Annotated in this window: 49 protein-coding genes (1 of these 49 running past the window's edge); 20 read left to right on the plus strand and 29 right to left on the minus strand. The window is 67.7% G+C overall.

Annotated elements, in window-relative coordinates; genetic code table 11:
* The 4 genes from VFE28_07485 to VFE28_07500 all read left to right on the plus strand — a co-directional run.
* Nucleotides 1–4237, plus strand: a 4237-nt coding sequence (locus VFE28_07485; GenBank protein HZM15828.1) for a choice-of-anchor D domain-containing protein, incomplete at its 5' end; no start/stop codon positions are given.
* A 185-nt stretch (nt 4238–4422) separates the two neighbouring features.
* The gene (pyrF, locus tag VFE28_07490) at nt 4423–5874 is read left to right on the plus strand and encodes an orotidine-5'-phosphate decarboxylase (protein HZM15829.1); all 1452 of its coding nucleotides are present in this window, start codon (nt 4423–4425) and stop codon (nt 5872–5874) included.
* A complete protein-coding gene (locus VFE28_07495; GenBank protein HZM15830.1) occupies nt 5871–6848 on the plus strand; it encodes an ImmA/IrrE family metallo-endopeptidase in 978 nt (325 codons plus the stop codon). Before pyrF ends, VFE28_07495 begins: the two co-directional genes overlap by 4 nt.
* A 225-nt stretch (nt 6849–7073) precedes the next feature.
* Complete coding sequence (locus VFE28_07500; protein ID HZM15831.1) at nt 7074–7799, plus strand: inorganic diphosphatase; 726 nt, start codon at nt 7074–7076, stop codon at nt 7797–7799.
* 18 nt (nt 7800–7817) lie between these two features.
* On the opposite strand, the gene VFE28_07505 is transcribed toward VFE28_07500, so the two are convergent.
* Entirely contained in the window at nt 7818–8468 is a 651-nt protein-coding gene (locus VFE28_07505; GenBank protein ID HZM15832.1) for an outer membrane beta-barrel protein, read from the minus strand.
* Nucleotides 8469–8672: 204 nt separating this feature from the next.
* On the opposite strand from VFE28_07505, the gene VFE28_07510 reads away from it, so the two are divergent.
* The 4 genes from VFE28_07510 (at nt 8673) to VFE28_07525 (ending at nt 12235) form a co-directional block, all read left to right on the plus strand.
* Nucleotides 8673–9563: an ABC transporter ATP-binding protein gene (locus VFE28_07510; protein HZM15833.1), complete on the plus strand. Its 891-nt coding sequence runs from the start codon at nt 8673–8675 to the stop codon at nt 9561–9563.
* Nucleotides 9560–10366: an ABC transporter permease subunit gene (locus VFE28_07515; protein ID HZM15834.1), complete on the plus strand. Its 807-nt coding sequence runs from the start codon at nt 9560–9562 to the stop codon at nt 10364–10366. The genes VFE28_07510 and VFE28_07515 overlap by 4 nt, the downstream gene beginning before the upstream one ends.
* Nucleotides 10367–10470: 104 nt before the next feature.
* Nucleotides 10471–10803: a winged helix-turn-helix domain-containing protein gene (locus tag VFE28_07520; GenBank protein ID HZM15835.1), complete on the plus strand. Its 333-nt coding sequence runs from the start codon at nt 10471–10473 to the stop codon at nt 10801–10803.
* Nucleotides 10804–10888: 85 nt separating this feature from the next.
* Nucleotides 10889–12235 carry a hypothetical protein gene (locus VFE28_07525; protein ID HZM15836.1) on the plus strand — a complete coding sequence of 449 codons (1347 nt, stop codon included), beginning with the start codon at nt 10889–10891 and terminating at the stop codon, nt 12233–12235.
* A 10-nt stretch (nt 12236–12245) separates the two neighbouring features.
* Here the strand turns inward: VFE28_07525 and VFE28_07530 are convergent, their stop codons facing one another.
* From VFE28_07530 to VFE28_07545, 4 genes are all read right to left on the minus strand, one after another.
* Nucleotides 12246–12515, minus strand: a complete 270-nt coding sequence (locus VFE28_07530) for a hypothetical protein (GenBank protein HZM15837.1) — start codon at nt 12513–12515, stop codon at nt 12246–12248.
* Between the two features lie 65 nt (nt 12516–12580).
* Nucleotides 12581–13501 carry a DUF4097 family beta strand repeat-containing protein gene (locus VFE28_07535; GenBank protein ID HZM15838.1) on the minus strand — a complete coding sequence of 307 codons (921 nt, stop codon included), beginning with the start codon at nt 13499–13501 and terminating at the stop codon, nt 12581–12583.
* On the minus strand, nt 13501–14208 hold the full coding sequence (locus VFE28_07540) for a zf-HC2 domain-containing protein (protein HZM15839.1): 708 nt from the start codon (nt 14206–14208) through the stop codon (nt 13501–13503). The genes VFE28_07535 and VFE28_07540 overlap by 1 nt, the downstream gene beginning before the upstream one ends.
* Nucleotides 14209–14223: 15 nt before the next feature.
* Complete coding sequence (locus VFE28_07545) at nt 14224–14736, minus strand: RNA polymerase sigma factor (GenBank protein ID HZM15840.1); 513 nt, start codon at nt 14734–14736, stop codon at nt 14224–14226.
* A gap of 358 nt (nt 14737–15094) precedes the next feature.
* On the opposite strand from VFE28_07545, the gene VFE28_07550 reads away from it, so the two are divergent.
* Nucleotides 15095–16540, plus strand: a complete 1446-nt coding sequence (locus VFE28_07550) for a serine/threonine-protein kinase (protein ID HZM15841.1) — start codon at nt 15095–15097, stop codon at nt 16538–16540.
* Nucleotides 16541–16843: 303 nt separating this feature from the next.
* Complete coding sequence (gene tsaD / locus VFE28_07555; GenBank protein ID HZM15842.1) at nt 16844–17959, plus strand: tRNA (adenosine(37)-N6)-threonylcarbamoyltransferase complex transferase subunit TsaD; 1116 nt, start codon at nt 16844–16846, stop codon at nt 17957–17959.
* A gap of 67 nt (nt 17960–18026) precedes the next feature.
* Here the strand turns inward: tsaD and VFE28_07560 are convergent, their stop codons facing one another.
* Entirely contained in the window at nt 18027–18494 is a 468-nt protein-coding gene (locus VFE28_07560; protein HZM15843.1) for a CBM20 domain-containing protein, read from the minus strand.
* A gap of 243 nt (nt 18495–18737) precedes the next feature.
* On the opposite strand from VFE28_07560, the gene VFE28_07565 reads away from it, so the two are divergent.
* The 3 genes from VFE28_07565 to VFE28_07575 all read left to right on the plus strand — a co-directional run bounded on the left by VFE28_07565 (nt 18738) and on the right by VFE28_07575 (nt 22340).
* Nucleotides 18738–20489 (plus strand): alpha/beta fold hydrolase, encoded by a 1752-nt coding sequence (locus tag VFE28_07565; protein HZM15844.1) that lies wholly within the window; start codon nt 18738–18740, stop codon nt 20487–20489.
* A gap of 67 nt (nt 20490–20556) precedes the next feature.
* A complete protein-coding gene (locus VFE28_07570; protein ID HZM15845.1) occupies nt 20557–22032 on the plus strand; it encodes an amidohydrolase in 1476 nt (491 codons plus the stop codon).
* A gap of 167 nt (nt 22033–22199) precedes the next feature.
* On the plus strand, nt 22200–22340 hold the full coding sequence (locus VFE28_07575) for a hypothetical protein (GenBank protein ID HZM15846.1): 141 nt from the start codon (nt 22200–22202) through the stop codon (nt 22338–22340).
* Between the two features lie 16 nt (nt 22341–22356).
* On the opposite strand, the gene VFE28_07580 is transcribed toward VFE28_07575, so the two are convergent.
* The 8 genes from VFE28_07580 to VFE28_07615 form a co-directional block, all read right to left on the minus strand.
* Entirely contained in the window at nt 22357–22623 is a 267-nt protein-coding gene (locus tag VFE28_07580; protein HZM15847.1) for a Trm112 family protein, read from the minus strand.
* A gap of 155 nt (nt 22624–22778) precedes the next feature.
* The gene (locus tag VFE28_07585; protein ID HZM15848.1) at nt 22779–23636 is read right to left on the minus strand and encodes an NAD(P)-dependent oxidoreductase; all 858 of its coding nucleotides are present in this window, start codon (nt 23634–23636) and stop codon (nt 22779–22781) included.
* 120 nt (nt 23637–23756) lie between these two features.
* Nucleotides 23757–24275, minus strand: a complete 519-nt coding sequence (locus VFE28_07590; protein HZM15849.1) for a DinB family protein — start codon at nt 24273–24275, stop codon at nt 23757–23759.
* 52 nt (nt 24276–24327) lie between these two features.
* The gene (locus VFE28_07595) at nt 24328–24897 is read right to left on the minus strand and encodes a GNAT family N-acetyltransferase (protein ID HZM15850.1); all 570 of its coding nucleotides are present in this window, start codon (nt 24895–24897) and stop codon (nt 24328–24330) included.
* A 1-nt stretch (nt 24898) separates the two neighbouring features.
* Nucleotides 24899–25381: a hypothetical protein gene (locus VFE28_07600; protein ID HZM15851.1), complete on the minus strand. Its 483-nt coding sequence runs from the start codon at nt 25379–25381 to the stop codon at nt 24899–24901.
* A 182-nt stretch (nt 25382–25563) separates the two neighbouring features.
* Nucleotides 25564–26937: a glycosyltransferase family 39 protein gene (locus tag VFE28_07605; GenBank protein HZM15852.1), complete on the minus strand. Its 1374-nt coding sequence runs from the start codon at nt 26935–26937 to the stop codon at nt 25564–25566.
* On the minus strand, nt 26934–28367 hold the full coding sequence (locus VFE28_07610; protein ID HZM15853.1) for a glycosyltransferase family 39 protein: 1434 nt from the start codon (nt 28365–28367) through the stop codon (nt 26934–26936). The genes VFE28_07605 and VFE28_07610 overlap by 4 nt, the downstream gene beginning before the upstream one ends.
* The gene (locus VFE28_07615; protein HZM15854.1) at nt 28364–28783 is read right to left on the minus strand and encodes a RidA family protein; all 420 of its coding nucleotides are present in this window, start codon (nt 28781–28783) and stop codon (nt 28364–28366) included. Before VFE28_07615 ends, VFE28_07610 begins: the two co-directional genes overlap by 4 nt.
* Before the next feature lie 143 nt (nt 28784–28926).
* Here VFE28_07615 and VFE28_07620 point away from each other — a divergent pair, with 143 nt between their 5' ends.
* On the plus strand, nt 28927–31689 hold the full coding sequence (locus tag VFE28_07620) for a T9SS type A sorting domain-containing protein (protein ID HZM15855.1): 2763 nt from the start codon (nt 28927–28929) through the stop codon (nt 31687–31689).
* A gap of 23 nt (nt 31690–31712) precedes the next feature.
* On the opposite strand, the gene VFE28_07625 is transcribed toward VFE28_07620, so the two are convergent.
* The 7 genes from VFE28_07625 to gatE all read right to left on the minus strand — a co-directional run bounded on the left by VFE28_07625 (nt 31713) and on the right by gatE (nt 40282).
* Nucleotides 31713–32336: an isoprenylcysteine carboxylmethyltransferase family protein gene (locus tag VFE28_07625; GenBank protein ID HZM15856.1), complete on the minus strand. Its 624-nt coding sequence runs from the start codon at nt 32334–32336 to the stop codon at nt 31713–31715.
* A 3-nt stretch (nt 32337–32339) separates the two neighbouring features.
* Entirely contained in the window at nt 32340–33266 is a 927-nt protein-coding gene (locus VFE28_07630) for a DUF1684 domain-containing protein (GenBank protein ID HZM15857.1), read from the minus strand.
* Nucleotides 33267–33349: 83 nt separating this feature from the next.
* The gene (hemB, locus tag VFE28_07635) at nt 33350–34321 is read right to left on the minus strand and encodes a porphobilinogen synthase (GenBank protein HZM15858.1); all 972 of its coding nucleotides are present in this window, start codon (nt 34319–34321) and stop codon (nt 33350–33352) included.
* Nucleotides 34322–34436: 115 nt separating this feature from the next.
* A complete protein-coding gene (locus VFE28_07640; GenBank protein ID HZM15859.1) occupies nt 34437–35222 on the minus strand; it encodes a uroporphyrinogen-III synthase in 786 nt (261 codons plus the stop codon).
* Between the two features lie 144 nt (nt 35223–35366).
* The gene (locus VFE28_07645) at nt 35367–36548 is read right to left on the minus strand and encodes an SGNH/GDSL hydrolase family protein (GenBank protein ID HZM15860.1); all 1182 of its coding nucleotides are present in this window, start codon (nt 36546–36548) and stop codon (nt 35367–35369) included.
* A gap of 129 nt (nt 36549–36677) precedes the next feature.
* Nucleotides 36678–38066: a Glu-tRNA(Gln) amidotransferase subunit GatD gene (gene gatD, locus VFE28_07650; protein ID HZM15861.1), complete on the minus strand. Its 1389-nt coding sequence runs from the start codon at nt 38064–38066 to the stop codon at nt 36678–36680.
* Nucleotides 38063–40282 carry a Glu-tRNA(Gln) amidotransferase subunit GatE gene (gene gatE / locus VFE28_07655; protein ID HZM15862.1) on the minus strand — a complete coding sequence of 740 codons (2220 nt, stop codon included), beginning with the start codon at nt 40280–40282 and terminating at the stop codon, nt 38063–38065. Before gatE ends, gatD begins: the two co-directional genes overlap by 4 nt.
* Nucleotides 40283–40433: 151 nt before the next feature.
* Here gatE and ychF point away from each other — a divergent pair, with 151 nt between their 5' ends.
* Nucleotides 40434–41519: a redox-regulated ATPase YchF gene (gene ychF, locus VFE28_07660; protein ID HZM15863.1), complete on the plus strand. Its 1086-nt coding sequence runs from the start codon at nt 40434–40436 to the stop codon at nt 41517–41519.
* A gap of 689 nt (nt 41520–42208) precedes the next feature.
* On the opposite strand, the gene VFE28_07665 is transcribed toward ychF, so the two are convergent.
* The 8 genes from VFE28_07665 to VFE28_07700 all read right to left on the minus strand — a co-directional run bounded on the left by VFE28_07665 (nt 42209) and on the right by VFE28_07700 (nt 52493).
* Nucleotides 42209–44047: a FlgD immunoglobulin-like domain containing protein gene (locus tag VFE28_07665; GenBank protein HZM15864.1), complete on the minus strand. Its 1839-nt coding sequence runs from the start codon at nt 44045–44047 to the stop codon at nt 42209–42211.
* Nucleotides 44048–44098: 51 nt separating this feature from the next.
* Nucleotides 44099–44509 carry an AhpC/TSA family protein gene (locus tag VFE28_07670; protein HZM15865.1) on the minus strand — a complete coding sequence of 137 codons (411 nt, stop codon included), beginning with the start codon at nt 44507–44509 and terminating at the stop codon, nt 44099–44101.
* 162 nt (nt 44510–44671) lie between these two features.
* On the minus strand, nt 44672–45634 hold the full coding sequence (hemC, locus tag VFE28_07675; GenBank protein ID HZM15866.1) for a hydroxymethylbilane synthase: 963 nt from the start codon (nt 45632–45634) through the stop codon (nt 44672–44674).
* Entirely contained in the window at nt 45631–46977 is a 1347-nt protein-coding gene (gene hemA / locus VFE28_07680) for a glutamyl-tRNA reductase (protein ID HZM15867.1), read from the minus strand. The genes hemC and hemA overlap by 4 nt, the downstream gene beginning before the upstream one ends.
* A gap of 7 nt (nt 46978–46984) precedes the next feature.
* Nucleotides 46985–47812 (minus strand): cytochrome c biogenesis protein CcsA, encoded by an 828-nt coding sequence (gene ccsA / locus VFE28_07685; protein HZM15868.1) that lies wholly within the window; start codon nt 47810–47812, stop codon nt 46985–46987.
* A 145-nt stretch (nt 47813–47957) separates the two neighbouring features.
* Nucleotides 47958–49079 carry a glycosyltransferase gene (locus VFE28_07690; protein HZM15869.1) on the minus strand — a complete coding sequence of 374 codons (1122 nt, stop codon included), beginning with the start codon at nt 49077–49079 and terminating at the stop codon, nt 47958–47960.
* Between the two features lie 43 nt (nt 49080–49122).
* Nucleotides 49123–51498 carry a T9SS type A sorting domain-containing protein gene (locus VFE28_07695; GenBank protein ID HZM15870.1) on the minus strand — a complete coding sequence of 792 codons (2376 nt, stop codon included), beginning with the start codon at nt 51496–51498 and terminating at the stop codon, nt 49123–49125.
* Between the two features lie 239 nt (nt 51499–51737).
* Nucleotides 51738–52493, minus strand: a complete 756-nt coding sequence (locus VFE28_07700) for a hypothetical protein (protein HZM15871.1) — start codon at nt 52491–52493, stop codon at nt 51738–51740.
* Nucleotides 52494–52706: 213 nt separating this feature from the next.
* Between VFE28_07700 and VFE28_07705 the strand changes: the two genes are divergently transcribed.
* The 5 genes from VFE28_07705 to VFE28_07725 all read left to right on the plus strand — a co-directional run.
* Nucleotides 52707–54716: an ATP-binding protein gene (locus VFE28_07705; GenBank protein ID HZM15872.1), complete on the plus strand. Its 2010-nt coding sequence runs from the start codon at nt 52707–52709 to the stop codon at nt 54714–54716.
* A complete protein-coding gene (locus tag VFE28_07710; protein ID HZM15873.1) occupies nt 54713–55117 on the plus strand; it encodes a response regulator in 405 nt (134 codons plus the stop codon). Before VFE28_07705 ends, VFE28_07710 begins: the two co-directional genes overlap by 4 nt.
* Nucleotides 55114–56634, plus strand: a complete 1521-nt coding sequence (locus tag VFE28_07715; GenBank protein HZM15874.1) for a response regulator — start codon at nt 55114–55116, stop codon at nt 56632–56634. The genes VFE28_07710 and VFE28_07715 overlap by 4 nt, the downstream gene beginning before the upstream one ends.
* A 156-nt stretch (nt 56635–56790) precedes the next feature.
* On the plus strand, nt 56791–57495 hold the full coding sequence (locus VFE28_07720) for a hypothetical protein (GenBank protein HZM15875.1): 705 nt from the start codon (nt 56791–56793) through the stop codon (nt 57493–57495).
* Between the two features lie 35 nt (nt 57496–57530).
* Nucleotides 57531–57671, plus strand: part of the annotated coding region (locus VFE28_07725) for a hypothetical protein (protein HZM15876.1) (this coding region is incomplete at its 3' end). 129 nt of the annotated region lie beyond the right edge of the window; 141 of its 270 annotated nt are in view.

A 57671-nucleotide genomic window follows, 5' to 3' on the forward strand; every position in this document is an offset into this window, starting at 1 on the left:
CAGCGTCACGGTCGGCGCCATGGCGCTCACGAGCTTCGGCCTCCGCAACGACGGTGATGTGACCCTGAACGTGCAGTCGATCGCCTTGGCCGGTCCTCACGCGGGGGAGTTCAGCGCCGAACGGGGTGCCGACGTCATGCCGCGCCGGCTGCCCCAGATCGCCAGCACCTTCGGCCCGTTCGTGGTTCCACCAGGAAGCGTCGTGCCCGTGGTGGTGCGCTTCCTGCCCGTGACCGTCGGCGCCAAGAACGCGGTACTCCGCATCGTGAGCGACGACCCGAACCGGGGCACGGCGGAATTCCCTCTGACTGGTGTGGCGATTCCCGAGTACCCCGATATCACCGTGAGCCCGCCGGCAGTGGATTTTGGTCCTGCGCAGATTCTCACCTCGGCCACCGGTCAGGTGAAACTCCACAACTGGGGGAGAGCGATCCTCCAGGTCTCGTCGGCACTCACCGGAGGAGATCTGGCCGACTTCGCCATCACGGCGGGAAGCGGTCCCTTCGCCGTGGCCCCGGGCGAGAGTGCGGCGGTGTCGTTCACCTTCGCGCCGACGACGCTGGGGCCGAAGGCCACCACGCTCCGCCTGCAGAGCAACGACCCGGACACACCGGTCGTGAACGTGCCCTTGAGCGGCGTGAGCGTGGTACAGAACATCCTGGTGACCCCCCTCGTGCGCAAGTTCGCCTCCACGGATATTTTCACCTATAGGCGCACCTTCGTGTGGGTTCGCAACACGGGGACAGGAGCTCTCCAGGTATCTGCGGTGAGCTTTCTCGGCCCGCAGGCGTCGGCGTTCTCCATCACCGCCGGAGGTGGTGCCTTCACCGTGGCGCCCGGTGACAGCAGCCGGATGACCATCCAATTCGCTCCCGTCACGGCGGGGAACAAGAACGCCACGCTCCGCATCCAGAGCAACGACCCGGACACGCCGGCCCTGGACGTGGCGTTTTCCGGCACCGGATTGCTGCCGCCGTACCCGATCATCGTCGCCTCCCCTCCAAGCCGTGACTTCGGCTCCGTCGCGGTCATGGCAAGTACGAGCGCCGGTGTGTGGGTTCGCAACGCCGGCGGGGTGGTCCTGCAGGTTTCGGCGCTGAGCCTGCTGGGCCCGCAGGCGGCGGAGTTCGCCGTCACCAGCGGCGGCGCCTTCAGCGTGGCCTCCACGGACAGCGTCCAGATCGGGCTCGCTTTCACGCCCCTCACCCTGGGGAGCAGGAGCGCCACGCTCCGGATCCAGAGCGACGACCCGCAAACGCCGGCCCTGGACGTGGCGCTGAGCGGCGTGGGGTTGCGACCGGTGATCGCGGTCTCCCCCACAGGGTGCGATTTCGGCGGCGCCCTGCTCGGATCCGGAGCGGCGATGCAAGTTCTCGAGGTCCGCAACGAGGGCAACGAGGTCCTCGCGGTGAGCCAGACCAGCATCACCGGCGCCGGGGCAGGAAATTTCGCCATCACGAGCGGGGGTGGGCCGTTCAGTGTCGCTCCGGGGAGCAGTGCGACCGTGAGCCTCCGCTTTGCCCCGTCGAGCGCGGGAGTGAAAACCGCGACGCTCCGCCTCCAGAGCAACGACCCGGAGCAAGCCAACCTGGAGGTGGCGCTCTCCGGCATCGGCGTCGCTGCGACGGGCGGGCGTCTCCCCATCCTCTTCCAGGAGAGCGTGGAGGGCGCCTCGTCGAATTCCATCAGCGTGACCACGTCGCGCAGCGTCACTGCGGTGAACGGCGCTCTCTATCTGGCGGCGGTCTCCGCCAGGCCTCTGACCGCGGTGAGCAGCGTCGCAGGACTCGGGCTCGTCTGGTCCCGCGTACGGGGGCAGTGCAGCGCCCGCTCGCAGACCGGTGTCGAGATCTGGGTGGGTTCGGGGACGCCGAGCACCGGGGTCGTCACCGCCACCTTCGTCAGCCCGACCAGCAGCGCCGCTCTGCTCGTGTCGCGTTACGTCAACTCCGTTCCGACAGCGCCGCTCCGAGCGGTGGTTTCAGCGAATACGAACGGTGTCCAAGGCATCTGTAGCAATGGCACCGACACGGCATCCTTTTCCATGAACCTACAGGCCACCGCCGGCGGCTCTCTCGTGTTCATCGCCGCGGCGATGCGCAATCGCGACCTCTCCGTCGGATCCGGTACCACCTTGCGCGCCGCGGTACACGCTGGATCCGGCGGCGCGATCACCGGGCTCGCCACCGCCGACCGCCAGCTCGCCACCACGGGCAACGTGAACCTGAGCGGCAGCTTCGGCCAGAGCGTGGACTGGGCGGTGGCGGCGGTCGAGATCGCGCCGGCCATCGTCTTCGCCGAGATCACCGTGACGCCCGGGAGCCACGACTACGGTGCCTTGAACGTCGGCACCAGCGGCAGTACCTCCTTCGTGATCCGCAATGACGGCTCTGCCACCCTGCAAGTGCCGGGCATCGGGCTTCTCGGGCCGCAGGCCGCCGATTTCGCCCTCACCAGCGGCGCGACCGCACCGCCCTTGGCACCGGGCGCGAGCCACACCGTGAATGTCCGCTTCGCCCCGGCCGGTGGTGGCACCCGGTCGGCGCTGCTGCGCATCGTGAGCGACGACCCGGACGAGGTGACCCTGGATCTCCCTCTCACCGGCACGGGAATACCGGTGGTCCCCGACCTCGCGGTCTCGCCGGCGTCGTTGAACTTCGGCAGCATCCCGGCGCTCACCTTCACGAGCTTCCCCCTCGGGATCTCCAACCTCGGCACCGCCATCCTGCAGGTGACGCAGATCACCGTCACCGGCCCGGATGCTTCGTCCTTCGTCTGGAGCGGGGCGGCGCTGCCCATCAGCCTCGTCCCAGGGGACGGCACCGCTCTGGGGCTCAGCTTCGTGCCGACCACGCAGGGAACGAAGAGCGCCGCGCTGCGTCTCGTGAGCAACGATCCCGATCAAGGGACGCTGGACGTGCCGCTCTCGGGTACGGCGTTGCCACCGCTTCTTCCCGACATTGCGGTGCTCCCCGGCAGCCTCGACTTCGGCACCACCACCGTCTTCTCGAGTCGCGCCGGCAACGTCCGCGTCCGCAATCAGGGCACGGCGGCGTTGCACGTCACCGGCTCCGCCATCGTGGGGACGGATTCGCTTTCCTTCGCCCTCGGGAGCAGCGGCACCTTCACGCTGGCGCCGGGCGACAGCACGAACGTCGCCCTCACCTTCACCCCGACGAGCTCGGGACCGAAGAGCGCTCGGCTCCGCCTCACGAGCGACGACCCGGACGAGAACCCCGTGCTGGTCGTTCTCACCGGCACCGGTGTCGCCATACCGCACGGCAACATCGTCTTCCAAGGCATTGTCCAGGGCGGTTCGTCGAACAGCACGAGCGTGACGACCGCGAGCAGCGTGCCGGTGCAGTCGGGCAATCTGGTGCTCGCCGCGGTGGCCACCAAGGCCTACGTCAACGTCACCGCCGTGACCGGCCTCGGGCTCACTTGGACCCGCGTACGGGCCCAGTGCGGCGGTCGCTCGCAAACGGGGGTGGAGGTATGGCTCGGCACCGGTTCTCCGAGCCCGGGTCTGGTCACTGCGAGCTTCGCCAGCGCCCCGACCAGCGCCGCTCTCCTCGTGGCACGCTATTCGGGAGCGGATCCCGTCACGCCCTTGGGGGCGATGGTCTCCGCGAATACCCAAGGCGTGGGCGGACCCTGCAGCGGCGGGGTCGACACCGCTGCCTATGCCATGAGCCTGCAGACGACGGTGAACGACGCCGTGGTGTTCCAGGCGGTGGCGATGCGGAGCCGCATTCTCACTCCCGGCAGCGGCTATGTGCTGCGCAATCAGTTCTATGCCGGACCGTCGGGTTCCGTCGCCGGCTTGGCGGTGGCGGACCGGGTCTTCGCTTCGCCGGGCACGGTGAACGTGAACGGCAGCTTCGATGGCAGCGTGGACTGGGCGGTCGTGGGCATCGTGATCCGTCCCCATCTGGTGACGGCGAAGCAAGAAGCGCTGCCGGAGACGGTGCAGGTGGCTGGCCTCCTCCTCGGCTACAGCGCGGGAACGGCCTGGTTCGAGTTGGCAGCACCGCAACCGGTCCACGCTCGCCTGCGCGTTCTCGATGTACGCGGGCGCCTGCAGACGACGTTGTACGACGGCGTTCTCCCCGCCGGTCGCACACGCCTTCCCTGGGGCGGCGGAGTGGACGACGCTGTCCTGCCCTCCGGCATCTACTTCCTCGAGGCCGAGATCGGTGGGCAACGCTTCGTCCGCAAGGCGCTTCTCTTGCGTTGATCCGCCTTCGTCCCCGGGTGCGCACGCCGCCGCCTGCGCCCGGACGGCGCGGTCGCACAAGCCGTGCTATCTTCTGCTCCCGCCAGAGCTGTGGTCGCTGCCCGCGCCAGGTTTCCGCCTGGCAAGCCCTGCGCGGCCACCGGCATTTCGACGCGCAGAACGAGTTTCATGGAGATTGAGGGCACATGGGAAGCGAACGGCGCAGCAGCAGCGGCCGAGGCGGCGTAACACCGGAGGCCGTCGCCGGGGATCGCGCCCCCCTCGATCTCGAGGCAGCGCGGCGGCGTTTGCTGCTCGCTTTGGACCTGGCCGACCTGGAAGCGGCGCGTACCCTCCTGCAGCGCACCGCCGCGCACCTCGGTGGCATCAAGATCGGCAAGGAGCTCTTCACCCGCTGCGGACCCGAGGCCATCGCCGCTCTCGGCGCCGGAGGGCGGCCGGTCTTCCTGGATCTCAAGTTCCACGACATCCCGAACACGGTGGCGCGCGCGGTGGAAGCGGCGGCGGAGCACCGGGTGCGCTGGCTGTCGCTGCACACGAGCGGCGGCGCCGCCATGCTGGAAGCAGCGGTGCGAGCACGGGAGGCGCTGCCGCAGGAGCGACGCCCGCTGCTCCTCGGCGTCACCGTGCTCACGAGCCTCGAGCTCGTCGATCCCGAAGAAGTGGTGGACCGGGCGCTTCTCGCCGAGAGCTGCGGCCTCGACGGGGCCATCGCGTCGCCCCAGGAAGTGGTGCGCCTGCGCGAGGTCTGCGCCCCCGGTTTCCTCCTCGTCACCCCCGGTGTGCGTCCCGCCGGCGCCGCGACCCACGATCAGACCCGGGTGGCGACACCCGCTGCCGCCATTCGTGACGGCGCCGATCACCTCGTCGTCGGGCGCCCGATCCATGCCGCTTCCGATCCGGCACGGGCCGCCGAGAGCATCGTCTTGGAGATCGCCGGCGCCCTCGCGGAGCGGAGGAATCCGTCCGCAGTGCGAAGCGCTGCAGTAGTTCCCCAAGCGTCCGCGTCTCCGGATGCGAGCATCGCAGCGTCCGCCGTGAGTCCCGTGGGCGCCGGCGACGCGATCGCCCGCCGGCTCACACGCATGCTGCGCGAGTCGGGCGCTTTCCTGGAGGGGCACTTCGTGCTGAGCTCGGGCCTGCACAGCGATCGCTACGTGCAATGCGCCCAGTTCCTGCAGTTTCCGCACCTGGCGCGCCGCGCCGGGATCTGGCTCGCCGAGCACCTGCGCCGTTACCAGCCGGAAGTGGTGGTGAGCGTGGCGTTGGGCGGCCTCGTCATCGGCCAGGAGGTGGCGGCCGCCCTCGGCGTGCGGGCGCTGTTCGCCGAGCGCGACGACTCCGGCGCGCTCCGCCTGCGCCGGGGCTTCGGTCTGCGACCCGGGGAACGGGTCGCCATCGTGGACGATGTCTGCACCCGCGGCGGTTCCATCGCCGAGTGCGCCGAGCTCGTCCAGGCGGAGAACGCCGCGGTCGTCGTGACCGCGAGCATCATCGATCGGAGCGGCGGCGAGCGCAGCTTCGCCCATCCTTTCGAAGCCTTGCTCGAGATCGAGGCGAAGGCGGTGCGTCCCGAAGCTTGTCCCGGCTGTGCCGCGGGCACACCAGCGGTCAAACCCGGGAGCCGGCCCACGTGATCGACACGCGAGTCTGGATCGAGAAGCTCCGTGCCGGCGATCGCTCTCGAGCTGCGAGCGGCAGTGGCGACCGCGGGCCGCAGCGCTTGTCCCGGGAATTCCTGGAAGAGGTCCTCGAGCTGGTGGTGCGTTACGCCCGCATCGAAAAGCTCGTCCTCGGCGGCGCCACCGTCTCCTACTCGCCCGTTTCCCTGGAAGCGGCCCGGCACCCCGCCGCGGATCCCTCGGCGCAAGGCGAGGCCCTGGCCGATGGCGAGCGTGCCCGGCTCGAGCTGCCCGCAGGTCCCATCCTGGAGCTGCCGCAGCTCATCGAAAGGCAAGGCATCAAAGTGGTGCCCTGTCTCTTCCCGGGGCCCGAGTACTGCGGGGGCTTCTTCTTCGACGCCCGGCTCGGACCGGTCATCCTTTTGCACGCCGGCGTCAGCGCCTCGGAGATGCTCTGTGGGCTCGCCCATCAGTACGCGCACTTCCTGGCCGATTTCGACCCGTACATCACCACCCTCTGCGGTTTCGCGCCGGCGTCGGCCCCCGAGGATCCGATCGAAGCCCGCGCCCACGCCATGGCACTCGCCTTCCTCATGCCGCGTGCCGATCTGGAAACCTACCGCGAAGCCCTCGACGGTGAGGGCGCCCCGGTCTCGGCGCAGCTCGTGCGTCACTTGAGTGTCTACTTCGATCTCGATCCAGAGGTGGTGCTCTGGCGCCTGCTGGCGCTGGACTGGATCGATGCTGTCGCGTTGCGCTTTCTCCTGGCGGCGCACGATGAGCTGGCGGGCTCGCTGCGCCGGCAGCCGGCCACGCCCCCGGCGGTGCTGTTGCCGGACCGGTTCGTCCGCCTCGTGGCCAGCGCCTTCGGCGCCGGCCGCATCGATCTGGAGGCCGCGGCGGCATACTTCGGCACGGACAGAGACCGGGCCGAAACCATCCTCGGTCAGTTCGAGTATGAGGAAGGCAGCGCCGCCGCCGATTCGTGACGGCTCCGCCCGAGTGCTCGAGCTGGAACGACGAGCGTTTCCCCTCGTTCCCCGCCGTCCCTGATCGTGGAGGCCCGGGCCTCCGGCGCCGGCGCGGACTTCACACGAAGCTCATGTCTGGCTCATCCGATGCTAGCCGCAGGGAGCGACACTCGAAACTGGACCATTCGGCTTCGAGCCTGGCGCAGGTCGCGCCGAGCCCGGAGCCTGTCGTGGAGGGATCTCATGCAGCGTCTGCCCATCTATCTCCTGCTCCTGATCATGGCTCTTTCCGTCTGTGCGGCGGCGGAGCAGGCGGCGGCACCGCCGGCGACGCCCGAACCCACCGCGAGCTCTACCACGCCTCTGGTTGCGGGTCTGGAGCAAAAGGACCCCCTCACCCTCGTCGGCCCCAAGAACTTCCTGGCCGGGTACACCGCCATCGTGGAGGAGCGCACCGTCCATGCGGTGGTCGAGATCCCGGCAGGGTATGTGGACAAGTGGGAGGTCAAGAACGAGGACGGCCTGCTCCACTGGGACATGAAGAACGGCAAGCCCCGGCGGGTGAAGTACCTGGGCTATCCCTGCAACTACGGGATGGTGCCGCGCACGGTGCTTTCCAAAGAACGGGATGGCGATGGCGATCCGCTCGATGTCCTCGTCCTGGGAGAGGCCGTGCCGCGGGGAACCGTGCTCGAGGCACGGGTCATCGGCTTGTTCCGGATGCGCGACGGCGGTGAGCTCGATGTCAAGCTGGTGGCGGTACGCGCCGGCACCGCCTTCGCCGACATCCAGAGCGTCGCCGAACTGCAGGAGAAGTTCCCGGGCGTCGCGGACATCGTCGAGACCTGGTTCGCCCACTACAAGGGGCCAGGGGTCGTGAAGACCGAGGGATTCGGCGACGTCGACGAGGCGCTCGGCATCCTGAAGAACGCCGCCGCCGACTTCGAGAAGGCTCACGGCGGTTCTTGAGACGGCGCGTCGCCGCCTCTAGAAGAACGTCTTGAACCAGCCCACGGTGACCTGCAGCGCCCCGTTCCGGAGGTTCCCGGTGAACTCCGGACTGGGGGAGTTGCTCTCGAACACCTCCGAGAGCCCGACGACGTAGCGCACCTCGATCGTCGTGGTGCCGGTGCCGATGGCGAGATCGTAGCCCGCGCCGACGACGAAGCCGAAGTCGACGTCGTGAACGAACTCGACGATGTTCTCGTCACCGCCGGCAAAGGTGATCTCCGCCTTGGTGTTGATCGAGAGCACCGGGCCCACGACTCCCACCGGGCCTTGCTTCTTCGTCTCCGGGATCGGATAGCGGAACCTTCCGAGCACGGGGATCTCGAAGTAGTCCAAGGTGATCTTCGAGGCCAGTTCGCCGAACTGGAAGTTCTCCAGCTCCGCCCCCTTCTGGGTCCACACCGGTTCGATGTGGGCGGAGAACCAGCTGTTGATCTCCCAGCCCAAGAGGACGCCGACGAGGCCGGAGTTCTTCGAGTTCGCTCCTTCGTCGTTCTCGCCGATGAGATCGGTGAGCGCGTAGCCGCCTTTGGCCCCGGCGACCACGTCCACCGCCGCCACCGGGCGAGCGAAGCCGCAGGCCGTGGCCGCGAGCAGCGAGACGAGAACGAAGAATTTCCTACCACGCATGCGCAGTCCTCCTTGGGTGGTGCGGTCTCCGCCGCACCGCTTTTCTCGTTCGGGAGAGGGAATCCTACGGCGTTTTCTGCCGCCGGAGAAGAGGCGTGGCGGGAGCCGGCGCGGCCCGTGCGGCATGGTGTCGGGAGGCGAGAGTGGGGCGAGAAGGATTCCCCCTGTTATAGTGCTCGTCGCGCCAGGCCGGGGAGATCCTCCATGCTCGCCCTCGAGGTCGTTGGGCTGCACAAGCGCTTCGGCTCCGTCCAGGCGCTGCGCGGCGTGAGCTTCGCCCTCGAAAGCGGCGAGATCCTCGGCTATCTCGGTCCGAACGGCGCCGGCAAGACGACGACGCTGCGCATCCTCGCCGGCCTCGTGCGCGCCGACGCCGGCACGGCGCGCCTCCTGGGCGAGCCCGCCGGGCAGGCCAGAGTGCGGGAGCGCCTCGGCTACCTACCAGGAGAGCTGCGTCTCTACGGTGGTCTGACGGCGCAGGCACTTCTCGAGCGCTTCGCCAGCTTCCGCCCGTCGCGGCCGCCGGTGCTGCGCCCGCGCTTGCTCGAAGCCTTCGCGCTCGGGGCCGGCGACCTCGCCCGCCGGGTCAAGTTCCTCTCCCATGGCACCAAGCAGAAGCTCGGTCTGGTGATCGCGCTGCAGCACGATCCCGACCTGCTCCTCCTCGACGAACCGACGAATGGTCTCGACCCGCTGATGCAGCGGGCGTTCCGCGAAGTGGTGCAGGAACGCGTGTCTCTTGGCCGCGCCGTGCTGCTCTCCTCCCACGTTCTTTCCGAGGTGGAATCGTCCTGCCATCGCGTCGCGGTGCTCCGCGCCGGCGAGATGCTCGCCGTCGAGACGGTGGCGACATTGCGGGAGCGGCTGGTGCGGCGCGTGCAGCTCAGGGTGCGCGGTGCCCTGCCCGCCGGTCTCGCCGGCCTCCCGGGCGTGACGCAGGCCGAGATCAGCGGGCGCGAGGCGGTGCTCTGGGTTCAGGGCGACGTGAACCCCATCCTGCGCGCCGTGGCGCAGGCCGAGGTGGAGCGTTTCGTCTTCGCCGAACCGCAGCTCGAAGACGTTTTCGTGAGCTTCTACGCCGGGACACGCTCGTGATCGCCGCCGCCCTATTCCGTCACTTGGTCCGGCGTCAGGGGGCGTTCCTGGGGGTGAGCGCTCTTCTCCTCACCCTCTTCCAGTTCCTGATCTGCGCTGCCGTCTCGTCAACCAACGCGGGCGATGCTTTGGAAACCCTGGTTCGCTCTCTCCCCCCCGCCGTGCAGAACCTCATCGCCACCCAGTTCTTCGGCGGCTTCTCCGAGCGCGGCCTGGTTGCCTTCGGCTGGAATCACCCGGTCGCCCATGCCCTCGGTACCGCCGCGGCGATCGTCCTCGCCTCCCGTGCTGTGGCCGGCGAGATCGAATCAGGGGCCGTCGAGCTGTTGCTGAGCCAGCCCTTCTCCCGCGCCACCTACTTCTTCACCCACGTTCTCTTCGCTCTCGTGGCCCTCGGCCTTCTCGCCCTCGCTGGCATCGCGGGCACGAGCCTGGGGCAGGTCGTTTTCCACCTGCCGCTGTTCGGCGGGGGACCGCTGCTCCGACTGGGGCTCGCCTACTTCCTGCTGCTTTGCGCCTGGTTCGGGCTCACCCTCGCTTTTTCGTCGGTGGGCCAGGAAGGGGGGCGTGTCGCCGGCATCGGCTTTCTCCTCGCGCTCGGCTCTTTCTTCGCCCAAGGCATCGGGCTTCTGTGGTCGGATGCGTCTTTCATCCTCCCATGGACGGTCCACCACTACTTCTCGCCGCAAACCCTCCTGCTCGGGGAGGGCGCGTCACTGCGCTCCTGTTTCACCCTGCTCGCGGTGGCGGTGGTGGGCATGACCATCGCCGCCTGGCGATTCTGGCGCCGGGACCTCCCCTAGTCGCGGCTGGGCTGGGGCGCCTCGAATCGGGCTCGAGGCATCGCAGCACGGAACGCCGGTGTCTTGACAGGCGACCGGCGCATCCGTTCCCATGACCATCGAACATGGTCAAGACCTCGTCGCCTTTCGGAAGCAAGACGCGCTCTGCGGTGCTCGTGGCGCTGCGGCTCCTCGGGGACAGCTATGCGCGCGAGCTATCCCGCGTTCTGGAAGTCCGGGTCTCCGGTGTCCAGCAAGCCTTGCAGGGGTTGGAAGAGGACGGCCTGGTCGTGGCGCGGGAGCACGGGCGCACGAAGCTCTACCGCATCGATCCGGAGTACTTCGCCTTCGCCGAGCTGCAGCGCTACCTCCTCCGGCTGGCCGAGCCGGAACGAGTCCTGCGGCGGCGTATCGAATCCAGGCGGCGCGAGCCCCGCCGCACCGGCAAGCGCGCCTGAACAGGCGCTTGACCAGGCTCTCGGGTTGGGTGGAACGGGCCGCTTGAGAACCACGGCGTTCGCACGGCCTTCCAGGAGGTTCAGCATGAGCACCCTCGATCGGCACGTGGCCGAGGCCATCCTCGGCATCGACACTCTCTGGGGCGGGGACGTCATGTGTCCGTCGGGGACGGGCCGCTTCATCGCGGATTCCTGGTTCTCCGACACGCCGCTGCCCGCTGCTTACAACCACCCGACCGCGGCAAAGGTGCGCTCGAGCGGCGGGGTCTCGGCGAAACAGATCGACAAGGAGGCCATCCAGGCCTACCTGGGAGCCGTGGACGTGCAGGGAGCCATTCGTGGCATGGCGGCGGAGGGGAGGAAGTTGGGGGGCTCCCGCGCTGCTTACATGGACGGCCTGGCACTCTGCTTCGAGGTGATGTGGGATCTCGGGCAGGAGCTGCTCGGTCAGGGCGAGCCGGTGCCCTACGACCGCTGCGTCCGCGCCTCGACCGGAGCGCCGCCCGAGCCGTCGGCGCCCACGGCCAAGCGCGAACGGGTGGCGGAGCTCCTCGCCCGCGCGGGTCATGTGTCGAAGACCGGCGCCGAGCTCCTGACTGCCGTGGACGCTTGGAGGCGGAAGCAGATCGTGCCGGGGGAGAAAATCCCGGCGCGGGCGGCGGCGCGCATCGCGGCGCTGGACGAGCTCACCCGGCGCAACGTCGTGCCCCACCTGCCGGCGGAGCTGCGCGAAGTGCCGCGGGCCAACATCCAGTTCCTGCCCATCAAGGACGCTTGGTTCTCCGGTTCGATGAACTACTTGGGGCGCTCCCGCCGCGCCGATGGCGCACCGGAGTACGAGGCCACCTACGAGATCAACGCCTCTCTCGAGATCAGCGAGGCCGAATTCGAGCAGCTCGTGAGCCACGAGGTCGTGCCGGGTCATGTCACGACCTTCGCCTGGTTGCAGAACCTCTTCGTCCGCGGCCAAGTCGGCTTCGAGGCTTCGGTGCTGACGATGAACACCCGCGCCGCGGCTCTCTTCGAGGGCATCGCCAACAACGCCGTCCTCGCCGCGCACGGGGTCACCGAGGTGGACCAGCTTCCCGACACGGACTTGCAGATCGGCGTGCTCCTGGCGCTCTTACAAGACGACGCCAAGAACCAGTCTTCGTATCTGACTTGGAAGGAGAAGGTGCCGCAGAAGGAGGTGGCAGCCACGCTGCGCCGCGACTTCCTCGTCTCCGAGGAAAGAGCGGACAAGCTCTCCGGCGCCTGGGGCCGACACCCGCTCCTCGGGCGCATGTACTTGCCGGCCTATCGCGCCGGCACCGAGCTCGTGGCCGAGCTGCGCCGCACCCATCCGCCGGCGCAGGTACTGCCCGTGCTCTACGGCTGCAAGGGTCTCGTGGATGTGGTCACGATCCGTCAGGCCCTGCGCGCCGCGGCGTGAGGTTGTGGCGTCAGGCGCCGGCAGGTGAGCGCCTCTCGGGTGCTCCGGCCCGGCGGAACAGGCCCTGCATGAACATCACCAGCAGGGACCAGACGAAGAACACCAACCCCGTCAAGGCACCGTAGCCGAGGAAGCCGAGGTGCGCGGCGCCGGAGTTGAAGCTGCTGAGCGCGAGGGGTGGAACGGTCTGCAGGAAGAAGCGGAAGAACCACTCGCCGACCGCGACACCGAGGATCTCGCTGCCGATGAGGAGTACGACGAATCCCGTCTTGCGTGACATGCCTCACCCTTCTGGTGAGGCCCGCCCGACCCGGAGCGGGCCCACGTGTGGATGATGCACGGGATCTACTTCTTGATCAAGCGCACGTCGCCGCTGAAGGTGTTGATCGAGACGCGCGCCTTGCCCCCGCCGGTCTGGAAGTAGAGCTCCTTCCCTGGACCGTACTTGCTCTTCCTTTCCGGCCTCGAGGGGCCGAAGGCGTTGTCGATGTCCCCGGAAAAGGTGGAGATATCGAACTCCGCCGACAAGTTCGCCGGCAGGGTGAGGATCACGTCGCCGCTGTGGGCCTGGAAATCGAAGCTGCCCGAGCCTTGCAGGGCACCGGTGAAATCGACGTCTCCAGAAACGGTCTGGAACTCGCCGCGCTCGAAGGGGCCGCCGCTCACCTCGATGCTGCCGCCGACCGTGGCCGCCGACACGTCGCCGGAGACTCCGTCGAGGAGGATGCGGCCGTTGACCGTGTGGGCCTCGACTTGCTTGCTGGACACGGTGAGCGAGATCCTCCCGTTCACCGTGCTGGCGGTGACGCTGGCCGGCTCACCGGTCACGGTGACATTGCCGTTCACCGATTCGAGTTCCACCGTGCCGTCCACCTTGGTGACGTCGATGGGGCAGTTCACCACGTCCACTTGCACCTCCGCACCCGTGGGTACTTTGATCTGCAGATCGGCGTCGGTGTCGCTGTTGTGACCGCGGTGCGGCAACTCCACCTCGATGCGCAAGCGGCTCTCGCTCCCTTCGATCACCAGCTCCTCCACGTCCTCGCCGATGGTGCCGGTGACCTGGACCTCCTTCTTGGACCAGCCCTCGACGGTGATGGTGCCGTTGACGTTCTTGACACTGATGCGCGCATCGGCGGCGGCAGGGCGGCGTTCGTCGACGGCGCGGGCGTCCGCCGAGCCCGCCCAGAGCGCCGCGAGGCAGGCGCCGGCCACGAGCTCCAGGGCCAGTGGGTTCGACCATCTCTTCCGTGTCGTGCACCGCATCAGACTTCCTCCACGATCTCCATCGCGCTGTGCAACAGCGCGAGCTTCTGCTGGTAACGCAGGGTGACGAGCTTGAGCAGGCTGACGTTGCCCGGGTTCTTCTCCAGCGCCGCGACCGTTTCGGCGATGGATTGGTCCACGACCTCGATGCCGGCGGTCAACGAATGCGTCAGCGCCTCGTCGGCCGGATCGTTGCGACTCTCCATGGAGGCCTGCAAGATCCTTCCGGCTCCCATGCATTCGCGGGCCAGCGCCGCCACCAGGGTCGGCGTCAGCACGGCGGTCTCCGCCGTGGCCGGCGTGGACTCGAGGCGTGGCGCGGCCGTGTCGACGGCGGCTTCACGCGGCCCCCGCTGGGAGAGCCACGCGCAGAGCGCCAGGAAGACGACCGCCGCGGCGGCGGCGGCGACACCCACCGCCGGACGCCAGGCCCGCGCCCACCAGCGCGACGCGGGCGCCGCCCCGGGCCGGAGCGCCTCGGGTTCTGCCGCGACCAGGCGCTCCCGGAGCGCCGTCCAGAGGTCTCGCTCCGGCGCCGCACCCGGCGGGAGCTGCTGGGCCAGGCCGAGCAGCGCGCGCAGCTGCGCGAGCGAAGCGGCGCAGGGAGCGCAGGCGGCGGCGTGCGCCTCCATCGCCGCGCGTTCGGCGCCGGACAGAGCTCCATCGACGTAGTCGTCGAGCTGGTCCTGGAACGCCTCGTGGTTCATGACCTCACGTCCGGCTCAACTGGAAAGCTGCCGGCGCAGCAGGCGCCGCGCCCGGTGCAGCTGTGCTTTCGAGGTTCCTACCGCGATTCCCGTCATCGCGGCGATCTCCTCGTGGGTATAGCCCTCGACGTCGTGCAAGACGAAGGCGACGCGGGCGCCTGTCGGTAGGGTGGCCATCGCCGCTTCCAGGTCGAGGGTCGTCATCACCACGTGCTCGCCTCCGGTGCTCCGCTCCGGCACCTGCACCCGATCCTCTGGCACCTCGCGCCGCGTTCGTTGCAGCTCACCACGCAGTGCATCGGTCACTCGATTCACCGTCACCCGGTACAACCAGGTGAAGAAGCGGCTGCGACCTTCGTACGCATCGATCCGCTCCCAGACGCGCAGGAAGACCTCTTGGGTCAGATCCTCGGCGCGATGGCGGTCGCCGCAGAGCCGCCAGCAGAGCGCGTGGACCCGGTCGACGTAGGCGCGGTACAGGCTTTCGAAGGCGTCGACGTCGCGGCGCCGCGCTCTCTCGAGGGTCACCGCATCCGGCTCGGGCGGCTCCGCTCGACTCGTCCTTGAGGGTGCGGAGTCGCGGCCCCGCGTTTCAGCTGCCAGCATACGGGCCCCTGTTTGCCTTCTTGGACGTGCCTCGCCCGTCCGGGGTTTGAAGCCTCTCTGGGGGAAGCCCCGATCCACCCGGCGCGCGTGGCACCCGGACCACGGGCGCGCCGTGCCGGGCCATCCGGCGGGAGGAACTTCGGGAAGGTTACGCCACCAGGAGGCCTTCCGGCGCCGGAATGTTCTGGATCCCGAGGCAGTATGCTCCTGACAGACCTGCCCGCTTGCAAACCTTCGAGGCCGGTCGATCCGTCTCACCCGAGGATCCTCGGGAGCTTGGATGCACGAAAAAGACGACGAGGCCGAACCCGCCCGCCCCGAGCCGGGTCTTCCCCTCGACCTGGAGCAAACCCTCGCTGGTTGGAGTTCCGACGCGGGCCCGGCGGGCGAGGGTCTGGCCGCCGGGTACCGGCCAGAGATCGAGGGCTATGCGAACCTCCAGGAGCTGCACCGGGGCGGCCAGGGCATCGTCTTCCGGGGCTGGCAGACCTCGACCCGGCGGAGCGTGGCGATCAAGGTGCTGCGCGAGGGGCCGCATGCCGATCCCTCCACGCGCAAGCGCTTCCAGCGCGAGGTGGAGATCGTCGCCCAGCTCAACCACCCCCACATCGTTTCTATCTTCGATTCCGGGGTCACGGGCACGGGCCTGCCGTACTTCGTCATGGAGTACGTCGCCGGCCGTGAGTTCGACCGCTTCGTCCACGAGCGTGACTTGAGCGTCGAAGACACTCTGGGGATGCTGCGTGTGGTTCTCGACGCGGCGCATTACGCCCACGAACGCGGCGTCGTCCATCGCGATCTCAAGCCCTCGAACATCTTGGTGGACGAGCAGGGTCAGCCCAAGCTGGTGGACTTCGGCCTGGCGCGGACGCTGGTGGCCTCGGCCGACACCTTCGCTTCCCTCACCGGGCAAATGCTCGGCACCATGGCCTACATGTCCCCCGAGCAGGTGCGGGCCGACCCGGACGAGATCGACCGGCGCACCGACGTCTACTCCCTCGGCGTGATCCTCTACGAGACCTTGACCGGCGCCTCGCCGTACCCCGAGAGCCAGCGCATCGTCGACATCCTGCACCACATCACCGAAACCTCGCCGCAGCTTCCGGGCCGGGCCTGGACCAGCCAGAACGGTCTGCACCGGCGCTCCGTGCGCCGGCGCAGCGTCACCGGGAAATGCCCCATCGACAGCGAGCTCGAGACCATCCTGCTCAAGGCGATGTCCAAGGAACGGGAACGGCGCTACGACAGCGCCCAGTCCTTCGCGGCGGACATCGGCCGCTATCTCGAGGGCCGTCCCATCGAGGCGCGGCGCGACAGCGGCATCTACATCCTGCGCAAGAAGCTGCAACGGCACCGGCGGAGCGTCCTCGCCGGCTTGGCCGCCGCGGTGGTGTTCACCGTCGCCTTGTTTCTGGTGGCGCGGCCTGGGGGCAGCCCGGTGCGGCAGCTCACCGCGGAGGAGATCGCGCGCTTCGAATCCGCCGAGGCGGCCTACGCCAAGCAGCGCGACGAGCTGCGCGGCGTCCTGGACCTGCGCCTCGCGGCGGGAGAAGTGAGCCTCGATCCCCTCACGCAGCAGAGTCTGCAGATCGTCGAGGCCGCCGTGCGCGAGCTGCGCGCCGCCTTGGAGAAGGAACCGAGCAACCAGGCTCTCCGCGAGCTGTTGCTGAACACCTACGAGCGCGAGGTGGATCTGCTCAAGCGCATCTCGGCGCTGCCCGGGTAGGGGTCAGGGAAAGCCGGTGGTCTTTCGAGCGACGCACCGCGGACGCACCGGGCCGCCGTCGTGAACCACCGGCTTCAGCCTCGAACTGGCAACGAGCGCGCCCCACGGTGCGGGTGGCGGTCGGAGCGGTCCCCGACCGCATAGAGCTTCGCCGGAGAAGGACTTTCACACCGAAGCGCCGTGCAAGGGCGAGACACGGCTCCGGATCATTCTGTGAACCAACAGGTCACTCGCCGTCCAAACGCTGGACAGTATGCCGCCGGGCCAGCCAAGGCAGGGTATGATCCTCGGCCGGAGGGTGGAATGCTCGTTCTCGGCATCGAAACGTCCTGCGACGACACTGCGGCGGCGGTGCTCCGGGGTGACCGGGAGATCCTTTCCAACGTGGTGGCCACGCAGCTCACCCACAAGGAATACGGCGGCGTGGTGCCGGAGCTCGCCTCGCGCCAGCATTTGCAACACCTGCTCCCGGTACTGACCTCCGCCCTGGAGCGGGCCGGCGTGCAGCCAGCGCAGCTCGACGGCATCGCGGCGACCGCCGGCCCCGGCCTTCTCGGTTCGCTCCTGGTCGGGCTCTGCACGGCGGCGGCCTATGCCTACGGGCTGGAGAAACCCTTCGTCGGCGTGCACCACATCGAAGGCCACATCATGGCCAACTGGCTCGTCGAAGACATGCGCTTCCCCTGTGTGGTTCTCGTGATCTCCGGCGGACACACCCAGCTTTACTTCATGCCGCGGCTCGGCCGTTTCGAGGAGCTCGGCGCCACACGGGACGACGCCGCCGGCGAGGCCTTCGACAAGATCGGCAAGATGCTCGGCATCGCCTATCCCGCCGGACCAGTCTTCGAGACGCTGGCGCGGCGCGGCGATTCCCGTGCCGTGCCGTTCTCGCGCGCCCGGTTGAAGGAGGGCGAGTTCGACTTCAGCTTCAGCGGTCTCAAGACGGCGGCGCGGCTCCTGCTCGAGCGCGAAGGTTTCGCGCCGCGGACGACGGTGCAGCCGCTTTTCCGGGCCGAGGAGCGATTGCCCGAGGAGGAAAACGGGGCGCCGGGTCGAGCGCCGGGAGAGCGCACCGCGGCGGAGCTCGAAACGCTGCCGCAACGCGCCTTCGACATCCTGGCGAGCGCGCAGGAGGCGATCGCGGACATGCTGGCGGAGCGCACTGCGGCGGCGGTGCGCGCCACTTCGGTGCAGCACGTCTACCTGGCGGGTGGCGTCGCTGCCAACGGCCGCCTGCGGGAGCGCCTCGGCGAGGTTCTCGAGCCGCTCGGGGCAGCGCTCCACGTGCCGCCGCCGCGCCTGTGCACGGACAACGCCGCCATGATCGCCTGCGCCGGGTCCTTCCGCCTGCGGGCAGGGCAAGTTTCGGGGGCGGATCTCGATGCTTTTGCCCGCGGCCCGCTGGAGTCCTGGGCGTGAGCTCGCCTGGCGTCGCTCGAGGCGGCGCCGGGTCGAATCAGTGCAGAAGAATTACGTCAAGTCACGCTCAGGCTTGATCCGACCAGGCCTCGATGGCGGCATGCACGAGCTCCGGACCGTAGACCGCGAGGGAGCGGTTGGGGCGCTGGGCGCCATCCTGCAGGGTCTCGACCGCACCCCAGGAACCGCGGGTGAACTTGTACTCCAGGAGCGTGCCCTCGGGGACCTGCAGCTCACCCACGTAGAGGTCGGGAGCCTCGCGCCGGAGTGGGAATCCGACTCCTTCCCAGGCGCCGAGGGCAGCATGGTTGCCACAGACGTAGACATTCGAGTGCAGCGGCGTGTTCTCGGGAACACGCACATGCCAGCGCACGCGGAGCAGGTGCTTGGGCCGCTTCGACGCACCGTTCCCACCCCGTGGACCAGCGGCGGCGACGCCTTCTTCGGCATGTAGGGCCACCTTGGGTTTCGAGGTCGCCACGCAGTAGGTGACCCAGGCGAGACAACCGAGGGCGATGTAAGTGAGTGGCCTCATCCCATCCTCCCGCGCTGCGACGCTCCCAGCGCCAGCGCGCCTCCCGCGCGCAAGGTAGCGCTTTCCCCGCCGCGCCGACAAGGATGAGTTCATCCACGGCAGCACCGGGACGGCCCCAGCGTCGCCGGCGCAACTTCGCCGAGAACAATGGATTACAGCGCCGTTCCGGGCTGCGCTGCGTCCTGCACTGTGCTAGCCTGCGCCGAGGTTTCGCCCTGCATACTGCGTCCTTCGGAGGGTGTCGTGTCGCTTCGCCGCGGATTCGCCATCACGATCGTGCTGGGGTTGGGGATGGGCGGCAGCCTCTACGGCAGCGCCGCCCGGTCCTCTCCAGCTGGCTGTTGGCTCGGCACGATGGGAGAAGGCGGTGAGCGACGACGCGTTGTGTTGGAGCTCGAGAGCGGCGCGGCCCATGCATGGAGCGCGCGCTTCCACCGTCTGAGCCGGAACGTGAGTTCGGACACCGTCTCGGCCACCGTGAGCGACATGGACCTCGCCTTCGGCAACGATCAATTTCACTTCAAAGGTCGCTTCTCGGAGGATGGTGCGAGCATCACGGGACAGATCGAGCGCGAGGGCAAGACGTCCGCAGTGCTTCTCGCGCGCCCGGCGGACGACGGCGCCACGGGCAGGGCGCTCGTGGGTGACTGGGGCGGCTCGCTGCTGCAGAACGGCGTGCCGGTGCTCCGCCTCGTGGTGAAGATCCGCACCGCTCCTTGCGGTCAGATCAACGCCACCATGGACAGCCCCGACCAAGGCGCCACCGATTTGCCCGTCACCAGCTTGCAGGCTACGGCGGATTCGTTGCATCTCCAAATGACCTATCTCGGCGGGGCGTATGGTGCGGCCGTGGACGCGGCGCACACCAAGCTCTCCGGCCAATGGACGCAAGCGGGCATGGTGTCCCAGCTGGATCTCTCGCGCGGCGACTCGGTGGCGGTGCGCCGACGGCCGCAAGATCCTCAGAAGCCGTACCCCTATCGCGAGGAAGAAGTCTCCTACGTGAGCACTGCGCAGGGCGTGAAGATCGCCGGCACCTTGACGCTCCCGCCGGGACCGGGTCCCTTCCCCGCGGTGCTCCTCCTCTCCGGCTCGGGGGCGCAGGATCGCGACGAAGCGCTCATGGGCCACAAACCCTTCCTGGTCATCGCCGACCACTTGACCCGGAAGGGGATCGCGGTGCTGCGCGTCGACGATCGGGGGGTCGGTGGCTCGACGGGACGTCTCTTCGATGCGGACTTGGAGGACAACGCCACCGACGCCCTGGCGGGGGTGAAGTTCCTCCTCTCGCGCCCAGACGTTGCACCGAAGAAGGTCGGCCTCGTCGGCCACAGCGAGGGCGGCTGGGTGGCGCCCATCGCGGCGGCACGCTCCCGCGACGTGGCCTTCATCGTCATGCTGGCCGGTCCGGCGGTGAACGGCGAGGAGCTGCTCTACGCCCAGGAAGCTGCCCTCTCCCGCGCCCGCGGCGTGAGCGAGAGCATGATCGAGGCGAGCCGCAGGATCTCGCAGCGGATGTACGGCATTCTCAAGAGCGAGCCGGACGATTCCACGGCGCAACGACTGCTGCGGGCCGAGATCACCAAGGCGGAGGCGGAGCTGGCAAGTGCGCAACAGAACGCCGTCGATAGCGTCGTCTCTCGCACCTGGACGAACCAGGCGACGAATCAGCTGCAACTGCTCACCACCCGCTGGTTCCGCCAACTCCTGGTCCACGATCCAGCGCCGGAGCTGAAGAAGGTGCGCGTTCCGGTGCTGGCGCTCTACGGCGAGAGGGACCTGCAGGTACCCCCGGCGCAGAGCGCCCTGGTGCTCGAGAAGCTGCTCCGCGGCAGTAAAACCAAGGACTACACCGTGGAAGTCCTGCCCGGTTTGAACCATCTCTTCCAGCATGCCACCAGCGGACAGATCGACGAATACGTCCGCAGCGAGGAAACGTTCGCCCCCGAGGCCCTGGAGAAGATCTCCACCTGGATCGTGGAGCGCACACGCTAGGAAGAAGGCAGTCCGCCCGCATCGCGTCGGACCGCCGGTCCGGCAGGGGATTGGAGAAGGAGAGCCCATGCAGGTACGAGCGCAAGGAGCAGCGAACATCTTGGGGTTCGTCGTGGGTCTCGGCCTGCTGGCGGCGCCATGGACGCGGGCCATGGCGGGGAAGACGATGCCTCCCTACGCCGTCGCCGACCGCTGGATCGAAACGCAAGCGGAGACGTTGCGCGCCGTCAATCACCGCATCTGGGCGCATCCGGAAGTGGGTCTGCAGGAGCGACGCTCGTCGGCCGAGCTCCGCGCTTGGCTCGAGCGGGAAGGTTTCCAGGTGCAGACAGGTGTCGCTGGGATGCCCACCGCGTTCGTCGCCAGCGCCGGCAAGGGGCACCCCATCGTCGGCATCCTGGCGGAATACGATGCCCTTCCCGGGGTGAGCCAGGCGGCCGAGCCCGAGCGCAAGCCGCGGCCGCAGAATCCGGAGCTCGATGCCGGTCACGCTTGCGGCCACTCGGTGTTCGGCACCGCGAGCACGGCAGCGGCCATCGCGGTGTGGAAGGGCATGCAAGGCGGGCCTGCCGGGACCATCCGTCTCTACGGCACGCCGGCCGAGGAAACCGGCATCGGCAAGCTGTACATGGCGCGGGCCGGCCTCTTCGACGACTTGGACGCGGCCCTGCACTGGCACGTCTACAGCACGACCCGGGTCGCCTACAACAGCACCAAGGCCGTCGTTTCCGCGAAGTATCGCTTCCATGGCACGAGCGCCCACGCCAGCATGTCGCCCTCCCAGGGCCGCAGCGCCCTGGATGCGGTGGAGCTCATGGACGTGGGCGCCAACTTTTGGCGTGAACATCTGAAAGAGGATGCGCGCGTCCACTACGTGATCACCGATGGTGGCGGTCAGCCCAATGTCGTGCCGGCCACGGCGGAGGTGTGGTACTACCTGCGGGCTGACTCGCACCAGGACGTAGAACGCATGCTGGAGCGGCTGCGTCAGATCGCCGAGGGCGCCGGGAAGATGACGGGCACGACCTTCACCGAGCAGATGGACAGCGATCTCTTCGAGATCCTCCCCAACCGGCCGCTGAGCGAGGTCCTGCAGCGGCACCTGGAGCGCGTCGGGGCGCCGCAGTTCGACGCCGCCGAGCGCGACTTCGCCCGCCGCACCCAGACGGATCTGGTGGATCCACCGGCGGCGCCGCTCTTCGAGAGCATCGAGCCCTTGCCAGCGGCGCCCTTCCGCCACCCAGCCTCGACGGATGTCGGCAACGTCAGCTGGCGGGTGCCGACGGCGGGGATCAACGTCGCCTGCTACACGAACGGCGCGCCGGGTCACAGCTGGCAGATCGCCGCCTGCACAGGCATGTCCATCGGGGAAAAAGGCATGCTGGTTGCGGCGCACACGCTCGCAGGGGCCACGCTGGAGCTGATGAGCGACAAGAAGCTCCTCGACGCCGCGCGACAGGATTTCGAGGCGGCCCGGAAGGCTCGAGGCGAGCCGCACTCCGTGCTGCCCGCCGGCCAGAAGGTTCCGGCGTCGATCCGCTGAACGGTTCGAGGTCCCAGGCGCTCGAAGCCTGCAGAGGATCATGCCCCGCGCTCGAGGAGGTCGCCATGAGTCGCATCACGGTTCGCTACTGCGTGTTCTGACTCTCGGGGCTGCACGCCGTCCGTGTGGCGGCAAAGCTCCGTCGCGAATTGCGGACAGAGGTCGAGATGGTGCGGGGCCACTACGGCGAGTTCAGGATCCTGGTGGACGGGGAAATCGTCATCGACGCGGGCGCCAAGGCGGTACTGGGTGTGCTGCCTTCGGGGAAGAAAGTGGTCGAAGCCGTGCGGGCGCGACTGGCGGGCTGAGGTCGTTCTTGCTGCGTCAGGAAGATCCGAGCTGTGCGGCGGGGATCCCTTCCTCCACCAGCATGATCGGGATGCCGTCGTCGATGCGGTAGATCGTCTTGCCGTCGGTGGTGATGAGACCTTCCTCGAGCGGTGCCTCGACCTTGTTGCCTCCCACGTTCTGTAGCTGGCCCTGAGCGATGCGGGCGTTCAATTGCGCCAGCTTCGCCTCGGAGAGCAGCTCCAGGGGCTGTTTCGTCGCCGGGCAGACGAGGATTTCGAGAAGATCCTTGTGAATCGGCATGGCGTTCTCCGCGTTTGTGTCCGAGCCGCAGTGTAACAAGTGCCGCCCGTAGGCGCCAGGGACCAGGGAGGGGCGGCGTGCTGCAGCGGCACGCCCCTCGCGCTCCAGGCGCACGCAACCGCTTCCGTTCTTGCCCGGGCTTCGTCACCTTGGGGTCAGGGCGGATCGACGCCCTCGTAGAGGGCGGAGTAGTCCGCCTCGGCGTGGCCGCGATCCAGGGCTCGCAGCAGGATGCGCTCGAGCCCGTCGACGCTGGCGGTCTCGAGCCCCAGCCTGCGGCCTTCTTCGAGGACGAGCCGCACGTCTTTCAGCATCTGGCGTGTCGAGAAGTTGGGCGCCCCGAACTCCCGGTCCAGCATTCGCTGCAGCTTCTTGTCGAAGGTGGGGGCGTAGAGCGCGCTCTGGCGCAGGATGCGCATGAACAGCTCCACCTCGAGTCCCGACCGCCGGACGAGGCCGAGGCTGAAGGAAAAGGCGCCGGTGAGCGCGGCGATGAGCTGGTTCAGCGCCAGCTTGAGCGCAGCGGCCTGGCCCACGTCACCGGCGAGCACGGGCTCGCCGAAGCAGGCGAAGAGATCGCGCCAGCGGGCGAACTGCGCCGCGGTGGCCCCGACCATGACCTGGAGCGTCCCCGCTGCGGCCTGTGGAATGCTTCCGAGGACCGGCGCCTCGAAATACTCGCCCCCGCGCTGGGCCACTGCCGCCGCCAGACGCCGGCTCTCGGCCGGCCCGATCGTCCCCATCTGGATCACCGTCGCGCCATGCAATGCCTTCGCCGCCTCGCCGGTGAGTAGAGCGCTTTCGATGGCAGGAGCATCCTGGAGCATGAGGATGGTGCATTCGCTCTGCTGCATGGCCGCGGTGGGCGTGGCCGCGGTCAGGACACCGGAGGTCCGCAACGCTTCGGCCTTCGACGCGGTGCGATTCCAGGCCACGACCTCGTGCCCGGCTGCCGCGAGTCGTGCGGCCATGGGGCTGCCGAGGAGTCCGGTTCCGAGCCAGGCGACGCGCACGTGATTCCATCCCGGGAAAGCGGATCAGCCGACGTCGGCAGTGTCCAAGGGCAACTCGAGCTGCAGCGAGAAGCGCCAGCGACACAAGATCTCGGCAGCGCGGATAGTACCCAGGCCATCCTACGCGTGCGCCGGTGTACCCCGCAGGATCTTGAGCGTGGTGACGATCTGTCCCACGTGTCGCGTGCAGTGCTCCGCTCCGTGGTAGAGCAACCCCAGCACCGTGGTGGGGAGCTGTGCCTTGCCGACGCGGCGGTCGTCCATCAGTGTGGCTGCGTCGGTACGGCGGAGCTGCTGCAGAGCCGCCCCGATGGCCTGCGACACCCGTTCCATCAGGAGGTCGCCATCGAGGCTCGAATCGCCGCGCTCCAGCGTCAGGGCTTCTTTCTGCGCCGCCGACAGGGTTTCTCCCCGCGCGTAGGTGTAGAGCCGGTCGAGAGCCCCGGCCAGATGGAGAACGTGGAAGCCCACGGAAGCGGCCCCGCCGGGGCGTACCCACAGCAGTTCGCGCGGGAGATTCGCCAGCAAGGATTCCAGATCCTGTCGCGCTTGCAGCAACGCCTGGGCGAAGGGCAGGAGCGCATCGGGCACACCGTCCACGGGGCCGCTCAGCCAGAATTCCTTCGTTTCGGGCGCCATGGTCTCCTCCGTCCCCACTCCGGTTCGAAAAGGCCCAGGTGTCGCGCCGAGACTACGACGGTCGCGCTCCCGGATCCAGTGCCGTCGGAGAACGCGGCACTTCGTACCGGAGTGTGCCTTCCTCCACACCAGGACCGACAGGGCGGAAGCCACACTTCTCCAGCACGCGGATCGAGGCGACGAGCTCGGGAAGGGTATGTGCTCGCACCATGTGCACCTCTGGGTGTGCGAACGCCCAGGCGAGGAGAGCGCGCACGGCTTCGGGGGCGTAACCCTGGCGCTGGTGACTCGCCAGCACCGAATAGCCGATCTCCACCTGGCCGTCCGCGGTCGGGTCACCCTGGAAGCCACCGTTGCCGACGGCGATGCGATGGCCCTCCGGTAGCACGCGGAGGAAGTACCAGTTGCCCCAGCCGGTGCCGTCCGGATGGGCCTGGTGGAAGCGCAGCGACCAGCGCATCGAGTTGTCGTCGTTGAGCGGCGGCGGCCACTCCGGAGCGACGGTGGCACCGAGAAGCGTGGAGAAGCGCGAGCGGTCTTCGATCTCCGCCCGCGACAGGGCGACGTTGCCAGCCACCAAGAGCAGCCGATGCGTGCGGATCTCCAATGCCGTCGCCGTCATTTCAGCGCTTTCCGCTCGCCGCCTCGCCGGGCTCCACCTCGCGGTAGGTGATGTCGCAGCTCGCGTGCAGCGTCCCCGCTTCGTCCTGGGTCGGCGTGACGATCGTGCACACCTGACCGGCCTGGGCGAGGCGGCGCGATTTCTCATCGAGGTAGGGATCGCCCTCGAAGAAGATCTCGAAGTACTGCTCCTTGTGTCCCGGCTGCGACAGCACGAAGTGGACGTGTGCTGGAGTCCCGCCCTGCGGGTAGGGCCCTGGCTTGATGGTGCGGAACTCGTAGCGGCCGTCGGCCCGGGTCCGGAGACGCACCTGGAGCCGTGGATTCCGACTGTCGCGCGATTCACGGTTGTACAGCCCTGCCACGTCCGTGTGGTAGACGTACAAGTCCACGCCGGCGAGCGCAGTCTTCCCATCGGCGGCCCGCACGATCCCGCTCACGACGAGACGCTGGCCGGGTTCGCTGGCAGGGGCGATCGTCGCCATCCAGGGGCGTTCCTCGCTCTTTTCCTCGGTGGCGGCGGGCGTTGGCGCCTGCGGCGGCTGGGCGGCGTCCGCCTTTCCGACCGCTGCGGCCACCAGGAGCCAGGCGCCGAGTGCCGCTTCCCATGCGCTCGCGAGCCCACGGGCTGGAGCACGGCTTCCGCACCCAGTCCTTCGACGGTTCATCAGGATCGACTCCTCTCCGTGGCAGCGGGTGCACGCACCGGCCACATTCGAGTCACGGCGAGGGCAGCGAGCAGGAGCAGGAAGAGATCCATGGGGTAGCGGAAGCGCGGTTGCGCCCAGAAGAGCACGTGCGCCCCGATCCACCCGAGGCAAAGATACACCAGGAGACGGGCCTCGGCCCCGAGATCGCGCCAGCGGAGTGCGGTCGCGACCGCGCCGGCGAGGAGGAACCAGCCGTGCGCCGCGGCGAGCCAGGTGAAGAGACCGTCGAGGAGGTGGTTCTTGGCGCGCTGGCGTGCCCGTAGTGCGTCGGCGACCCGGGCGGCAGCGGGATCGGTGTTCCAGCCTTCGGGGAGCATGATGGCCGAGTTGTCGTGCTCCGCGTAGCGGGCGATACCGAAGAGAGCGACGACCTTGCGCATGCCCCGGGTCAGGAAGCCGAGCGGCTGTGCGGCGATATGGGCAGCGCCGAGACGATATCCGCTGCGGTCGATGGCGGCTTGTGTGGTCAAGTGCGCCATGGGGGTGCGGGAGAGATCGCGGTAGCCGATCGACTCGGCATTGTGACCGAAATAGAAGTTGAGACCGCCGCCGAAGCAGACGATGGCGGGGTCGCCTACGACGAGGGCGTTCCGCACCGTCCAGGGTGCGATGGTGGCGGCACCGGTCCCGAGCAGCACGGCAGCCGCCCTCAGCCAGGCCCGGGGCGACGGCGTGCGGCTCCGCAACCACAGGGCGGCGACGATGGGCACGAGGAGTCCGCTGGCTCGGGTGAGCGCGCCGAGGCCGAAGAGAAACCCGGCGCCCGCCAAGGTGCGGGGGCGCGGTTCCGGTCGGATGAGGAGCAGGAGTCCGAGCACGAGCCAGAAAACGAAGAGATTCTCCGAAGCGAGCAGGTTGGTGGCGAACACGTAGGAGGGCGAGCTGGCCACGAGGAGTGCAGCGATGCGTCCGGTCCTTTCACCCCCGAACCGAGAGCCGAGCCGATAGACGAGCCCACAGACGAGCGTTCCGAGCAGAACCTGGAAGGCGACGACGATGTGGTGGTTCACACCGAAGAGTGTGTACAGGGCGCCGATCGTGAACGGATACAGCGGCGGCCACCAGCCGAACTTGCCGTAGTACTCGACCTGGGAAGCATCGAAGAAAAAACCCCAATCGGAAGCGATCTTCTCCCCCGCCATCTGGTAGTAGCTGTAGTCGCTGTAAGGGACGGTGTCCCGGAGCCACAAGACCGCGGCGAGGCGCACGCCGAAAGCGAGGGCCAGGATGGCGACGAACGCGGTGGACAACCGCCGTGAAGCCAGGTGCGACGCAGCCCCCGGTGCGGCAGGCCGGGAAGTGACGCGGTGCTTGGAACGGGGACGACTCACGCGTGCAGCCTAGCACGGCGTCCGAGGCCGCGCTCCAGAGCGTAGGCAGCCAGAATCGCCAAGGGGATTTCGAGGGGATGACGAAAGCGGGGCTGCGCCCAGAAGAGCACATGCACGGCGGTCCATGCCAGGACGAGACCGGAGCACAGGACCACGAGACCGGGAGTGTCGGCTGCGGTGGAAGGAGCGTTCGTCTCGTCGTGCTTCTTGCTCGAGCGGCTCGAAGTCGTCGCCTTCACCTTTGGTTTCTCGTGACGTCCTCTCCAGGAGAAGGCGAGCCCGAGCGCACCGAGGGCGAGCAGCACGAGATGGTACCCCCGCGCGAGGAGCAAGAACGGGCCGTCGAGAAGCCGGTCGCGCGCGCGCTGGCGGCTGAGCTTCGACTGCGCCACCGCTTCCAGCTCGGGATGGCCGCGCGTGTCCGGAACGAGGATGCCGCTGTTCACATGCAAGGCATAGTCGGGAAAGCCATAGAGAGAAGCGATCTTCTTCGCCCCGCGGCGGAGAAAACCCAGCGGCTCGGTGGCGATGGTCTGCAAGCCGAGCCGGTAGCCTTGGCTGTCGATGGCCACCGGGTCGCGCAAGCCCTCGAGAGGCGTGCCGGCGAGATCCTGGTAGCCCAGGCGATCCGGATTGTTGCCGAAGTAGAAGTTGAGCCCGCCGCCGAAGCAGACGAGGGCTGGACGGCCGCGGACGGCGGCGTTCCGCGCCGTCCAGGGTAGCAGGACGAGACCGGCACCCAGGAGCAGCCAAAGCGCCTGGGTGATCCACGGGCGCCAGCCACGCACACGAGAGCGCAGCCAAACCCAGGCGACGAGAAGGACCACGAGTCCGATGGCGCGCGTCAGCGCTCCCAGACCGAGCACGACACCGGTGGCGACAGAATCGCGACGGTCCGTGGCGGGGTCACGATCCGTGGCTGCGTCTTGACGGCTCGTGGCAGCGACTCCACGAGCCGGGGTCGCCACGAGCCGAGGCAGGAGAAGAAGAGCGAGCGCCAGCCAGAGAACGTAGAGATTCTCGGAAGCGAGCTGGTTGGTGAGAAACACCTGGTGTGGATCGAGTGCCACGAGCAAACCCGCCACGCCAGCGGCTCTTCTCCCCAAGGCCTCCGCCGTGCAGCGCATGACGAGCCAGCAGACGAGGCCGCCGAGGAACACTTGCACGAAGATGGCGGCGCGGTAGGACGGGCCGTTGAGGGTGTACACCCCGGCGAGGAAGAGCGGATACCCGGGCGGCCAGAGGTCGATCTGGGGGAAGCGAACGGCCGCCGTGCGCGAGACGAGGAAGCCGGGATCGCGGGCGATCTCGATCCCCGCCCCATGGTAGAGGACGAAGTCGGAATAGGGCACCGTCTCGTGCAGCCAGAGCACCGCGGCCAGGCGGGTCGCGACGGCGACGGCGACCACGAGGAGCGCGACGCGCGTCATCCGCGGCCGCCGCTCGCCTCCGGACCGGCGTCCGGAGCGATGGCTTCGGCTTCGATCTCCACCAGCATCTCGGGCATGATGAGGCGGCTCACCTCGACCATCGAGGTGGCTGGGCGGATGTCGGCGAAGAACTCGCCATGAGCGCGCCCGATCTCCTGCCACTGGCCGATGTCGGTGACATACATGCGGGTGCGGACGACGTCGCCGAGCCCGAGCCCGAGCGCCCGCAACGCCGACTCGATGTTGCGAAGCGTCTGCACCGCCTGCGCGTAGGGGTCGCCGACGCCGACGATCTCGCCGCGCTCGTTGGTCGCCGTGGTACCAGAGACGTGCACGTGCGGCCCGACGCGGATGGCCCGCGAGTAACCCACCCGCGGCTCCCAAGGAGTGCCGGTGGAATGGAGCCGTCGTTCCATGGGCCCATTGTAGGCCCCTCTCGGCGCGAGGGGAATCGGCTCTCCCAGCGCCGTGAGCGGGTGCTCGCTCCGGGGCGTCGTCTTGGTGTACGCTCTCGAGGTCTCAGACGCGCAGATTCCAGTTCGCCCGGCGGGGAGGTCCCATGCAGGGGCGCGCGGCTCTGAGTGCATTCATCCTCTGGATCGCCGTCGCTGGGCTGCGGCCTGCGGTCGCTGCCCAGAAGACGTTCCAGGTGCCGCCACCGGCTGCGGTGGGCGTCGAGGCGGAAGGCGTCGCCTGCGGCGATGTGGACCGGGACGGTGACCAGGACCTCGCCATCGCCAGCTCCGGCGACGGCACCATCTCGATCCTGCGGAACGACAGCGACGGCAACTTCTCCTTGGCGATGACGGACCGGGCCGGTCAGCGCCCTCGGCACCTGCTCCTCGAGGACATCGACCTCGATGGTGACCTGGATCTTCTCGTCGCCAACCTGAACTCGGCGAATGTCTCGGTTCTGGTGAATCGGGGTGACGCCTTCTCGTCGCGCCTGAACTTCGTTACCGGTCCCAATCCACAGATTCTCGCCACCGGCGACCTGGACGGGGACAGGGATCTCGATCTGGTCGTCGCCAACGGCACCAGCGGCATCGCGAACGTGCTGCGCAACGTCGGCGGTACGGCGTTCGAGATCGTCAACACGCTCTACCTGGACGGCGAGATCGGCTCCGTGGCGATCGGCGACCTCGACGGCGACCTGGATGCCGACGTCGTGGCCACGAACCGGTCCTTCGGTGTGGTCCACGTCGCCCTCAACCAGGGGGGCTGGGCTTTCACCACCTCGCTCGCCTTCAAGACGGCGCCGCGCCCGACCGCGGTCGCCCTGGCCGATCTCGATGGTGACGCCGATCTGGACGTGGCCGCGGTGCACACTTCGGCAGCGGTGGTGACCATCCTCCTGAACGGAGGCAGCGGCACGCTGGGGCGCCCGGTCTACTACCCCACGGGGAACTCGAGCGCCCCCGGCCGCATGGTAAAGTGTGGTGACGCCGACGGCGACGGCGACGCCGATCTGCTCGTCGTGAATGGTCCCACCGGAGGGGCGACGCTCTCGCTCCTGCTCAACACGGGCGCGGGCACCTTCGGCCCCGCCCTCAACATTCCCATCTCCCAGGATGGGGCGAACCTCTTGCCGCTCTACGATGCGGTCTTCGCCCGTCTCGACCATGACGATGCCCTCGACATCGCCGGCATCGGACACACCCTCACCGCCGGTTTCAGCGGTGTCATCCGCGCCTTCCAGGAAACCGGGCGGAGCCGCTTCGAGATGCCGCAGACGTTGCCCAGCGGCAAACGTCCGGTGGCGCTCGTGGCCGCCGATCTGAACGGCGATGTGCGGCCGGACCTGGCCGTGGTCGCCGAAGAAGACGGCGGTCTCGCCGTACATCTCAACGGCGGTCGAGGCAGCTTCGTGGCCCCTCGGTCCTGTAGCGCCGGACTCATGCCCGTGGCGATCACCGCCGGCGACTTCGACCAGGATGGTGACATCGACCTGGCCACCGTCGACACGCATCCCAGCAAGAACGACGTCACCGTGATCAGGAACGACGGCACCGCCACCTTTGTCCCCGACGCACCCATTCCGCTCGCGGGAGCGTTCGCCGTCGGCGTCGGTCAGCTGCTCGGCGCGGATCTCGACGGCGACCACGACCTGGACCTGGTGACCGCGAACAGCGAGACCAACCGGATCTCGGTGCTCTTGAACCAGCGCCCCGACGGGTTTTTGACCGCCACCTCCTACGCCGCCGCCACGCATCCGAGCGACGCGGCCGCGGGCGATCTCGATGCCGACGGCGACGTCGACCTGCTGGTGGTCGGTGAGGGCAACCACGTGGCGCTTCTCCGCAACCGGGGCGACGCCAGCTTCGAAGCGCCGGTGCCGGTGCCCCTCGCTTTCACCCCCGCTTCCGTCGCGATCGCGGATCTGGACGGCGACGGCGCACTGGATTTCGCTGTGGCTCCGCGCTCCGCCTGCGCCGCCGCCTTCGGGCGCAACACGGGAAGTGAGACCTTTGCCGTGAACAACATCTATGCCGGCACGGCGATGGGATGGAATCAGGTGCTCGCGGCCGATGTGGAGGGCGACGGTGACATGGATCTCGTCTTCGCGAACCCCAGCTGTGGCACGGTCGCGCTGCTCGAGAACGAGGGGCTCGGCGTCTTCGCCCGGCCGGTGCACTATGTGGGCGGCGTCGAGCCGCGCGGCCTGGCGGCGGCGGATTTCGATGGCGATGGCGACCTGGACCTGGCGCTGACCAACTCGGGAAGCGGGGAAGTCTCTACCTTGTACAACACGACGCGTGTCGTTCCGGTTCTCCTCTCCGCCTTCACCGCGGCCGCGTCGGCGAGCGGCGGCGTACTTCTGACCTGGAGAGTCGAAGCCGACGAGGAACTCCACGGCTTCCGTCTCGAGCGCCGGAGCGACGTCTCGAGCACGGTCACCGTGCTTGATCTGCAGCCGTCGGCGCGGGACTTCGAGGATCAGTCCGTGCGGCCCGGAACGCGATACCGCTATGTGCTCGTGGCCATGGGGCGTGGAATCGCTCTGGCCCGCACTCCGGAGGTCGAGGTCATCACCCGCGGGTTGCACCTGCAACTCGAGCCCGCGGCACCGAACCCCTGCCGCGAGCAGACGATGCTCCGACTCGCTCTGCCCGCAACCTCCCCGGTGGAGCTTGCTGTCTACGATGCGCGCGGCAAACTCGTGGCGACCCTCGTGGACGGGATCCTGCCGGGGGGCATGCACGCCTTCCCGTGGAATGGCCGCAGCCGCGACGGTGCTCCCGTGGCCGCCGGCGTCTACCTTTGCCGCCTGCGCGCCAGCGCCGGTACCTTCACCCAGAAGATCGTGGTAGCGAGGCCCTGAACCTCGAGCACCTCGGCCACCCATCAGGCAGTGTGTTCGCCAGGACGGCGCCGGCGGAGGTGCCGGGAAGGCAGCCGCCATGGCAAGAGCCTGGGAGTCAGGGCCGCATAGTGGCGGTAGGCGTCGCCAAACTGGGCGCGTAGCTTGTGTTCCTCGAAGACGGAGCCCACCCAGGAGTAAGCCCAGAGCCAGAGGGCGATCACGAGTCCGCGCCTGTCCATCGTCGGCGTCGCCGTCGCGACAAGGCATACGGCGAGATACAGAGGGTGTCTACACAGAGCGTAGGGGCCACCTGTTTGTAGGCTGCTGCTGTCGACGAATTCACCGCGCCGCTGCCGCAGGCCGGCAAAATGCTTCAGATCATGGTGACGCAAGCTCGCTAGGGCGAGCACGACCGCGCCCACCTGCACGAGCCGGAGGACCACGGCGAGCGCACCACGAACTTCCCAGACACGATCATAGGTGCCCCGGGTGTGGAGGAAGACCGCCATCAGCCACACGAAGGCGATGAGGTTGTAAAGGATGCGGTAGGGGCGCTGGCCGACGCGGGCTTCCAGCCGCGTGCGTACCGACGGCGCTGCGAGCAGCGTGTGCAGGATGGAAAACGCCACCAGACCGGCACCGAGGACGGCGAGTCTGGCGCTCATACTTCACGGGGACGCATGGTCCTCGTACGTCTTCTCGCCGGCGCGCACCGGTACCGGCAGCTCGTTCTGCTGTGGTGGCAACGGGCAGGTCGTGTAGGGCGAAAAGGCGCAAGGCGGGTTGTACGCCTTGTTGAAATCGACGGTGACCTTTCCCTCTTGGGGCAGATCGGTGTACAGGAAGCGGCCGTCTCCATAGGTTTCGGCGCCCGAGGTGGCGTCGCTGAAGATGAGCCAGAGCGAGTCGTCGTCCGGGCCTTCCCACACCGGATCCATCCGGCACTCCTGTCCGTTCAGGGTGAAAACGAGGGCTCCCGGGGAGAGCATGGTGTCCACGGTGCCCACGACGCTGGCGATGAGGATCTTCTTCGCTGGCTCGTAGGGCTCGAAGCGCGCCATGACCCGGTAGCTCGTGTCGATAGGGAAGCTCTCGATACCACGGAAGTTCTTCCGGATCGGGCTCTGCTTGTCGCGCAGGCGAATGGCGAAGCGGTCCCCTCGCGCGATGAGGGAGAAGGTGAGATCGCCCAGCTCGAGAACCATCGGCTTGCCCTGGGCATCGGAAACGAGCGTCATCTCCTGCACCGGCTTGCCTTCGTACCGGAGGGCTGTCCCAGGCAGGCACCGTACCGTCGTGGTGGCCCCCTGCCGTACGAAGACACCCGCCTTGGGCGGTGCCGAGGCGGGGAAGACGATGCGGTTGGACGGATCGCTACCGAAGGTGTGTTCGCCCTCGTCGAGCCAGTACAAGCCCGCGAGTGCCAAATAGCCAGTGTCAGCCTTCAAGCGCTCGAGACGCTTCTCGCGCCAGACGCGGATTTCTTCGGCGTAGGTCGGATCGGGCACCGCGCCCTCTGCCGACTGCAACAGGAGCGGGGCCCCGGTCAGGAGAAGCGATGCCAGCGCTGCAAAGCGTGACTTCCGGGCTCGCATGGATGCCTGCCTCCTTGGGGTCGAGCGGAAAGAGGCCCGGGTGAGAACCCAGTGTACCACGGGCAATCGGGCACCGAGCCCTCTCAACGCAGCAGTCGCGCCGCGTCGCGGGCGAAGTAGGTGAGGACCAGATCGGCGCCGGCGCGCTTGAAGGCGGTCAGGATCTCGAGGATGATGCGGTCCTCGTCGATCCAGCCGTTGTGTGCCGCTGCCTTCACCATGGCGTACTCGCCGCTCACATTATAGGTCGCGATGGGCAGGTCGAAGCGCTCCCGCGCCCGGCGAATGATGTCGAGGTAGGGGAGCCCCGGTTTCACCATCACGATGTCGGCGCCTTCCTGGATGTCGAGGGCGATCTCGCGCATCGCCTCGCGCGCGTTGGCTGGGTCCATCTGATAGCCACGCCGGTCACCGAAGCGTGGCGTGGACTCGGCGGCCTCGCGGAAGGGCCCGTAGAAGGCGGAGGCGAATTTCGCCGCGTACGACATGATCGGGACATGGGTGAAACCGGAGTCGTCGAGGGCGGCACGGATGGCCGCGACACGCCCATCCATCATGTCCGAAGGCGCCACACCGTCGGCGCCTGCTTGGGCGTACGCTAGGGCTTCCTTGGCGAGAAGCGGCAGGGTGGCGTCGTTGTCCACCTCGTGGTCGTCGAGCACGCCGCAGTGCCCGTGGTCGGTGTACTCGCACATGCAGACGTCGGCCCACACCACGAGATCGGGCAACGACTCCTTCAGCGCCGCGATGCCCCGCGGCACCACGCCCTGCGTCGAATAGCCCTCGCTGCCCACGGCGTCCTTGTGCGCTGGAATCCCGAACAGGATGATGGAACGGATGCCGAGATCGTAGCTGCGCTTGCACTCCTCGACGAGGAGATCGGCGGAGAGCTGCGCGCAGCCGGGCATGGAGCTCACCTCGCGCCGGATGTTCGTGCCCGGACAGACGAAGTGCGGCTCGATCAACGCATCCAGGGTGAGCCGCGTCTCCTGGGTCAGGCGGCGCAGGCCGGGCGTCCGGCGCAGGCGCCGCATTCTCTCGGCTGGGAATGGCATGGGCACCTCCGCGTGCATTCGGCTCCGTCAGAATCCAAGCAGCGCTCTCGGCGAAGGTCCGGGCACCGCTCCACTTCTGGCGCCACGGCAGGCGGGGACCGCGGTTACGGGCAGTCTACTCCTTCACGAGCCCACGCAGGCTGATCTCGACGGCCTTCCGCGCCAGTGCCGCCAGGTTCTTGGCGCCGGCATCCACGACCTGCAGGCCCAGTGATTCAGCGGCTCGCGTCGTCGTCGGGCCCATGGCGACGAGGACCGCGCGCTGCAGGCGCCGCAACACGCCGGCATCTCGGGCGAGCTCGACCATGGCCCGTGCCGCCGACGGGCTCGCGCAGGTGATGACGCAGCCGCGTTGCATCTCCTCGGCGAATCGTTGCCCGAGCCGGCTCTTCTCCTCCGGATGTTCCGTCCAGATCGGCTCGGTGGTGTACACATGCACCACGTCCACCATGGCGCCGACGGCGCGCATGCCTTCGGGGAAGGTGGGCTCGGCGATGGCGGAACAAGGAAAGAGGATGCGCGTGCCGGCCCGGCTCCGCTGCTGGAGCGACTCCACCAACCCACGCGCGCTCGCGTCCTCGGAAACGCACTCGGGCATCCAGCCGCCCGCTTGCAACTCGTGGGCGGTGCGATCACCCACCGCCGCGGCGCGCACTTGCGGCGGCCAACTCCAACCCGCGGCACGCGACTTGGCCCCGAGGGCCTCCAGGGCGCGAGGACTCGTGAAGGCGATCCAGTCGTAATCCTCGAGACGTCTCGGCAGCTCGAAGGCCAGGCGACGTGTGGTGAGGAGCGGCAATTCGACGGGCTCGCCGTGCGCCATGCGCACCGCCGCCGAGAGCGGTTCCGGTTCCTCCCGCGTCACCAGGATCCGCGGCATGCTCTCGGAGTTCGGCGGCACGCTCGTCCTCGTGTCTCGATCGCCTGCGGCAGGGAGGTCGACGTGAGCCATGGCGGCCGTCCTTCGCTGCCCGTTTCCGGCGTCACCCTGGAAGATGGACTCGCGGCCGTCCTTCGTCCAGCCCCGTGACCACGGGCGCTCGTCTCAGCGCAGCGCCGTGTGGGAGGCCGTGGTCTCCAAGGCGCGGCGGACGGGTTCCTCCAGCGTCGCTGCGGCGAGAGCGTGACCGGCGGCGTCGGGGTGACCGTCGCGGGCGAAGAAGAGCGGGCCGTGTGCGTTCGCCGCCGCGAACTCGTCGTGCGGGTACAGGTAGAGAATATCGAGGCGCCGGGCCAGCTGCGCCAGCTTCTCGTAGGGTGCTCCCAGGTCGAACCAAGAAGCCTCGTAGCCGTAGTGTGCCAGCTCCGCCGCCCGCGCTTCTGGATCCACCTCGAACTTTTGCGGAAAAGCGAAGAGCACTAGCGGAACCGCGTGGCTCGCGCAGGAATCCCGGGTCGCGCCGATGAGAGCTTCGGTGACCGCGAAAGCCCCTGCGAAGGCAGGCGGGTACTCTTTCTCGAAGACCGCCCAGTGCGATTGGCCGCTCTTCAAATCTTCGTCGTAGTACGGGACCTCGGTCTTCGGCGCCACATTCCGGCGCCGGTGCAGGAGCCGCACGTGCCGGCCGACGAAGTGGAGGAGACGGCTGCGCTTGAGGAAATGCAGGCGGTGCGTGCCGGTCTGAGCCGCAGTGCGCGGCGCCGGTGGTTCGTACACCAGAGTCGACCCTTGCAGGACGAAGCGCGGCTTCGGTGCGGTGCCGTACAGCTCGTGCGCCAGGAGGTTGTTGGCCACATCGTTGGACAAGCAGAGGGCGAGGATCACGACGTCGGGTTGGAAAGCGAATCCCTCACGGCAGAGATAGAGGAATTCCTGATCCGTCCCCCAACCGCCGCAGGCCGCGTTGAGCACCTCGACCCCCGGTCCGAGCCGGTCTGCGAGCACGTCGCCGCAGCGGTGACCGACTTCGACGCCGGTGCCGAAGACCATGGAGTCCCCGAGGAGGAGAACCCGCTTCACGCCCGCGGGCTTTGCGGGCGAGCGCTCCGGGTCGCGCATTCCCAGACTGTTTACCTGAATGTCGTAGCGGAGATGGCGGTCCGTATCGACGCTGTGCAGGTGCGTGCCGGCAGCGAGCGTCCAGCCGTAGACCGGATCGGCGCGGATGACGGGCTGATAGCTGCCGGGGTCCCAGAAGAGGCGGAGCAGGACTTCCGAGAGCCCGATGGCCACGGCGAAGGACAGCGCCAAGAGCGCCGCGCTCTTCTGCCAGTCGCGGAGGTGCATGCCGTTCCCCGGTGCGGCGGGACGGACACGGCGGAGAAGTCGAGGATAGCAGAAGCGCCGGTGTGCGGGGAGTCCGTTGCTCCCCAACCGCGATGAGATACTCTGCGACTCCGGCGCACCCCGATGCCGCTACTTCCACACCCGCGACAGGAAGTCCTGCAGCTCCGGAGCGCCGCCTTGGAAGATGAGGTAGCCGTCGTGAGGTTCGCGCTCGGTCATCTCGCCGGCGATCGATGTCGTCATGAGCTGCACGGCCGCCGCTGGATCGTCCGGATGCAGTCCCAGGGCCCAGCCGAGCTTCACGTACGCCACTTCCGGGAGCATGTTGGCCAACGGCACGACGCCGAGGCCCAGGATCTCGCGACCCGTCTCGTACACCTGCATCTGCACGAAGCCCCAGAGCGTCTGCAGGGTCATGAAGACGAGGACGCCGGCATCCCGCGCCCGCTCCAGCGCCGGATACACCTTGCGGTTGACGTGACCGAGACCGGTGCCGGCGATGACGATGCCGCGGTAGCCGCACTGTACGAGCGCGTCGATCACGTCGGGCTGCATGTTGGGATAGTAGTAGAGCAAGGTGACGCGCTCGTCGAAGGCGGCCTGTACTTCGACCTCGCGATCGGGGCGGCGCCGGGCATGCTCGTGCAGCGCCGTGAGGCGCTGACCGCCGACCATGGCAAGAGGCACGTCGCCGATGGTGCGGAAGGTGCTGCGGTAGGAGCTGTGCATCTTGCGCACCCGCGTGCCCCGGTGCAGCAGATTGTAGTGATCGCTCGTGGGGCCGAACATGCAGACCATGACCTCGGCGATGTCGCCGTACGCCGCGGTCCAGGTGGCGTTGATGAGATTGAGCGCCGCGTCGGAAGACGGGCGGTCGGACGAGCGCTGGCTGCCGACCATGACGATGGGGACAGGGGGGGTGCGCACCATGAAGCTGAGCGCCGCCGCCGTGTGGTGCATCGTATCGGTGCCGTGGCCGATGACGATGCCGGCGAAACCGGCACGGATGGCTTTGCCGATCTCTTCGGCCAGGTGCATGTACTCCCGCGGGCCCATGTTCTCGGAGAAGACGCCGAAAAGTTTTTCCGTCTCCAGGTTGCACACGTCCGCCAGCTCCGGGACCGAGCCGTAGAGCTCGCCGGGGCTGAAGGCTGGGATCACGGCGCCGGTACGGTAATCCAGCCGCGACGCGATGGTGCCGCCGGTGCCGAACAGCTTCACCTTCGGTTTGCTTGGATCGACGGGATACGTCTTCTCGGGCACCTTGTAGATCGCCTCGCGGTAGCCGAGCTTGGTCAGGTCCAGGATGGTGTCGGCGCGGATGCCGATGTTGTAACCACAGTCGAGCTTGAGTACCAGATGCTCGGCATCGGAAGTCTCGGAGCGCGGCAGCACGAGGCCGCGGAATGTGCCGCGCGTCGTCCTTGCTTCCACCTCGCACCAGACGCTCACGCCGTGCCGCCGCATCAGCTCCAGGCAGGGATCTCGATAACCCATGTTGGGGTTGGCGGCGCTCATGCACGGCCTCCCTTCGGGGCGTTGGCGCGACGAGGCGGGGAGGTCTTCTTGGGCGCGCCCGCGCGACCACCGGAGGTTTTCTCTCGCGGGCCGGCGCGACCACGCGCGGAGGTCTTCTTCGGCGGCTGTTGGCTGGCGGCAGTCGTCGAAGCTGTTGTCGTCACCGGTCCGCTCGTGGGCGCCATCAGCGCTGCTGCGAGCCGCTGCTGCACATGCTGCGGATCCACGCGCCCCTGCAAGTCCGACATGACCTCGCCCATGGCCCAGCGCAGGAACTTCTCGCGCCGTGGGGCGGTGAAATCATCCGCCTTGGTGAGGACCTGAACGAGGCGCGACTCGACTTGCGCCCCGTCCTCGGGCTGCGGCTGGAAGCGTGCCAGGATTTCCGCGGCGGGTCGCTCGTCGTCAGCGAGGAGAAAACCGAGAGCAGGTTCCAGCGCCTCGGGGCGGAGCGCCCCTTGTTCCACGGCGCGGACGAGTGGAGCAAGTCGCGGCGCAGGAGGCCATGGCGGTAGCGCCAGGGGACGGCGCGTCCCGATCGAACGGCGCAGCCAGCTGGGGAAGCGCTTCTCCATCGCTTGCTGCAGGCGCCGCGCGGCGAGCGGTGTCGCCGGCGCCAGGGAGTCGAAAAGACCGGCCCACGGCGCGACGGCAAGGCGGGCCGCAGCAGCGGCATCGAGCCCCACCTGCCGGTAGCGATCCTCCTTCTGCCACGGTCGTTCCGGGAGCGACAGACGCGCCTGTTCCACCCACGCATCCGGGATCGGGATGGGCGGTGTGTCCGTGTCCGGATACATGCGATCGGGACCGGGAAGGATGCGTTCGAATCCGGTCCTGCCATCGGGGAAGGCCTGGCGGGTCTCGGCGGGAACACCGTCGAGAGCATCGAGCAGGCGCAAGAAAACTTCACGGGCGGCGGTGGCGCAATCCTGTTCGGGTCCCCAGAGGACGATCAGGGCGTCGTCGGCACTGGCCTGCAGGGCGTGTCGAAGCTCGCGCCAGTCCGTGTGACACAGCGGCTCCCCGTCACCGTCGGAGTGAGTCATGAAAGGCTGCGCCATCAAGCAGGCGATGACACGCACGCGTTCGGCGATCTCGTGGGCGAAAGTGAGCCCCGGTTGCGTGCGGTGTTTCAGAATGCCCGCGAGCCCCGGTAACCGCAGCGCGCAAGCCATCTGTCCCTGCTGCAGCGTCTCCCCGACGCTGTCCCGGCCGCGCAGGATCGAGGTCGCATCCAAGACCAGCGGCGAAGTCTCCCACGGCTTGCCCTCGGGAAGTTGCAGCGACGCCCGGGTGACGCCGCGCCGGTGCAGCTCGGCGCGGAGGCGCAACAGCTCCAGCTGGCGGAAGCCCTCGATGTGCACGAGGCGCGGCAGACCGCGGTGATGGTGCACACCCTTGATCTCGATGCGGCGCCCGCCGGCCACGGACACATTGACATCTTGCCGCGCCGCACCGGGCCCGCGGCGCACGCGGCCGCTCGTCCGGGTCGTGTGTGCCACGAGCCGCGCTCCGGCATGCACCTCCAGCGGTGTCAGCAGGTCGGGCTCGGTGACGACTTCGGTGAGCGGCATACCGAGCCGGTCGGTGCGGAAGGTGATGCGGTGGCCGATATCGGCGACCTCGCGGCAGGAGTCTTCTTCCAGCGACAGCTGCCGGATGCGCAGCGGCTTGTCGACACCCAGCTCGGGGACGCGAAACGGGATGACACCATTGAGCCCCACCATGCTGGTGCGCTGGAAGCCGGCGGGAATGGAGCCGTCGAGGTACTGCTTGCGCATCACGTGCAGCTCGGCGACCAGATTGAGATCGAAAAGGAGACACACCTCCAGGGCGATGCGGATGGCCTCCTCGTCCATCTCGAAGGGCGGCGTATCGTCGATCTCGTAGGTGCACACGGTGCCGCGCTCCAGGCGATAGACGATCTCCTTGCGCGTCTTGAACTCCATGAGGGCGGTTCCGTCGTACTCGCCGAGCTCGCTCAAGGTCGGGCGCATGTGGCGCAGCACCTCGACGTCGAAGTTCCGGACGTAGCGACCGGAAGGGCAGCGGCAGAACAGCTTCCGGCGCGTCCACAGCTGCTGGTGCACTTCGAGGCCGGACATGAAGCCGAGCTCGTGGTAGTCGGCGCGCGTCATCGCCTCGAGGTCGCGCACGGGGAAGTCGAGGGGCGGATCCTGGCGGGGATTGAAGTCGGCCGGCTGGCGGACGCTCATGCAGGGGGCTCCCACGTCGGGACCACGGAGCGGAACGCCATGCATCCTAATCGAAAGCGGCGCGAGCGTCCCAGGGAGCGCTCGCACCGTGGCGCCGGTCCGGGGTCCGTGGCCCGGCGCCGCCGAGAGAATCTGCTAGGCTCACGGCGCGATGGGCCTATCCGTGGGAATCGCCGGGCTCCCGAACGTCGGCAAGACGACGCTGCTCAACGCCTTGACGCACGCAGGTGCGGACGCCTCGAACTATCCCTTCTGCACCATCGAGCAGAACGTCGGCATCGCTGCCGTGCCCGACCTGGACCTGCGCCGCCTGCAATCGATTCTTTCCCCCCAGGAGACGATCCCGGCGACGGTCCGCTTCGTCGACATCGCCGGCCTCGTCGAGGGTGCGAGCAAGGGCGAGGGGCTGGGGAACAAGTTCCTCGGCCACATCCGCGAAGTCGACGCCCTCCTGCACGTGGTCCGTTGCTTCGACGACCCGAACGTGACGCACGCGCCTGGTGCACCCGATCCAGTGCGCGACGCGAGCATCGTGGAGACGGAATTCTTCCTCGCCGACCTGGAGACGGCGGAACGGGCGCTCAAGCGCTGGGGTCTCGTCGCCAAGAGCGGCCGCGAGGGCAAAGAGGAAGCCGCCATCTTCGAGCGCGCGGCGCAGGCGCTGTCGCGGGCGACTCCCGTGTCGGACCTCGACCTCACCGAACGAGAGCGCGAGCTTCTCGCCGAAGCGCGTTTCCTCACCGACAAGCCGTGCCTGTACGTGGCGAACACCGGGGAGGACGACCCGGAGGGCCAGGGCCCGCTGGTGCAGGCGCTCGTCGCGGCCAAGGGGGCGGAGCGGGTGTTGCCCGTGTCGATTCGGCTCGAGGCGGAAGTCTCCGAGCTGCCGCCGGAGGAGCAGATCGCCTTCCTCCAGGGATTGGGACTGGAGAAAACAGCGCTGGATCTGGTGCTCGCCGCCTGCGCCCGGCTGCTCGGCCTCATCACCTTCTACACGATGGCGCACGAGAAGCTGCAAGCCTGGCACCTGCGGCGGGGCAGTACGGCGCAGCAGGCGGCGGGCAAGATCCACAGCGACATGGAGCGTGGCTTCATCCGTGCCGAAGTGATGGCGCTGGAGGATCTCGCCACCTGGGGGAGCCGGCAGGCCTTGCACGACCACGGCCGCATCCAAGTCGTCGGCCGCGACCACGTGGTCCAGGACAAGGACGTCCTGCAGATCCATTTCAAGGTGTGACTGAAGGTCGACACTCCGACACTCCGACTCGTAGACCGGCTGCCCGGCCTGGACGATGCCGCGTGCCTGTCAGTGCTCCTTCGCCTTGCAGAGGCGCTCCACGCGGTCAGCTTCTCGGGCCAATTCTCCGCTTCGCTTCAGTGTCTCCGGCGTTGGGGCCTCGTAGTACGCAAGATAGAGCTCCCCACACATGCGTTTGAAACACTCGCTGGACAGTTCTGGGTTGGATCTACCCACCCTGGCTCGAGAACCCCCTACGTAGCAGGGCGTCCTCCCGCTATCTACTAAGAGCATGCAGCGATAATCACCCAAGAGCGACCGCGCTCCTTCCACATCCCCTTCGAGGCACTTCACCTCGGCGATCCGGACCAGAACCTCGTAATTGGGAACTTCGAAGAGTCGCTCGGATGCCGCCAACTCGAAGGCTCTGCGTGCATCCGATAGGCGGCCAGAGACGAGGTCCTCCTCCCCTTGTTGGAGCAGTTCGTTGTATCGCAGCGCACCGGGTTTCTCGAAGAGCCGTAGGCGCTCAGGATCCTCCAGGGACTTGCCGCAGCCCGCGTGCACCAAGAGGACCGCGATCGAAGCGAGCAAGGCTCGGCGGACGCGCCCACAAGCGCACACGAATCGACCATTGCTGACCCAAGCTGGCTCGGACATCGCATGACCCCACCGCGAAAGGGGGATCCCTATCTCAGCAGCATCATCTTGCGCGACGCGGCGACTCCGGGCGCCTCGAGCCGATAGACGTAGAGTCCCGAGGCGACGGAGTTGCCCCGCTCGTCGCGGCCGTCCCAGTCGACGGTGGTCGGCCCCGCTGCAACGCTGGCGCCGGCGAGGAGCGTGCGCACCAGCCTGCCCTGGAGGTCGTGCACGCGCAAGCACACGCCCGACGCCGCTTGCGGCAGGTCGAAGGCGATGCTCGTCCGCGGGTTGAACGGATTCGGCACGTTCTGGTGCAGCATCGTGCGGGCAGGCGCCCAGGCGACGTCGCTCGTCGGCTCGCACTCGTCGGGAATACCGTTGGCGTTGGAGTCTTGGCTCGTGTGCTGGGCGATGTCCGTGGCGTCGCCGATGCCATTGCCGTTGCAGTCGTAGTCACCCAGTCGCAGATAGTAAACGTCTTGCTCGGAGTTGAAGGTGGCTGCCCAGGCCAGGTTCGCGCCCACGTTGTCCGAGATCATGTGGTAGTAGTCGCCGATCTTCTGCTGGTTGGGCCAACCCGCGTGGCTGTTCCACTGCGGGCTCGCCAATGTGTTCGGAGACCACGTCGTGCCGCCATCGTTCGAAGAGGAAGTGTAGAGCTCGCACAGGTTGGAGAAGCCCGAGGCGCGAGTGTCGTTCCACACCACGTCGATGCGCCCGTTCGGCGACAGAGACATGGTCGCGAACCACTGCCAGCCGAGCGTCAGGTCGGTGTTGATGCGGACCGGGGCGCTCCAGGTCTGCCCACCGTCGGTGCTGCGGCTGAAGTGCACGTCCATGGGGTCGGTGCCCACCGGATCGACGGAGGCCACCACGTACATCCATCCCGCTCGCGGGCCGTTGCCGCGGTCGATGGCGAGCCAGACTTGACCGAGGAGGCCCGCCGGGTTCGGGCTGTCCGGAACCTGCACGGCGATCGCGCCGCCGAGGCTGAAGGTGCGAGTGAAGTCGAAAGTGGGAACGCTCAGGGGATCCCTGGCGTTGCTGGAGCGGGCGACGAGGAAGCGGGAAAAGTCGTTCGGGTCGACGCCGGCGACCCAGAGAATGCCGCTCGCCGTGACGTCCATCGTCCCCCAGATGGGCGTGGTCGGGATCGTGACCGGCGCGGAGAAGCTGGTGCCGCCGTTGCTGGAGCGGTTGAAGATGTTGGTGCCGCAGCAGCCGGCGGCGGTGCTCCAGGCCTGGTAGATGTGGCCGTTCCCGAGGCCGCCGGTGCGGTCGACCTGGATCCACTGCTTGTCGCCACCATAAGAGTAGAACGGCCCGTCCCAGCTGGCGCCGCCGTTGGTGGAAACGAAGAGATCGGTGGAGAAATCGGTCTCGAGGCTGCTGTAGTAGAAGGTCCCATTCGCGTCATAGCCGAGCACAGGATCGCTGCGGAAGACGCCCGGCGTGAGCGGGCCCGGGAAACTCCAGGTGCGGCCGCCGTCGTCGCTCCAGGCGCGGCCGGCTTGCCGGAAGTTGGAGAAGATCGTGTCGAACTGTCGCCAGCCGATGGCGATGTGATTCGGGTTCGTGGGGTCGACGGCGATAGAGGGCTCGTTGGCCGCATCTTGCAGGATGTTGGCGCCGTTCGCGTCCACGTTCACCTGCACGCTGCTGAACGGGCCGGCCTGCGGCCGCGCCGCCGGCCCGGTCCGGCGCTGGGTGAGGATGCCCGGGGGGTCGTCCTGCTGTTCCCGTGGGAAGGAACCCGCGCCAGCCGCCTCGCCACCCATGGCACCCAAGGTGACCAGCCCCGTGAGGACCGCAATCAAGGGAACCAGAGAACCACGGTTCGAAAAGCTGCGCTCTCGCCCACTGCTCCCGCCGAGCCTGCTCATGGACACTCCCCTTCTGTTGTTCCGGCTGCGGCTGGAAAGGATAGCAGAGAGTCAGACTGCTGAGCGGAGCGCTTGCAGGATGTCTGCCGGAGCGGCGTGATCGCCGGGAAAACGGCTCTGCTGCCGCCAGACCAGCCGGCCGGAGGCGTCGAACACCAGGACACCGCCGAGCTGCCAGGGGTCTCCCTGGATTCCGACCTGTCGCGCACCCGTCCGGCGGGCCTTCCGCGCCGAGAGGAAGACACGCGGATCGAGAACCCTGACCCAGCTTCGACGCAGTCCGGCGGCCCGGTAGGAGCGCCGGCTCGGGTCTGCGTAAAGAGGGAAGGGGACGCGGGCGGCAGCGCCCAGGGCAGCAGCCTGCGCGGGGGTACCGTTCCCGATGCCGACGAGTGCCGCCCCTGCCGCGCTGATCTCCGGCGCCACGTCGCACAACTGTGCGATCTGCTCGCGGCAGAAGATTCAGCCGAAGTGACGCACGTAGACCAGCACGGAGGGGCGGTTGCGCAGGACATCGCCCAGGATGACTTCGCATCCGTCCCCGTCGAGGACACGGATGCCATCGAAACGGGACAGATTCACTCGTACCTCCACGATCGTGGGGGACCCGTCGAAGCTGAGTCCTCAGGCGTCGCTCTCGCTGGCAGGGGAGCGCAGCGAGGCCAGGATGTCGGCGGCGCCTTGGGCGAGGAGATCGTCCGCCACCTGTTGCGCCAGGCGCTGGACACTCGCCACCGGCCCAGCGGCCGAGCTCGAGAGCGCCTTGCTGCCCATGGCATCGAGCAAGCGGGCGCGCAGCGTCAGACGGTCGCCCTCGAGGGTCGCGAGCGCCCCGAGGGGGACGCGGCAACCGCCGTGCAGAGCGTGCAAGAGCAAGCGCTCCGCCGTCGTCGTCGAACGCGTGGGACCGTGGTCGGCGTGGCTGACGAGCGCCTGCGTCTCCTGATCGGCGGCGCGCACCTGCACCGCGATGGTGCCCTGAGCGGGGGCGGGCAGCATGATTTCCGGATCGAGGCGCACGCGGCCTTCCGGCCAGAGCCCGAGCCGATCCAAGCCGGCGCTGGAAACGAGGATGCCGTCCAGCTCGCCTTCCTCCACCTTGGCCAATCGAGTGGTCACGTTGCCGCGCAGCTCGACGACCTCCAGGTCGCGGCGCAGGCGGAGGAGCTGGGCCTGCCGCCGCAGGCTCGAGGTGCCGATGCGAGCGGCACGCGGCAGCGCCGAGATCGCCGCCCGGCCGTTGCTGTCGTCGAAGCCCCGCAGCGCTGACGCGATCAGGGCATCCCGCGGGTCGTCCCGAGGCAAGAGCGCCGCCAGCACGAGCTCGGGGGGCGACTCCGTGGGCAGATCCTTCAGGCTGTGGACGGCCACGTCCACCTTCCCGTCGAGGAGGGCGCGCTCGATCTCGCGGGTGAAGATCCCCACCGCTTGCAGTTCCTGGATCGGTGCGTGCTGCGCTTCGTCGCCGTGGCTCTTGATGGGGACGATCTCGACCTGCAGATCGCGATGCAGTGAAACCAGCACGTCGCGGGTGCGCTCGGCTTGCCAGAGGGCGAGACGACTGCCGCGGGTCCCAATGCGGATCATTCTTCGCGCTCCGCGCTCGAGTCCGGCACGGCCGACTCCCGGTCTCTTTCCGCCGTACTCGAGTCCAGGTCGGCCGCGCTCGAGTCCAGCGCGAAGACTTCGCGGATGGTCTGCAGGCGCCGCCGGCTGCTCTCGTCTTGCCCGGTGGTCTCACGCAACAGGTGCATCGGCCGGTGTAGGATCTTGTTGAGCAGGCTCTGCGTCACCTGATCGACCACCGTGCGTTGCTCGGGGGTCAGCTTGGCCCGCTCGACTTCCTGCAGACGCAGAGCTTCCAGGTTTTCCCGCAGCTCGCGGATCACCGGCCCGGCCTGCAAGCCCGCGTACCAGTCGAGGAAACGGTCCACTTCGTGGCGGATGATGCGTTCCACCCTGGGCACCTCGCGCCGGCGGCGCAGGAGATTCTGCTCGATCATCCCCTGCAGGCTGTCGATGTCGTGCAAGAAGACGTTGTCGATGTCGCCGACTGCAGAGTCCACGTCACGGGGGACGCCGATGTCCACCACCAAGAAGGAAGCGTGCTGGCGGCGTTTCTGGGCCCGCCGCACCATGGGTGCATCGATCAGGACCGCGGGCGCGCTGGTCGCGGTGATGACGATGTCCGCGGTGGCGAGAGCGGCGTCCAGGCGGTCCAGTCCCATGGGTTCGCCGCGCGTTTCGGTGGCCAGAGTCCGAGCGCGCTCGAGGCCGCGGTTGGCGAGGAGGAGCCGGCCGATGCCGTGCTCCCGCAGGCTCTGTGCCACGAGCGTCCCGGTCTCGCCGGCACCGACCACGAGCGCCGTACGCGGCGAGAGATCGGCGAAGACCTTGTGCGACAGGCTCACCGCCGCCACGGCGACGCTCACGGCGCCCTTGGAGATCTCCGTTTCGGCGCGGGCGCGTTTGCCGCAGCGCACCGCGGCCGCGAGCAGGCGCTCGCCGACGACACCGGCGGCATGGGCGCGCACGCTCGTGTCCGAGGCCTGGCGCACCTGCTGCAGCACTTGCGGCTCGCCGAGCATGGCGGAGTCGATCCCGGTGGCGACGCCGAACAGCTGCTCCACGGCGCGGCGGCCTTCGAGCCTATAGAAGAAGGCTTCGTCTCGCTCCGGGTCGACGGGTTTGTAGCGCGACAAAAGCCGCCAGGCGTCCTGCGTCGAGTTGCCGTTGAGATTGACGATGTAGATCTCGGTGCGGTTGCAGGTCGAGATGAGGAAGACGTCGCTGCCATGCAGCGTGTCGCGGGCTTCCTTGAGGAAGAGGTCGGCCTCGTCGGGAAGGAAGGCGATCTTCTCGCGGAACTCCAACGGCGCTTGCCGGTGGTTCGTCCCGATCATCAGCAAGCCCTTGGGCTCCGCGAGCATGTTCACCTCAGAGCGTGAAGTCGTGGAACGACGGGAACAGGTGATTCACGGCCAGGAGGGAGAAGACTACGAGCATGAAGCCGGCGATGGTGAAATAGACGATCCTCGTGCCGTACCAGCCGCCGGCGATGCGGGTGTACATACAGGCGGCGTAGACGGTCCAGGTGAGCAGGCTGAGCCACACCTTGGGGTCCTGCCAGAAGCGCGGGTACACCTCCAACGACATCAGCGAGCCGGCGCAGATGGCGAGCGTCAGGCAGCCGAGACCGAACATGGCGGCGCGCCAGTTCATGCCGGCCAGGATGTCGAGCGACGGCAGGCGGTCGTAGATGATGCCGAAGCGATGCCGGCGCAGCTCGTGATGGAGCATGAGATAGAGCAAACCGTAGATCGCCGAGACGGCGAAGCCGGAGTAACCCAGAAGAGCAGCGGCGATGTGCAGGCCGAAGAGCGGACTCTGCAGGATGCGCTCCTTGACCACGACGTTCGGATCGATGAAAGCGGAAGCCAGCGTCTGGCAGAGGAACACCAGGGGGACGAAGAGGATTCCGGTGTAGGGCGTGCCCGAGCGCTTCTCCTGCACGAAGTAGACGATCGCCAGAGCGAGCGCCAGCGCCGTCAGCGACTCGAAACTGGTGGCGATGGGGACGCGCCGCAACGTCAGGGTGAGCAGGCCGATGAAGCCCGCGTGCATGAGGATGGTCCCGAGTAGGGCCCGCGGCGCCAGGCGGCGCGCCACCGGGTCGTCGCGGAAGAAGAGGAGCGCATACGCCACTCCCAGGAGCCCGTAGGCGATGGGCAGCAGGGTGGCGAGGAGCCGGATCGCGAGGTGCATGGGACCCGCCCGAGAGAAAGCTCAATCCATTCTGGAATCTATGGTTGCCGCTTCGAAAGCGTCAAGGCCCGGTCCAGACCGGTCGCAGCGCCGCCGGCGCCGTCGTCCGGCGAGCGGCAAGGGGTGATTCTTCCCGCAAGTCGCTTCAGCGCGCCACCAGCAGACCGCGGTAGGCAGCCAGCGTTCCCTGCACCATGTGCTGGTAACCGTACTGTTCCGAGCGGGCGCGCGCCGCGGCGACGCAGCGCGAGCGCAACGTCGGGTTGCGCAACAGGCGCAGGATGGCAGCGGCGAGCTGCGACGGCTCTCTGGGTGGCACGAGAAGACCGGTCTCGCCGTCTTGGACCAGGTCCGGGACGCCGCCGGCCCGGGTGGCGACGACGGGCACGCCGAGGACCTGCGCGTCCATGATGGAGGTACAGAGCCCCTCCAGGGTCGACGACAAAACGAAGCAATCGAAGAGAGAGAGGATCTGCAAGGCATCGTCGCGGAAACCCGTCAACGTGACCTGTGCCGAAAGGCCGAGCTCGCGCACCAGCGCTTCGAGTCGCGGGCGTTCGGAACCTTCGCCGACGAGGAGGAACCGCGCTTCAGGCAAGTCATCGGCCACGAGGCGCGCCGCCCGGACGAAATCCACCTGCGCTTTGTGCGGTGCGAGCGCCGCCACATTGCCAATGACCGCGGCGCCACTCCCGAGGCCGAGTTCCCGGCGGAGTCTCGTCGTCTCGCCGAGCTGCCGGTGACGGGCGAGATCGATGCCGCTCGGGACCATGGCGATGCGCTCGGGTGCCACCCCGCACTGGACGAGGACATCGCGCACGCCGGTCGAGATCGCCAGATAGAGGTCGGCCCCGTAGCGGTACTTGAGCGCGCTCGGGCCGCGTCGGGCGAAGGGGAAATCGACGCGCCGGCTCACCACCAGGAAGGGCGGGCGGCGGCGCTGCAACCGGGAAAAGGCGAGGGCGAGGAAGGCGACGCCGTGGGCGTGCGAGGCGTGACAGTGCACGAGAGCGAAACGGCCGCGCCGGAAATAGTCCCGCAAGCGCCGGGCAGCGACGAGGTCCATACCGCCGCGGATGGGCAAAGGCAAGCAGGGGACGCCGATCTCGGCGGCGCGGCGGGTGATGGCGGCGTCGGGCGGCGCGGCGAGCTCGACCTCTGCCTCGCCTGCCTCGCGCAGTCCACGCATGAGAAGGAGGAGCTGATTCTCGCCGCCGCGCCAGGTCGTTTCCGAGTCGACCATGAGCACGCGGAAGCCTGCCGACATGGTTCCTCGGCTCATGCGCACCGTGTTCGAGACGCCAGGAGCCTCACTTCGCCACCAGAACCTTCTTCGTTACGATCCTGCTTCCCACGGTCAGTTTGGCGAAGTAGATACCGGCTGCCAGCTCGCCACCACCCTGGCCCTGAAGATCCCATGGATACGCATACACCCCGGTTTCGAACCTGCCCTGCGCGAGAATCCGGACTCGGCGCCCTGCGACATCGTAGATTATCAGCGAGACCTGTGCCGGCCGGTCGACGCCGAATTCGAGACTGCACGAGGAGTGAACCGGGTTCGTGGGGCGAAGGAAGACTTCGACCGGCGCCGACGTGATCATCGTCGGGGCCGTACTCCCACCGTCGTTGGGGTCGTTTTCGGGGCAGTGACGGCACGACGAGATGGTGAAGTGACGACAATCCGAGACCGTCTCACCGGTGGCCTTCTTGCTCTTCAGCCGGTATTTGAACACGCCCCTTTGACAGACACCTTGCCACACGAGTCGGTGGTTCGTCCCGCCAGAGCCGCCGGACTTCGTGCTGGAGGGCGTTCCGGCGCATGGTGCCGAGTGCGTGGGGAAGAACACGTCGAGCTTGTCGGAGCCGCGGTCGGTCGGCACGCTCGTCTGCCAGGAGACGTCGAGCTTCACCAAGTGATTGCCGTTGCGGCAGAACTTTGACACGCTGGGCAGCACGCTCGATTCCAAAATGTCCCAAACGGCGAAGGTCGTATCGGAAACGTCGCTCGCGACCGCCAGCGAATCATGACTGGTTACACGAAACCTCATCCGGTCACTGGTTCCCCCCAGGCCACCGAAGTCGTGCGAGCCGGTGTTGGGCAGGGCGGAATGCACGAGCGGATAGCTCAGGCCGCCATCGAAGGAGAGCGCGACGTCGACGGAGGTGATCTTCGCCACATCGCGACGGAGCCAGGTGACGATGACGTTCTGACCGCTCGCGATGAACTCTCCCCCATTCGGAGTGACGACGTACTGCTTCGGACTGAGGTAGATATCAGCCAACATGTCGGTTGAGAACGGATCCCTCCTGATGTTCTCGATGGCTACACTGGTCCGTACGGACTGGGCTGAGGTGTAGAGATCCTCGGAGTAGAGGTTGGTGTTCGGGTTGGTCCCGGGGCCGAAGTCCACGTGCATGGGGAGCCCTGGAGGCGGCGAGTCGGTGAAGAAGTCGCCGGCGAATCCCTCGTAGCACCAATCCGATTCCAAAGTGTCCCTTCCGGCCACGCCGAGACCAGGACGTTTTCCCCAGGCACTCTCCAGATCCCAAGCCCGATCGGGGAGGACATGCCAGACCAAGAGCCCGGTGCCGAGGAGTTTGGCGTCGTAGATCGAGCTCGCCGCGCCCTGGTAGTTGGCGACGATGAAGTACTGGTCCAGATGCTGCGGTGAGTTCGCCGGCACGATCTTGAAGATCGTCCCCTGCGGTCCGCGAATCTCCGGGATCCGGAGGCCTCGCGTGTCGCTGGTGATCTCTCGTACGGGAACCCAAGCGAACCCCGCCTGGACGGGCTCCGGTTGCATCAACCAGACCGGGTGGAAAGGTACCAAGCCTTCGTTCGGCCGTGAATCGGCCGGCTGCAACGCCTTCAGCAAATCGTATCGACCCATGTTCACATACTCTGTGACGGGAGGTAGGTGGCACTGACCAGGTGGCGTCCCGGGGCCTTCCACAGGCAGCGGCCAGCCGGTGTAAGGTGAGTGACTGTTTGCGAAGAGAATGTGCCCGTATTCGTGCGCAGCCCCTTGAGCGACACGATCATTCGTTGGGCTCGTCATCGAATCGAACGTGAACAAGCGCTGCGTTTCTCCCCGCTTCACGCATCCAATCCCCCCGCACTCGAGGAAGCCCGGCACGTCGACCCAACCCAGACGGTCGAATCCACCCCCTCTGCCTCCGAAGAACGGGCTCTCGTAAGTGATCACGAAGACCATGTTCACCGGATCCCAGTAGTTCACACCGGCAACAGGCGGATAGGTGTCGTGGACTATTTGCATGATCTGGTTGTTGAGAAGACCGTAATCGTCGTTTGCCTGATACGTCACCGCCGGATTCGGCGCCCGCCATGCTTTGGTCGAATCAGCGCCAGGCCGCTTCGTGATCTCGAGACTGAGGACTTGCTGACCGCGAGACATGACCCGAACGAAAGCCGTCAGCTCCTCGACGAGCCAGGTGCTCCATGCCGGCAGGAGGCTGTCTCGACCCGCGGGGGCTTGCGGGAAATAGACGAAAAGGAGCCTGGCCTCGACATGCGGGAGCGGCGCGAAACCACGGTGCGGGGGAATGGGCTTTGGATCCTGGCCGGTTGCGAAACCTGTGGCCGGGCCAGGAGCGGGAGAGCCAAGGGTCAGGGCAACGAAGGGTAGGAACCCCCGGAGCGCCCGGACGCGGTGGCCGGCTTGCATCGCCGATCCAGTCGATGAGTGGCAGCACGAGCGTCTCGCGTCGAGAACGGCGAAAGCCAGCTCGTGAGTGCGGCTCAGAGAGAATCAACCGGTTCAGCAGTCGAAGTCAAGACGACCGAGCTCAACGGGGCAGTCGATGCTTGGCCACCATTCACAGGACCTGCTGAGTACGATTGCTCCTGTCGTCGACGGAGGCAGTCCGAGGGAACCTATCCGGGTTGACGAGGTGACGCCTCGGCTCAGGGTCCCGCCAGCTGCGCCAGCTCGGCCACGGGATCCGCGGCGCGTAGCAAGGCCGTTCCCAGGCACACCGCGTCCACGTGGCCGCGCACCGCGCGCACATCCGCGGCGCTCCGGATGCCGAAGCAAGAGAGCACGGAGCGGGACGCCGGGATGCGGGGGGCGAGCTGCAGCGTCGTCTCCAGATCCAGCCGACCGCTGTCGAAATCACGGTTGGAGATGCCGATGATCGGCGCATCGGTGGCGAGGGCGGCGTCGAGCTCCAGGGCATTGGCGACCAGGACGACCGCCACCATGTGGGTGGAGCGGGCGACGCGAAGGGCGGTCTGCAAGCGCTCTCCCGGCAGGAGAGCCGGGCGGAGGAAGAGCGAATCGGCCCCGAGCCGGCGGGAGTCGTAGATTTGCAGCTCCTCCACGATGAAATCGTGACGCAGGAGCGGAACCTGCACGCCCAGTCTTTCCAAGCCGGCGAGGTCCTCGCGGCTGCCGCCCCAGTAGCGCGACTCGGTGGCGACGACGAAGGCGCCGATTCCGACTTCCTCGAGGCGCGCGGCGAGAGTCGGTAGGTCGAGGTCGGGGCGGATCTCTCCCTCCCAGGGATCGCGGCGCTTGAGCTCGACGAAAAGCGACAGCGACTCCCTTCCGGTGCCGATGGAGTAGCGCAGGTCGCGCGTGCTGGGCCGGACGTTGCGAAGCAGACGTTCATCCAGCTGGGCCAGTTCGGCGCGCTTGTCCTGCAGGATCTGCTCGAGCATGCACGGCCTCCAGACACCGGACTCCCACCGCACGGAGGAATCATAAAGGACGCCGGGGCATGGTGCTGCCGGCCTCGTGGAACGCGGGTTGCAAGCGGGGGAAAGTCCGAGAGAAACCGCGCCGGCTAGGCGGAGAGCGCGAAGCGCCGGAGCCGGCGCCGACGATGCCATCGCGCTCCAGGCGAATCGCGTGTCGTCGAATTCGAGCCACCGATGCGGTCCATCACCAGCTATCTGCCGCCTCTGCCGCTGAAGACGAAGTTCGCCGTCGTCATCGGTGCCATGATCCTGGCCGTGGCGATGCTGATCACGACTTTCCTGACGCTGCAGCAGGAGTCCACGATCCGCGATGGTCTGGCCCGCCGCGCCGTCGCCCTGACGGAAAACCTCGCCTACAACTGCCAGCTGCCCCTGGTGACGCAGAACACCGCCTCCTTGCAGCGCCTCGGCAACGGATTGCTCGGACACGCCGAAGTCGCCTTCGTGCAGTTCGAGGACACGCTCGGCGTCGCCATGGTGCGGGTCGGCGTGCACCCCGAGACCCTCGACCTCATTCCCGAGACGAGCGAGGTGCAACCGGATGGCGCCCGCACCGCTTGGATGCGCGGCTCCGACGGCGTCCGCTACCTGGAAGTCGTGGCCCCGGTGACCCTGGAAGCGGCGGTGGACGGCGACATCCTAGCGAGCAAGCGCCAGGTGGGGCGGAGCGAGCTCATCGGCAACGTACGGGTCGGCATGTCGTCGGCTGACGCGGAGGGGCGCATCGCCGCCATGAGCCGCCTCGCCAGTCTCCTCGGCATCGCCGTGGCTTTGGCCGCCAGCGTGGTGGCGGCACTGGTCGTGTCTCGGATCATCCGCCCGCTGACCCAGCTCATGGAGGGCAACGGCCGCGTGGCGCGCGGCGACTTCAGCGTGCGCCTCGCCGTCGGGTCGCGCGACGAGTTCGGCCGCTTGGCGATGTCCTGGAACCAGATGGCCGACGAAATCCAGCGCTCTCGGGAGCTCGCCACGAGCTATCTCGAGACTCTCCGCGAGAACGCCGAGAAGCTCGAGGAGGTGAACCGGACTCTCCTGCGCAAGAACGAAGAGATCGCCAAGGCGAGCCGCATGAAGTCCGAGTTCCTCGCCATCATGTCCCACGAGCTGCGCACGCCTCTGAACGGCATCATCGGTTTCTCCGAAGTCCTCTTGGACGAAAAGTTCGGCAAGCTCAACGACAAGCAGCGGCGCTTCACGGAAAACGCGCTCACCAGCGGACGGCATCTGCTGCGGCTGATCAACGACATCCTCGACCTTTCCAAGATCGAGGCGGGCAAGATGGAAGTGGCGCCGCACGAGTTCGACTTGCGCCAGAGCCTCGACGAGATCCAGACCCTGGTGCGCAACCTGGCGCTGAAGAAGGACATTCAGCTGCACTGCAAGCCGGTTCCCGAGCTGCTGGCGAAGACGGACCCGAAGCTCTTCAAGCAGGTGATGTTCAATCTGCTCTCCAACGCCATCAAGTTCACCCCGTCGGGTGGGCGCGTGGACGTCGTTGTGCAATGCCTCGAGGGCCAGTCGCTCCGGGTGCAGCCCATCAGCCATTTGCTGCCGGCGCGCCGCCGCGAGCGCATCGAAAGCCACAGAGAGTATGCGCTCATCGAAGTGCGTGACTCCGGGATCGGCATCTCTCCGGAGGATCACGAAAGGATCTTCGTGCCCTTCCAGCAGCTCGACACGTCCTACGCCCGCCGGCAGGAGGGCACGGGTCTGGGCCTGGCCTTGACACGCCGTCTCGTGCGGCTTTTGGGGGGCGAGATCTCGTTCACCAGCCAGCAGGGCAAAGGCAGCAGCTTCGTCTTCTACATGCCGCTGCAATACAGCGGCCATGATGTAGAGGACGACTTATCTCCGGAACAGGAGGCGGCCGCGCCGGGGAGGGCCGTCGAAGCAGTTCCTGAGAGGTCGAGCAACGCGCCGGCGCCGCTGCTGGAGTCGAACGGATCACCGGCCGTCGATGCGGAACGACAGACCGAGAAGGCTCTCTGGCCCTGGGGCGAGCCGCCTTTTCGGCACAAGAAGAAGCAGGCGTCGCGCGCCGTGAGCGGGGACGCCAGCGACCATGCCAGGCAGGAGGCGCCTCGGCACGGGTCGCAGCGATCGGGCGTGTTCGAGGAGGAGGTCGGGGTACCGAAGGGGACTGGCGTTCCTGAGGCCCCCGAGTTCGTGAGGAGGCGGCAGTGAAGCAGAAGCACAAGAAACGCGGGCGAGTGCTTCTCATCGAGGACGACGAGCTCAATCTGGAGTTGGTGCAGATCGTCCTCGAGGGCGCGGGTTTCGAGGTGCTGAGTGCGCCGGCCGCGGCCGCGGGCATCGACATCGCCCGCAAAGCGGCACCCGACGTCATCCTAATGGACGTGCAGATGCCGGACATGGACGGCCTGGATGCGACGCGCATCCTCCGCGCCGACCCCGACACTGCCCGGATCCCCATCATCGCAGTGACGGCGCATGTGAAGAAGGAAGATCAGATGCGCTGTCTCGAAGCCGGCTGCACTCTCCATCTGTCCAAGCCCGTCGATACGCGCACGCTCCCGGAAATCGTGGAGCGCGTCATCGGCGCGACGGCGGAGCATGTCGCATGAGGCATGAGGATGCACGCAGCCCGTCGGCCGGGCTGCCCGGCCGATTTACGCCCACCTGGGGCGAGGGGGATCGTGTCGGACCCTCGGGGGCCGAGCCCACGGCCCGGGCAGAAGACGCCCAGCAAGGCGCTTGCATCCTCGTGGTCGACGACAACGCTCTCAACTGCGAGCTCTTCGAAGCCATGCTGGTGCCCGAGGGCTACCGGGTGGAGCAAGCTTTTTCCGGCCCGGAAGCGCTGGCACTGGCCGAGCGCCTTCGCCCCGACATGATCCTCCTCGACGTGAACATGCCGGGGATGGACGGCTTCGAGGTGGCGCGCCGGCTGCGGGCAGGGGAGTCGACTCGTCTCATCCCGATCGTCATGGTCACGGCGTTGGGCGACCTCGATCATCGCGTGCGGGGTCTCGAAGCCGGCGCCGACGACTATCTGGCGAAACCCGTCAGTCAGGCCGAACTCGTGGCGCGGGTGCAGAGCACGCTCCGGCTCACCTACTTGCACCGGCAGGTCGACGAGAGGCAGAAGCTGGAGCTCGTTCTCGGTGACGTGAGCGACGGCATCCTCATCCTCGACGCCCAGGGGCGGGTCCGCGAAGTGAGTCCGAGCGCGCGCCGCTGGCTCGAGCTCCCTCGCGACGTGCAGCACCTCACCGAGGCCTGGGGCCGCCTCGAGGGCGCTCCGGACGATCTCGACATTGCGATTCGTCGGGGGGAAGCGCGGGATTTCGTCCTCGAACGGTCGGAGCCGCCGCTCTTCCTGCGCGCCTCGTTGCGTCCCGTGCGCGACCCTCAGGGGAACGCGACGGGAGCGGTACTTTCGGTGCGCGATGTCACCAGGGAGCGGCTCGAGCACAAGCTGCAGCAGGACGTCCTTTCCCTGATGAGCCACAAGCTGCGCACGCCCCTCACGGTGGTGACGTCGTGGACCGAGGTGCTCCTCGAAGGCGGCTGCGGCGAGTTGCAGGAACCGCAGAAGCAGGCGCTCGGCGCCATCGCCGGCGCCGCCACCCAACTGCGGTCGGTGCTGGACGGCATCTTCACCCACATGGAGTGGACACGGCGCTTGCAGCACCTGAAGCGCCGCCGGGTGGGGTTCGCGGCGATCGCAGCGGAGCTGCAGAGCAAGGTGCACCAGCACCTGGGCGAGAAAGCCCCGGTGACGGTGAAGGCCGCAGAGGGCGAGATCGTCGTCGACCACGGCCTGTTCGTGGACGCGCTGCTGGAACTGGTGCGCAACGCCGTCAAGTTCGGGGGCCCGGCCGTCCAGGTCCACGTGCACCTGCATCGGGACGCCCAGGGCCCCGTGGTCGAAGTGAGCGACAACGGTTTGGGCATCCCGGCAGAACACCTGGAACGTATCTTCGAACGCTTCTATCAGGTAGAACCTGAGTTCACCGGTCAAATTCATGGACTCGGCCTCGGGCTTTCCATGGTGAAGCGCGCCATGGATGGCATGGGCGCCGTGCTCTCGGTCCACAGTCAGCTGCAGCGGGGCACGCGCTTCACCATCCGCTTTTGACACCCAGTCAAATCAATCGTCCAAATCAATAGCCACGTCGCGTCGCTTGACTCTGCTCGAGTGGCTGGCTATATTGATGGCCCCCTGACTGACGCTCGGTCGTTCGCTGCGCGTACAACACGATGCCTGCGCGCCTTGCGGCGTGCAGGAGGCGTCATGCGTATCGTCAGTGCACTGACTTTGGCTTCTGCCCTTGCCCTCGCCTTGAGTGCGGCTCAGGTGTACGCCGGACAGGACGGCGCCATCGATCTTGTTCCCTACGGGATCGATCCCATCACAGGAAACCGCACCACCCCCGACTTCGGTGCTTGCCAGGCCACGGTGGCTTCCCTCTACGGCGGTCTCGTGAGCAGGTTGTCGTTCGGTGTCTATGCTCGCCTTGCAGGTGCGACGCTGGCTGGGATGACTCTCGCGGAATTCTACTTGCAGGGGCTCGAAACGAATGCGACGGGCCAGCTTCCTGCGGGTTGGACGAAGAACGTCACCTTCCCTTCGCCAGCTGTCTCCGTGGGGTCGATCTCCGATCCTGAACCTGCGGACGGAGAGTTGGTACGCCGTTGCGATGTGGTCTGGCCTGGCCCCGAGTGCAAGACGGACGCTCTGGTGCTCTTGGCCCTCGTCGACCTCACGGCTTTCAATTTCGCTCCGAACTTCGCCGACAACCACTACGTCAGTGTGGTGGCCGGGGTACCCTCGCTTCCTCCCGAGATGGCGTGCCCCTTCTTGGCGCTCTGTGACTTCCCGTACTTCACCCAGGTCTGTGTCACTGGGGGTCAGCTCATCATCAATCCGTCGGGCCCGGCGTGCACGGTTGCGGTCGAACAGGCCACCTGGTCCCGGGTGAAGGGGCTCTATCGATAGAGTCAAGGCCGCTTATGCAACCTGAGGGAGGATCCATGCGAATCGTCGGTGCTCTCATCCTGGTGCTCGCACTGTGTTCGGCATCGGCGCAGGCAGGAATTAACGGCTCGATCGATCTCTTCCCTTACGGGATCGATCCCAGCACAGGAAACCGCACCACTCCCGACTTCGGTTCC

The sequence above is a fragment of the Candidatus Krumholzibacteriia bacterium genome, assembly GCA_035649275.1.
GTDB lineage: Bacteria > Krumholzibacteriota > Krumholzibacteriia.

Excerpts from the sequence above, each read along its gene's own strand:
- VFE28_07535 (HZM15838.1), bottom strand. The coding sequence starts at position 13,501 with ATGCGGTGCACGACACGGAAGAGATGGTCGAACCCACTGGCCCTGGAG.
- VFE28_07570 (HZM15845.1), top strand. The coding sequence starts at position 20,557 with ATGCAGGTACGAGCGCAAGGAGCAGCGAACATCTTGGGGTTCGTCGTG.
- VFE28_07540 (HZM15839.1), bottom strand. The coding sequence starts at position 14,208 with ATGAACCACGAGGCGTTCCAGGACCAGCTCGACGACTACGTCGATGGA.
- VFE28_07575 (HZM15846.1), top strand. The coding sequence starts at position 22,200 with ATGGTGCGGGGCCACTACGGCGAGTTCAGGATCCTGGTGGACGGGGAA.
- VFE28_07625 (HZM15856.1), bottom strand. The coding sequence starts at position 32,336 with ATGAGCGCCAGACTCGCCGTCCTCGGTGCCGGTCTGGTGGCGTTTTCC.
- gatD (HZM15861.1), bottom strand. The coding sequence starts at position 38,066 with ATGAGCGCCGCCAACCCCAACATGGGTTATCGAGATCCCTGCCTGGAG.
- VFE28_07615 (HZM15854.1), bottom strand. The coding sequence starts at position 28,783 with ATGGAACGACGGCTCCATTCCACCGGCACTCCTTGGGAGCCGCGGGTG.
- hemB (HZM15858.1), bottom strand. The coding sequence starts at position 34,321 with ATGCCATTCCCAGCCGAGAGAATGCGGCGCCTGCGCCGGACGCCCGGC.
- VFE28_07500 (HZM15831.1), top strand. The coding sequence starts at position 7,074 with ATGCAGCGTCTGCCCATCTATCTCCTGCTCCTGATCATGGCTCTTTCC.
- VFE28_07665 (HZM15864.1), bottom strand. The coding sequence starts at position 44,047 with ATGAGCAGGCTCGGCGGGAGCAGTGGGCGAGAGCGCAGCTTTTCGAAC.
- VFE28_07520 (HZM15835.1), top strand. The coding sequence starts at position 10,471 with ATGGTCAAGACCTCGTCGCCTTTCGGAAGCAAGACGCGCTCTGCGGTG.
- VFE28_07610 (HZM15853.1), bottom strand. The coding sequence starts at position 28,367 with ATGACGCGCGTCGCGCTCCTCGTGGTCGCCGTCGCCGTCGCGACCCGC.
- VFE28_07530 (HZM15837.1), bottom strand. The coding sequence starts at position 12,515 with ATGTCACGCAAGACGGGATTCGTCGTACTCCTCATCGGCAGCGAGATC.
- VFE28_07560 (HZM15843.1), bottom strand. The coding sequence starts at position 18,494 with ATGAGGCCACTCACTTACATCGCCCTCGGTTGTCTCGCCTGGGTCACC.
- VFE28_07580 (HZM15847.1), bottom strand. The coding sequence starts at position 22,623 with ATGCCGATTCACAAGGATCTTCTCGAAATCCTCGTCTGCCCGGCGACG.
- VFE28_07600 (HZM15851.1), bottom strand. The coding sequence starts at position 25,381 with ATGGCGACGATCGCCCCTGCCAGCGAACCCGGCCAGCGTCTCGTCGTG.
- ychF (HZM15863.1), top strand. The coding sequence starts at position 40,434 with ATGGGCCTATCCGTGGGAATCGCCGGGCTCCCGAACGTCGGCAAGACG.
- VFE28_07720 (HZM15875.1), top strand. The coding sequence starts at position 56,791 with ATGCGTATCGTCAGTGCACTGACTTTGGCTTCTGCCCTTGCCCTCGCC.
- tsaD (HZM15842.1), top strand. The coding sequence starts at position 16,844 with ATGCTCGTTCTCGGCATCGAAACGTCCTGCGACGACACTGCGGCGGCG.
- VFE28_07695 (HZM15870.1), bottom strand. The coding sequence starts at position 51,498 with ATGCAAGCCGGCCACCGCGTCCGGGCGCTCCGGGGGTTCCTACCCTTC.
- VFE28_07525 (HZM15836.1), top strand. The coding sequence starts at position 10,889 with ATGAGCACCCTCGATCGGCACGTGGCCGAGGCCATCCTCGGCATCGAC.
- VFE28_07510 (HZM15833.1), top strand. The coding sequence starts at position 8,673 with ATGCTCGCCCTCGAGGTCGTTGGGCTGCACAAGCGCTTCGGCTCCGTC.
- hemA (HZM15867.1), bottom strand. The coding sequence starts at position 46,977 with ATGCTCGCGGAGCCCAAGGGCTTGCTGATGATCGGGACGAACCACCGG.
- gatE (HZM15862.1), bottom strand. The coding sequence starts at position 40,282 with ATGAGCGTCCGCCAGCCGGCCGACTTCAATCCCCGCCAGGATCCGCCC.
- VFE28_07715 (HZM15874.1), top strand. The coding sequence starts at position 55,114 with ATGAGGCATGAGGATGCACGCAGCCCGTCGGCCGGGCTGCCCGGCCGA.
- VFE28_07505 (HZM15832.1), bottom strand. The coding sequence starts at position 8,468 with ATGCGTGGTAGGAAATTCTTCGTTCTCGTCTCGCTGCTCGCGGCCACG.
- VFE28_07645 (HZM15860.1), bottom strand. The coding sequence starts at position 36,548 with ATGCACCTCCGCGACTGGCAGAAGAGCGCGGCGCTCTTGGCGCTGTCC.
- ccsA (HZM15868.1), bottom strand. The coding sequence starts at position 47,812 with ATGCACCTCGCGATCCGGCTCCTCGCCACCCTGCTGCCCATCGCCTAC.
- VFE28_07700 (HZM15871.1), bottom strand. The coding sequence starts at position 52,493 with ATGCTCGAGCAGATCCTGCAGGACAAGCGCGCCGAACTGGCCCAGCTG.
- VFE28_07690 (HZM15869.1), bottom strand. The coding sequence starts at position 49,079 with ATGTCGGCAGGCTTCCGCGTGCTCATGGTCGACTCGGAAACGACCTGG.
- pyrF (HZM15829.1), top strand. The coding sequence starts at position 4,423 with ATGGGAAGCGAACGGCGCAGCAGCAGCGGCCGAGGCGGCGTAACACCG.
- VFE28_07630 (HZM15857.1), bottom strand. The coding sequence starts at position 33,266 with ATGCGAGCCCGGAAGTCACGCTTTGCAGCGCTGGCATCGCTTCTCCTG.
- VFE28_07590 (HZM15849.1), bottom strand. The coding sequence starts at position 24,275 with ATGGCGCCCGAAACGAAGGAATTCTGGCTGAGCGGCCCCGTGGACGGT.
- VFE28_07550 (HZM15841.1), top strand. The coding sequence starts at position 15,095 with ATGCACGAAAAAGACGACGAGGCCGAACCCGCCCGCCCCGAGCCGGGT.
- VFE28_07705 (HZM15872.1), top strand. The coding sequence starts at position 52,707 with ATGCGGTCCATCACCAGCTATCTGCCGCCTCTGCCGCTGAAGACGAAG.
- hemC (HZM15866.1), bottom strand. The coding sequence starts at position 45,634 with ATGATCCGCATTGGGACCCGCGGCAGTCGTCTCGCCCTCTGGCAAGCC.
- VFE28_07595 (HZM15850.1), bottom strand. The coding sequence starts at position 24,897 with ATGACGGCGACGGCATTGGAGATCCGCACGCATCGGCTGCTCTTGGTG.
- VFE28_07620 (HZM15855.1), top strand. The coding sequence starts at position 28,927 with ATGCAGGGGCGCGCGGCTCTGAGTGCATTCATCCTCTGGATCGCCGTC.